49 protein-coding genes (1 of these 49 running past the window's edge) are annotated in these 57,671 nt (G+C 56.2%); 36 read left to right on the forward strand and 13 right to left on the reverse strand.

Going from position 1 to position 57,671, the window contains the following annotated elements; translation table 11 throughout:
• Positions 1-225: 225 nt before the first annotated feature.
• Positions 226-1,185 carry a DMT family transporter gene (locus ACCD00_RS14650; protein WP_413425531.1) on the forward strand — a complete coding sequence of 320 codons (960 nt, stop codon included), beginning with the start codon at positions 226-228 and terminating at the stop codon, positions 1,183-1,185.
• 117 nt (positions 1,186-1,302) lie between these two features.
• Here the strand turns inward: ACCD00_RS14650 and ACCD00_RS14655 are convergent, their stop codons facing one another.
• Complete coding sequence (locus ACCD00_RS14655; RefSeq protein WP_413425533.1) at positions 1,303-2,697, reverse strand: class II fumarate hydratase; 1,395 nt, start codon at positions 2,695-2,697, stop codon at positions 1,303-1,305.
• A 191-nt stretch (positions 2,698-2,888) separates the two neighbouring features.
• Here ACCD00_RS14655 and ACCD00_RS14660 point away from each other — a divergent pair, with 191 nt between their 5' ends.
• From ACCD00_RS14660 to ACCD00_RS14690, 7 genes are all read left to right on the forward strand, one after another.
• The gene (locus ACCD00_RS14660; protein ID WP_057400307.1) at positions 2,889-3,413 is read left to right on the forward strand and encodes a DUF2059 domain-containing protein; all 525 of its coding nucleotides are present in this window, start codon (positions 2,889-2,891) and stop codon (positions 3,411-3,413) included.
• Positions 3,414-3,425: 12 nt separating this feature from the next.
• Positions 3,426-3,725, forward strand: coding sequence for a BolA family protein (locus tag ACCD00_RS14665; protein ID WP_413425535.1), 300 nt, complete (start codon positions 3,426-3,428; stop codon positions 3,723-3,725).
• Between the two features lie 102 nt (positions 3,726-3,827).
• Positions 3,828-4,769, forward strand: a complete 942-nt coding sequence (locus ACCD00_RS14670; RefSeq protein ID WP_057400305.1) for a rhodanese-related sulfurtransferase — start codon at positions 3,828-3,830, stop codon at positions 4,767-4,769.
• Positions 4,770-4,805: 36 nt separating this feature from the next.
• Complete coding sequence (locus ACCD00_RS14675; RefSeq protein WP_413425593.1) at positions 4,806-5,408, forward strand: DsbA family protein; 603 nt, start codon at positions 4,806-4,808, stop codon at positions 5,406-5,408.
• Complete coding sequence (locus tag ACCD00_RS14680) at positions 5,401-7,218, forward strand: ABC transporter ATP-binding protein (protein ID WP_413425538.1); 1,818 nt, start codon at positions 5,401-5,403, stop codon at positions 7,216-7,218. Before ACCD00_RS14675 ends, ACCD00_RS14680 begins: the two co-directional genes overlap by 8 nt.
• 186 nt (positions 7,219-7,404) lie before the next feature.
• Positions 7,405-9,864, forward strand: a complete 2,460-nt coding sequence (locus ACCD00_RS14685) for an EAL domain-containing protein (RefSeq protein ID WP_413425540.1) — start codon at positions 7,405-7,407, stop codon at positions 9,862-9,864.
• Between the two features lie 76 nt (positions 9,865-9,940).
• Entirely contained in the window at positions 9,941-10,702 is a 762-nt protein-coding gene (locus tag ACCD00_RS14690; RefSeq protein ID WP_413425542.1) for a TenA family transcriptional regulator, read from the forward strand.
• Between the two features lie 133 nt (positions 10,703-10,835).
• Here the strand turns inward: ACCD00_RS14690 and ACCD00_RS14695 are convergent, their stop codons facing one another.
• The 5 genes from ACCD00_RS14695 to ACCD00_RS14715 all read right to left on the reverse strand — a co-directional run bounded on the left by ACCD00_RS14695 (position 10,836) and on the right by ACCD00_RS14715 (position 15,813).
• A complete protein-coding gene (locus ACCD00_RS14695) occupies positions 10,836-11,762 on the reverse strand; it encodes a GGDEF domain-containing protein (protein WP_413425544.1) in 927 nt (308 codons plus the stop codon).
• A gap of 380 nt (positions 11,763-12,142) precedes the next feature.
• Positions 12,143-12,883, reverse strand: a complete 741-nt coding sequence (locus tag ACCD00_RS14700) for a YciK family oxidoreductase (protein ID WP_160385982.1) — start codon at positions 12,881-12,883, stop codon at positions 12,143-12,145.
• 162 nt (positions 12,884-13,045) lie between these two features.
• Positions 13,046-13,717, reverse strand: a complete 672-nt coding sequence (mupP, locus tag ACCD00_RS14705; protein WP_413425546.1) for an N-acetylmuramic acid 6-phosphate phosphatase MupP — start codon at positions 13,715-13,717, stop codon at positions 13,046-13,048.
• A 4-nt stretch (positions 13,718-13,721) separates the two neighbouring features.
• A complete protein-coding gene (gene ubiG / locus ACCD00_RS14710) occupies positions 13,722-14,420 on the reverse strand; it encodes a bifunctional 2-polyprenyl-6-hydroxyphenol methylase/3-demethylubiquinol 3-O-methyltransferase UbiG (RefSeq protein WP_008017781.1) in 699 nt (232 codons plus the stop codon).
• Positions 14,421-14,478: 58 nt separating this feature from the next.
• Positions 14,479-15,813 carry a TRZ/ATZ family hydrolase gene (locus ACCD00_RS14715; protein ID WP_413425549.1) on the reverse strand — a complete coding sequence of 445 codons (1,335 nt, stop codon included), beginning with the start codon at positions 15,811-15,813 and terminating at the stop codon, positions 14,479-14,481.
• Between the two features lie 108 nt (positions 15,814-15,921).
• On the opposite strand from ACCD00_RS14715, the gene mtnA reads away from it, so the two are divergent.
• The 23 genes from mtnA to ACCD00_RS14830 all read left to right on the forward strand — a co-directional run bounded on the left by mtnA (position 15,922) and on the right by ACCD00_RS14830 (position 44,322).
• Complete coding sequence (mtnA, locus tag ACCD00_RS14720; RefSeq protein ID WP_413425551.1) at positions 15,922-16,998, forward strand: S-methyl-5-thioribose-1-phosphate isomerase; 1,077 nt, start codon at positions 15,922-15,924, stop codon at positions 16,996-16,998.
• A 446-nt stretch (positions 16,999-17,444) separates the two neighbouring features.
• Positions 17,445-20,099, forward strand: a complete 2,655-nt coding sequence (gene gyrA, locus ACCD00_RS14725) for a DNA gyrase subunit A (RefSeq protein ID WP_413425553.1) — start codon at positions 17,445-17,447, stop codon at positions 20,097-20,099.
• Positions 20,100-20,336: 237 nt separating this feature from the next.
• On the forward strand, positions 20,337-21,422 hold the full coding sequence (gene serC / locus ACCD00_RS14730) for a 3-phosphoserine/phosphohydroxythreonine transaminase (RefSeq protein ID WP_008017789.1): 1,086 nt from the start codon (positions 20,337-20,339) through the stop codon (positions 21,420-21,422).
• On the forward strand, positions 21,422-22,516 hold the full coding sequence (pheA, locus tag ACCD00_RS14735; protein WP_007939916.1) for a prephenate dehydratase: 1,095 nt from the start codon (positions 21,422-21,424) through the stop codon (positions 22,514-22,516). Before serC ends, pheA begins: the two co-directional genes overlap by 1 nt.
• Before the next feature lie 13 nt (positions 22,517-22,529).
• Positions 22,530-23,642 carry a histidinol-phosphate transaminase gene (gene hisC, locus ACCD00_RS14740; RefSeq protein WP_413425555.1) on the forward strand — a complete coding sequence of 371 codons (1,113 nt, stop codon included), beginning with the start codon at positions 22,530-22,532 and terminating at the stop codon, positions 23,640-23,642.
• A gap of 28 nt (positions 23,643-23,670) precedes the next feature.
• On the forward strand, positions 23,671-25,878 hold the full coding sequence (locus ACCD00_RS14745; RefSeq protein WP_413425594.1) for a bifunctional prephenate dehydrogenase/3-phosphoshikimate 1-carboxyvinyltransferase: 2,208 nt from the start codon (positions 23,671-23,673) through the stop codon (positions 25,876-25,878).
• On the forward strand, positions 25,875-26,564 hold the full coding sequence (gene cmk, locus ACCD00_RS14750) for a (d)CMP kinase (protein ID WP_007973641.1): 690 nt from the start codon (positions 25,875-25,877) through the stop codon (positions 26,562-26,564). Before ACCD00_RS14745 ends, cmk begins: the two co-directional genes overlap by 4 nt.
• A 120-nt stretch (positions 26,565-26,684) precedes the next feature.
• Complete coding sequence (gene rpsA, locus ACCD00_RS14755; RefSeq protein WP_007973639.1) at positions 26,685-28,376, forward strand: 30S ribosomal protein S1; 1,692 nt, start codon at positions 26,685-26,687, stop codon at positions 28,374-28,376.
• A gap of 210 nt (positions 28,377-28,586) precedes the next feature.
• On the forward strand, positions 28,587-28,868 hold the full coding sequence (locus ACCD00_RS14760) for a hypothetical protein (protein WP_413425557.1): 282 nt from the start codon (positions 28,587-28,589) through the stop codon (positions 28,866-28,868).
• A gap of 151 nt (positions 28,869-29,019) precedes the next feature.
• Entirely contained in the window at positions 29,020-29,316 is a 297-nt protein-coding gene (gene ihfB, locus ACCD00_RS14765; RefSeq protein WP_046042607.1) for an integration host factor subunit beta, read from the forward strand.
• 50 nt (positions 29,317-29,366) lie between these two features.
• A complete protein-coding gene (locus tag ACCD00_RS14770; protein WP_057716573.1) occupies positions 29,367-29,555 on the forward strand; it encodes a LapA family protein in 189 nt (62 codons plus the stop codon).
• Positions 29,556-29,676: 121 nt separating this feature from the next.
• Entirely contained in the window at positions 29,677-30,747 is a 1,071-nt protein-coding gene (locus ACCD00_RS14775) for an LPS O-antigen chain length determinant protein WzzB (RefSeq protein WP_057713773.1), read from the forward strand.
• A gap of 427 nt (positions 30,748-31,174) precedes the next feature.
• Complete coding sequence (locus ACCD00_RS14780; RefSeq protein WP_407514865.1) at positions 31,175-32,434, forward strand: oligosaccharide flippase family protein; 1,260 nt, start codon at positions 31,175-31,177, stop codon at positions 32,432-32,434.
• Entirely contained in the window at positions 32,421-33,593 is a 1,173-nt protein-coding gene (locus ACCD00_RS14785; RefSeq protein WP_057713775.1) for an EpsG family protein, read from the forward strand. The genes ACCD00_RS14780 and ACCD00_RS14785 overlap by 14 nt, the downstream gene beginning before the upstream one ends.
• Entirely contained in the window at positions 33,593-34,795 is a 1,203-nt protein-coding gene (locus tag ACCD00_RS14790; protein ID WP_413425560.1) for a glycosyltransferase family 4 protein, read from the forward strand. Before ACCD00_RS14785 ends, ACCD00_RS14790 begins: the two co-directional genes overlap by 1 nt.
• Positions 34,796-34,808: 13 nt before the next feature.
• Positions 34,809-35,846 (forward strand): polysaccharide biosynthesis protein, encoded by a 1,038-nt coding sequence (locus ACCD00_RS14795; RefSeq protein ID WP_057713776.1) that lies wholly within the window; start codon positions 34,809-34,811, stop codon positions 35,844-35,846.
• Positions 35,847-35,849: 3 nt separating this feature from the next.
• Positions 35,850-36,968 carry a UDP-2-acetamido-2,6-beta-L-arabino-hexul-4-ose reductase gene (wbjC, locus tag ACCD00_RS14800; RefSeq protein ID WP_413425562.1) on the forward strand — a complete coding sequence of 373 codons (1,119 nt, stop codon included), beginning with the start codon at positions 35,850-35,852 and terminating at the stop codon, positions 36,966-36,968.
• 438 nt (positions 36,969-37,406) lie between these two features.
• On the forward strand, positions 37,407-38,537 hold the full coding sequence (gene wecB / locus ACCD00_RS14805) for a non-hydrolyzing UDP-N-acetylglucosamine 2-epimerase (RefSeq protein ID WP_057713778.1): 1,131 nt from the start codon (positions 37,407-37,409) through the stop codon (positions 38,535-38,537).
• Positions 38,538-38,551: 14 nt separating this feature from the next.
• The gene (locus tag ACCD00_RS14810) at positions 38,552-39,805 is read left to right on the forward strand and encodes a glycosyltransferase family 4 protein (protein WP_413425565.1); all 1,254 of its coding nucleotides are present in this window, start codon (positions 38,552-38,554) and stop codon (positions 39,803-39,805) included.
• A gap of 3 nt (positions 39,806-39,808) precedes the next feature.
• Positions 39,809-40,774 carry a UDP-glucose 4-epimerase family protein gene (locus ACCD00_RS14815; protein ID WP_407514871.1) on the forward strand — a complete coding sequence of 322 codons (966 nt, stop codon included), beginning with the start codon at positions 39,809-39,811 and terminating at the stop codon, positions 40,772-40,774.
• A complete protein-coding gene (locus ACCD00_RS14820; protein WP_413425567.1) occupies positions 40,771-41,802 on the forward strand; it encodes an MraY family glycosyltransferase in 1,032 nt (343 codons plus the stop codon). The genes ACCD00_RS14815 and ACCD00_RS14820 overlap by 4 nt, the downstream gene beginning before the upstream one ends.
• An 83-nt stretch (positions 41,803-41,885) precedes the next feature.
• Positions 41,886-43,880 (forward strand): polysaccharide biosynthesis protein, encoded by a 1,995-nt coding sequence (locus tag ACCD00_RS14825; RefSeq protein WP_413425569.1) that lies wholly within the window; start codon positions 41,886-41,888, stop codon positions 43,878-43,880.
• A gap of 112 nt (positions 43,881-43,992) precedes the next feature.
• Positions 43,993-44,322 (forward strand): ComEA family DNA-binding protein, encoded by a 330-nt coding sequence (locus tag ACCD00_RS14830; RefSeq protein ID WP_413425572.1) that lies wholly within the window; start codon positions 43,993-43,995, stop codon positions 44,320-44,322.
• A 70-nt stretch (positions 44,323-44,392) separates the two neighbouring features.
• On the opposite strand, the gene ACCD00_RS14835 is transcribed toward ACCD00_RS14830, so the two are convergent.
• Entirely contained in the window at positions 44,393-45,673 is a 1,281-nt protein-coding gene (locus ACCD00_RS14835; protein WP_413425574.1) for a Wzz/FepE/Etk N-terminal domain-containing protein, read from the reverse strand.
• Between the two features lie 395 nt (positions 45,674-46,068).
• Between ACCD00_RS14835 and ACCD00_RS14840 the strand changes: the two genes are divergently transcribed.
• Both ACCD00_RS14840 and fabF read left to right on the forward strand, forming a co-directional pair.
• Complete coding sequence (locus tag ACCD00_RS14840) at positions 46,069-46,863, forward strand: SDR family NAD(P)-dependent oxidoreductase (RefSeq protein WP_057713784.1); 795 nt, start codon at positions 46,069-46,071, stop codon at positions 46,861-46,863.
• 31 nt (positions 46,864-46,894) lie between these two features.
• Complete coding sequence (gene fabF, locus ACCD00_RS14845) at positions 46,895-48,169, forward strand: beta-ketoacyl-ACP synthase II (RefSeq protein WP_413425576.1); 1,275 nt, start codon at positions 46,895-46,897, stop codon at positions 48,167-48,169.
• Here fabF and ACCD00_RS14850 read toward each other — a convergent pair.
• The 6 genes from ACCD00_RS14850 to rfbB form a co-directional block, all read right to left on the reverse strand.
• Positions 48,166-48,723, reverse strand: a complete 558-nt coding sequence (locus ACCD00_RS14850) for a TetR/AcrR family transcriptional regulator (protein WP_111281854.1) — start codon at positions 48,721-48,723, stop codon at positions 48,166-48,168. The two genes, fabF and ACCD00_RS14850, sit on opposite strands and share 4 nt — an antisense overlap.
• A gap of 167 nt (positions 48,724-48,890) precedes the next feature.
• On the reverse strand, positions 48,891-49,058 hold the full coding sequence (locus tag ACCD00_RS14855; protein ID WP_079246726.1) for a DUF2897 family protein: 168 nt from the start codon (positions 49,056-49,058) through the stop codon (positions 48,891-48,893).
• Between the two features lie 136 nt (positions 49,059-49,194).
• Complete coding sequence (gene eat, locus ACCD00_RS14860; RefSeq protein ID WP_413425579.1) at positions 49,195-50,559, reverse strand: ethanolamine permease; 1,365 nt, start codon at positions 50,557-50,559, stop codon at positions 49,195-49,197.
• Positions 50,560-50,798: 239 nt separating this feature from the next.
• Positions 50,799-51,668 carry a dTDP-4-dehydrorhamnose reductase gene (gene rfbD / locus ACCD00_RS14865; RefSeq protein WP_413425581.1) on the reverse strand — a complete coding sequence of 290 codons (870 nt, stop codon included), beginning with the start codon at positions 51,666-51,668 and terminating at the stop codon, positions 50,799-50,801.
• 46 nt (positions 51,669-51,714) lie between these two features.
• The gene (rfbA, locus tag ACCD00_RS14870) at positions 51,715-52,590 is read right to left on the reverse strand and encodes a glucose-1-phosphate thymidylyltransferase RfbA (RefSeq protein ID WP_413425583.1); all 876 of its coding nucleotides are present in this window, start codon (positions 52,588-52,590) and stop codon (positions 51,715-51,717) included.
• Positions 52,587-53,669, reverse strand: a complete 1,083-nt coding sequence (gene rfbB, locus ACCD00_RS14875) for a dTDP-glucose 4,6-dehydratase (protein WP_413425585.1) — start codon at positions 53,667-53,669, stop codon at positions 52,587-52,589. Before rfbB ends, rfbA begins: the two co-directional genes overlap by 4 nt.
• Positions 53,670-54,013: 344 nt before the next feature.
• On the opposite strand from rfbB, the gene kdpF reads away from it, so the two are divergent.
• The 3 genes in view from kdpF to kdpB are tightly spaced (at most 10 nt apart) and all read left to right on the forward strand, a layout consistent with a single transcriptional unit that may run on beyond the window.
• Positions 54,014-54,103 (forward strand): K(+)-transporting ATPase subunit F, encoded by a 90-nt coding sequence (kdpF, locus tag ACCD00_RS14880; protein ID WP_007899818.1) that lies wholly within the window; start codon positions 54,014-54,016, stop codon positions 54,101-54,103.
• An 8-nt stretch (positions 54,104-54,111) separates the two neighbouring features.
• A complete protein-coding gene (gene kdpA / locus ACCD00_RS14885) occupies positions 54,112-55,806 on the forward strand; it encodes a potassium-transporting ATPase subunit KdpA (protein WP_413425587.1) in 1,695 nt (564 codons plus the stop codon).
• 10 nt (positions 55,807-55,816) lie between these two features.
• Positions 55,817-57,671: the 5' portion of a potassium-transporting ATPase subunit KdpB gene (gene kdpB / locus ACCD00_RS14890; protein ID WP_413425589.1), read on the forward strand. 206 nt of this gene lie beyond the right edge of the window; the window shows 1,855 of its 2,061 coding nt (coding positions 1-1,855); it begins with the start codon at positions 55,817-55,819; its stop codon lies off the right edge, out of view.

Raw genomic sequence — 57,671 nt, forward strand, 5'->3', positions numbered from 1 at the left:
TCTGCATTCGCGAGCAAGCCCGCTCCCACAGTGTTCAGCGGCGATCACTAATCTTGTGCACGCCACAAAACCTGTGGGAGCGGGCTTGCTCGCGAATGCAGACGCCGCGGTCTTTCACATTACGACCCACACAGTTTCATTCGCGGCCAGCCCGAAACTGTCCCTGTGTACGCCACCGCTGCGGGCCTAGAATGACGGCTCCTGTATTTTGGCATTGGGGTTCGCATGCACATTTCATCGGGTCGCTGGGTCTACGGTCTGTTCCTGGCCTTGTTGACCGCGTTGTTGTGGGGAATCCTGCCGATCAAGCTCAAGCAGGTATTGCTGGTGATGGACCCGGTGACGGTGACCTGGTTTCGCCTGATGGTGTCCGGCGGCTGTCTGTTCATTTACCTGGCTGCGACGAAACGCCTGCCCAGCCGAAAGGTGCTTGGCCCGCGTGGGGGCTGGCTGGTGCTGATGGCGGTGCTCGGCCTGGTGGGCAATTACGTGTTGTATCTGATGGGGCTCAACCTGCTCAGTGCCGGCACGGCGCAACTGGTGGTGCAGATGGGGCCGATCATGCTGCTGATTGCCAGTGTGTTTGTGTTCAAGGAACGCTTCAGCCTGGGACAGGGGATTGGCCTGCTGGTGCTGCTGATCGGTTTTGCGCTGTTTTTCAACCAGCGCTTGAGCGAACTGCTCACATCGTTGACCGATTACACCGCCGGGGTGCTGCTGGTGTTGCTGGCGTCCACGGTCTGGACCTTCTATGCCCTGGGGCAAAAGCAATTGTTGACGGTGTGGAATTCGCTGCAGGTGATGATGGTGATCTACCTGTTTTGCGCGCTGCTGTTAACGCCGTGGGTGCATCCGCTCGAAGCCTTGCAATTGAACCCGTTGCAGGGTTGGCTGCTGCTGGCGTGCTGCCTCAACACCCTGATTGCCTATGGCGCGTTTGCCGAGGCCCTGGCCCATTGGGAAGCCTCCCGGGTCAGCGCGACGCTGGCCATCACGCCGTTGGTGACCTTTGCGGCGGTTGCCATGGCTGCATGGCTGTGGCCCGACTATGTGCATGCCGAGACGATCAATGGTTTGGGTTACGGCGGCGCGGTGCTGGTGGTGCTGGGATCGGCGCTGGTGGCGTTGGGGCCGTCGCTGATTGCCGGGTTGCGGGCGCGAAAGGCCAAAATGGTCATTGGCTGAGTATTTTCGCCGAACCCTTCGCGAGCAAGCCCGCTCCCACAGGGATCTGATGTGTGACATAGATCCAATGTGGGAGCGGGCTTGCTCGCGAAGACTGACTGTCAGACGCTACAAAACTCAGCCCTTGGCCCCAGCCTCCAGCATGTTCTCCGGCCTTACCCACGCATCGAACTCTTCGTCGGTCAGATACCCGAGCTGCAACGCCGCCTCGCGCAGGGTCAGTCCTTCGCTGTAGGCCTTCTTGGCGATCTCCGCCGATTTGTCATAGCCAATGTGCGGGTTGAGCGCCGTTACCAGCATCAGGCCACGCTCCAGGTGTTCAGCCATTTTTTCCGCATCCGGCTCCAGACCGGCCACGCAATGCTGCTGGAAGTTGCTGCAGCCATCACCCAGCAAACGGATCGATTGCAGCAGGTTATGGATGATCACCGGTTTGAACACGTTCAGCTGCAAGTGGCCCTGACTGGCTGCAAAGCCGATGGCGACGTCGTTGCCCAATACCTGGCAGGCCAGCATCGACAAGGCTTCGCACTGGGTCGGGTTGACCTTGCCCGGCATGATCGAACTGCCCGGTTCATTGGCCGGCAACTTGACTTCGGCGAAGCCGGCACGCGGACCGGAGCCCAGCAGGCGCAGGTCATTGGCAATTTTCATCAGAGTCACGGCGAGGGTTTTCAGCGCGCCGGACAACGTGGTCAAAGGCTCATGACCGGCCAGTGCGGCGAACTTGTTCGGCGCGGTAATAAACGGCAAACCGGAGAGGGCGGCCAGTTCCGCGGCGATGGCTTCACCGAAGCCGTGGGGTGAATTCAGCCCCGTGCCGACCGCCGTTCCGCCCTGGGCCAGCTCGCAGACCGCGGGCAGTGCGCTGCGGATCGCCCGCTCGGCGTAATCGAGTTGCGCGACGAAGGCCGAGATTTCCTGGCCGAAGCTGATCGGTGTCGCATCCATCATGTGGGTGCGGCCGGTCTTGACCAGTTTCATATGGCGGGCGGACAGCTCGGCCAGCCCGCCGGACAGTTCGCTGATCGCCGGCAGCAAGTGCTGTTGCACGGCCTGGGCGGCCGCGATGTGCATGGCGGTGGGGAAACAGTCGTTGGAACTCTGGGAGCGATTGACGTGATCGTTGGGGTGCACCGGGGACTTGCCGCCGCGCGGGTTGCCGGCCAGCTCGTTGGCGCGACCGGCGATCACTTCGTTGACGTTCATGTTGCTCTGGGTGCCGCTGCCGGTTTGCCAGACCACCAGCGGAAACTGGTCGTCGTGGTCGCCGGCGAGCACTTCGTCGGCCGCCTGCTCGATCAGACGGGCGATATCGGCGGGTACGTCGCCGTTACGATCATTGACCCGTGCCGCGGCTTTCTTGATCAGCGCCAGGGCATGCAACACTGCCAGCGGCATGCGTTCGTTGCCAATGGCGAAGTTGACCAGCGAGCGTTGCGTCTGAGCGCCCCAATAGGCTTCATCCGGGACTTCAACCTCGCCGAGGCTGTCGGTTTCGATACGGCTCATCTTGCTCACTCCTGTAGGTCCGATTGCGCAGTTTAGGCCGTGCTCGACGACCGTGGTTCCATCAGTCTGGATTTGACCATTCAACCCCTCTAAATCAAGTGCGACAAGGCTTGGGGTTGAGCGACACACTTTTTTAGGCGCAGAATGGACGCCCTTGGGGTCTTACCTCGCCAGCTAGAATAGGAAACTCGATGACTCGTCTTCGTGCCATCTGTACCGCCGTTGCTTTGGTCTGCGCCAGCGGCCAGGTTCTTGCCGACACCGCCAGCCATAACGCCAGTGCCGAGGCTTTCCTGACCATGGCGCACGCTGACAAACTGGGCACCCCGGTGTACATGCAAGTACAGCAGATGTTTGCCCAGCGTTTCGAACAGACCAAAGCTCCCGAGTCGAAAAAAGCCTTGCTGGAAACCTACCAGGCCAAGGCCAAGGCCGCTCTGGACCAAGCCATTGGCTGGAACAAGCTGAAGCCGGACATGATCAACCTCTACACCACCAACTTCACCGAGTCCGAGCTCAAGGACCTGGTTGCGTTCTACCAGTCGCCACTGGGCAAGAAAGTCCTGGAAAAAATGCCCCAGCTGACCCAGCAATCGGCCCAGATGACCCAGGCCAAGCTGGAAAGCGCGGTGCCTGTGGTCAACAAGCTGCTGGCTGACATGACCGCCGAGCTGACGCCGAAAGATGCGGCCGCTCCAGCCAAGAAAAAGCCTTAAGCGGAGTACGGTATGACCATGCAACAACGCATCGAATCGACGCTGGCCTTGCTTCAGCCGGAGCATCTGCAGGTGCTGGATGAGAGCCACATGCACAGCCGCGGGTTACAGACCCACTTCAAGGCTGTGGTCGTCAGCACACAGTTCGAAGGCCTGAACCGGGTCAAGCGCCACCAGAAAGTCTACGCCACGCTCGGCGAGCTGATGGGCGAGTTCCATGCGTTGGCGCTGCATACCTACACGCCGGAGGAATGGGCCCGGATCGACGCGGCCCCGGCCTCGCCGACCTGTGCCGGCGGCAGCAAGCACTAAGCACCGGTTTTTTGTTAGAATGCCCAACGCGCCGCTAACCCGGCGCGTTTTTTTTCGCATCCGGTTCACCCCTTACGAGGGTAGCCACCTGGAGATTTACCCATGACACAACAGATTGTCGTGGCGGCACTGTATAAGTTCGTCACCCTGGAAGATTACGTCGCCCTGCGCGAGCCACTGCTGCAAGCGATGGTCGACAACGGCATCAAAGGCACGCTGCTGATTGCCGAAGAAGGCATCAACGGCACCGTGTCCGGTAGCCGCGAAGGCATTGACGGGCTGATGGCCTGGCTCAAGAACGACCCGCGCATGGACGACATCGACCACAAAGAGTCGTACTGCGACGAACAGCCGTTCTACCGCACCAAAGTCAAACTCAAGAAAGAAATCGTCACCCTCGGCGTGGAAGGCGTGGACCCGAACAAAAAGGTCGGCACCTACGTTGATCCGCAAGACTGGAACGCGCTGATCAGCGACCCGGAAGTACTGTTGATCGACACGCGTAACGATTACGAAGTCTCGATCGGTACCTTCGAAGGCGCCATCGACCCGAAAACCACCAGTTTTCGCGAATTTCCCGACTACATCAAAGCCAACTTCGACCCGGCCGTGCACAAGAAGGTCGCGATGTTCTGCACCGGTGGCATCCGTTGCGAGAAAGCGTCGAGCTACATGCTCAGCGAGGGTTTTGGTGAGGTCTACCACCTCAAGGGCGGCATCCTGAAGTACCTCGAAGAGGTGCCGCAGGAAGAAACCAAATGGCAAGGCGACTGCTTTGTGTTCGACAACCGCGTGACGGTGCGCCATGACCTGAGCGAAGGCGACTACGATCAATGTCATGCCTGCCGCACGCCGGTCAGCGTGGAAGACCGCGCGTCCGAGCACTACGTGGCCGGCATCAGTTGCCCGCATTGCTGGGATAAGCTGAGCGAGAAGACCCGTCGCAGCGCCATCGACCGGCAGAAACAGATCGAACTGGCCAAGGCTCGCAACCAGCCTCACCCGATCGGCTACAACTATAAGCAAGCATCCTCCGAGGCCTGAACCATGTCTGCGCGCCTGCTCTATGTGATGGACCCGATGTGTTCCTGGTGCTGGGGGTTCGCCCCGGTGGCCAAGGCGCTGGTCGAGCAGGCGCAAGCCGCAGGCGTGGATGTGCACCTGATCGTGGGAGGTTTGCGCACTGGCAGCGGTTCAGCGCTGGAACCGTCTACCCGTCGCTATATCCTTGAACATTGGCAGGCAGTCACCGAGGCCACCGGGCAGCCGTTCAAGCTCGAAGGCGCGTTGCCCGACGGCTTTGTCTATGACACTGAACCTGCCTGCCGGGCATTGGTGACGGCCCGCAGCCTGGCGCCGGATTGCGCGTGGAAACTGCTCGGGCTGATTCAGCACGCGTTTTATGCCCAGGGTCGCGACGTCACGCAGGCCAGCGTGTTGGTTGAGCTGGCGGAGCAGGCCGGTTTGCCACGCATCGAGTTCGCCGGTGCGTTCGACCGGGCCGATATGCACGCAGCCACCGCTGCCGATTTCACCTGGGTCCAGGACCTGGGCATTGCCGGTTTCCCCACCCTGCTGGCTGAGCGTAACGGCCAACTGGCGCTGTTGACCAATGGCTATCAGCCTTTGAGCGAGTTGTCCCCGCTGCTCGGCCGCTGGCTGGAGCGTGCTGCCTGTGCATGACCTGCCCGACGATGTCGCTACCGCTAAACGTGTCGACCGCCTGAGCTGGGCGGAAATCCGCCGCCTGGCCCTGCATCACAAGAAATCCCTGTGGATCGCCAACGGCGTGGCCGTGCTGGCGACCTTGTGCAGCGTGCCGATTCCCTTGCTCCTGCCGTTGCTGGTGGACGAGGTATTGCTGGGGCACGGTGATGCCGCGCTGAAGATCATGAACCACGCGCTGCCCGAAGGCTGGCAGAAAGCCGCGGGCTACATCGGCCTGATGTTGCTGGTGACCTTGACCCTGCGTTGCACGGCGTTGCTGTTCAACGTGGTGCAGGCGAAATTGTTCGCCGGGTTGGCCAAGGACATCGTCTACCGCATTCGCATACGCCTGATCGAACGGCTCAAGCGTATCTCGCTGGGTGAATACGAAAGCCTGGGCAGCGGCACGGTGACCACGCATCTGGTCACCGACCTCGACACGCTGGACAAATTCGTCGGTGAAACCCTCAGCCGTTTCCTCGTGGCCATGCTGACCCTGGTTGGCACTGCCGGCATCCTGATGTGGATGCACTGGAAACTGGCGCTGCTGATTCTGTTGTTCAACCCTTTGGTGATCTACGCCACGGTGCAGTTGGGCAAGCGGGTCAAGCACCTGAAGAAACTCGAGAACGACAGCACTTCGCGCTTTACCCAGGCGCTGACCGAAACGCTGGATGCCATCCAGGAAGTTCGCGCCGGCAACCGTCAGGGGTTTTTCCTCGGGCGCCTGGGCCAGCGTGCCCGGGATGTGCGCGATTATGCGGTGAATTCGCAGTGGAAAACCGACGCATCGAACCGGGCCAGCGGATTGCTGTTCCAGTTCGGCATCGATATTTTCCGGGCTGCGGCGATGCTCACGGTGTTGTTCTCCGACCTGTCCATCGGCCAGATGCTCGCGGTGTTCAGCTACCTGTGGTTCATGATCGGTCCGGTGGAACAACTGCTGAACCTGCAATACGCCTACTACGCTGCCGGCGGTGCACTGTCGCGGATCAACGAACTGCTGTCCCGCGCCGACGAACCCGAGTACCCGGGCGGAGTCGACCCGTTCATCGGTCGCGAAACCGTCGGGATCGAGGTTCAGGGCTTGAGCTTCGGCTACGGTGACGAACTGGTGCTGAGCCAGATGAGTCTTTCCATCGCTCCCGGCGAAAAAGTCGCGATCGTCGGCGCCAGCGGCGGCGGCAAGAGCACTCTGGTGCAACTGCTGCTGGGCTTGTACACGCCCTTGGCCGGGACCATTCGTTTTGGTGGTTCGACCCAGCAAGAGATCGGCCTGGAAACCGTGCGGGAAAATGTCGCTGTGGTCCTGCAACACCCGGCGCTGTTCAACGACACCATCCGGGCCAACCTGACCATGGGTCGTGAACGCAGTGACGAGGCCTGCTGGCAGGCACTGGAAATCGCCCAACTGCACAACACGGTCCGGGATTTGCCCAATGGCCTGGACAGCATCGTCGGGCGCTCCGGCGTGCGTTTATCTGGCGGGCAGCGCCAGCGCTTGGCCATTGCACGGATGGTGCTGGCCGAACCGAAAGTGGTGATCCTCGACGAAGCGACTTCGGCGCTGGATGCCGCCACCGAGTACAACCTGCACCAGGCACTGGCGCGGTTCCTGAGCAACCGCACCACGTTGATCATTGCTCACCGTCTTTCGGCGGTAAAACAGGCCGACCGGGTGCTGGTGTTCGATGGCGGGCAGATCGCAGAGGATGGCGATCATCAGCAACTGATTGCCGACGGTGGACTGTACGCCAAGCTTTATGGTCATTTGCAGCGGTTGTAGCGAGACGACATCAAGGTTGCAGGGCGCCACTTCAAAACTAAAAAAACATCATCGCGACCGAACTCGATGGCCGCGATACTCCCTCCCGGCATAGCTTATCGCTTGCCGGGACCGGAATCGCAACCTAGTCTAGCTAAAGCGATTTCGTCCGGAAGACGAGCTAGCGGTGCTAAATCAAGGGACCTCATGAATCAAACGCGGACTCTCGGAACGCCACGGTTGTTGGGCATCGTCTGGCCATTTATCGCCGTTGTGTTGTTTCAAGCCTTGTTGGGCGGCGTTAGCCTTTATGTGCTGTCGGCGGTTCGCGGCTATGTTGCCGGCGAAAGCCTCTGGTCCAAGGGCCAGAAAGACGCCATCTATTACCTCAATCTCTACGCCGACAGTGGCGACGAAGCGATTTTTCATAAATACCAGAACGCCATTTCCGTGCCTCAGGGCGGGCATGAGTTGCGTGTGGCGCTGGATAGTCAGCCGCCGGACATCGAGGCCGCACGTGTGGCGATTCTCAAGGGCGGCAATCATCCTGACGATGTCGCCAGCCTGATTTGGCTGTACCTCAACTTTCGTCACTTCAGTTACCTCGAAAAAGCCATCGACCTCTGGACCGTGGGTGATGCCTATCTGGTCCAACTCGATGGCGTTGCGCGGGACATGCATCAGCACATCACCTCCAGCCCGGCCTCCGGTGCGGATGTGCAGCGCTGGAAGGAGCAGATTTTCGCCATCAACGACGGCGTGACGCCGGCGGCGAAGGCATTCAGCGATGCCCTGGGTGAAGGCTCGCGGATGATTCTGCGTCTGTTGTTGGTGACGAATCTGGCCACCGCCCTGGGCCTGATTGCATTGGCCTTGATGCGCACTCGTAAGCTGCTCAAGCAGCGTCATGCCTTCGCCGATGCACTGCAACTGGAGAAGGAGCGGGCGCAGATCACCCTGCAATCAATTGGCGACGGCGTGATCACCACGGACGTTTCCGGTGCTATTGCCTACATGAATCCGGCGGCCGAGGCGTTGACCCACTGGAAGGCCGAGCAGGCGACAGGATTGCCGCTGGCGGCGCTGTTCAACCTGCTGGATGAAAATGCGCAGACCGATGGTTTCACCCTGATCGAGCATATTCTCAGCGGCCAGCTAAGTGGCGGCAGTGAGCACTCAAGGCTGATTCAGCGCCTGGACGGCAGCACGGTGTCGGTCACATTGGTGGGTGCGCCAATCCGCAATGCTGGCAAAGTCAGCGGGACGGTGCTGGTGCTGCATGACATGACCCAGGAGCGGCAATACATCGCCAATCTGTCGTGGCAGGCGACCCACGATGCCTTGACCGGGCTCGCCAACCGCCGCGAGTTCGAATATCGCCTGGAGCAGGCGCTGCACAACCTGACCCGCTACCCGGGGCGACATGCCCTGATGTTCCTCGATCTGGATCAATTCAAACTGGTCAACGATACCTGCGGTCACGCGGCGGGCGATGAATTGTTGCGGCATATCTGTGCCTTGTTGCAATCGGGGCTGCGCGAAGGCGATACCCTGGCGCGCCTTGGCGGCGACGAGTTCGGCATCCTGCTGGAGAACTGCGCACCGGAAGCAGCGGAGAAAATTGCCGAGAGCCTGCGCCAGACTGTGCAGAATCTGCATTTTGTCTGGAAGGGCCGGCCTTTCGTCACCACTGTCAGTATCGGGCTGGTCCATGTCGCGCAGAATCCGACGACGCTCGAAGCCTCGCTGCGTGCTGCCGACATGGCGTGCTACATGGCCAAGGAAAAGGGCCGGAACCGGGTCCAGGTCTATCATCCGGATGACTCGGAGTTGTCCCTGCGCTTCGGCGAAATGGCCTGGGTGCAGCGTTTGCACATGGCGCTGGAGGAGGACCGCTTTTGCCTGTACGCCCAGGAAATTGCCCCCTTGGGCCATATCGGTCAGGACGGCGGGCACATTGAAATTCTGCTGCGATTGCACGATGAAGCCGGGCGGATGATCTTGCCCGACAGTTTCATACCGGCTGCCGAGCGTTATGGCTTGATGATCTCGCTTGATCGTTGGGTTGTGCAGAACGTGTTCAAGATCATTGCCCAATGCCGGACCGGGCAAGACCATGGACCGTTGGCCATGTGTGCGATCAATCTGTCAGGCACGACGATCGGGGATGAGGCGTTCCTGGATTTCCTGCGCCAACAGTTTGTGACGTATTCGATTCCGCCTGAAATGATTTGTTTTGAAATTACCGAGACCAGTGCTATTTCAAATCTTGGCAGCGCCATCCGATTCATTAATGAACTCAAAGGCTTAGGATGCCATTTTTCACTGGATGATTTTTGTGCCGGAATGTCCTCATTCGCGTATCTGAAACATTTGCCTGTAGACTTCCTGAAGATCGACGGGAGTTTCGTAAAGGATATGCTGGACGACCCGATTAACCGAGCCATGGTCGAAGTGATCAACCATATCGGTCATGTCATGGGTAAGCGCACGATTGCCGAGTTTGTCGAATCGCCCCAGATCGAGCAGGCATTGCTTGAGATCGGGGTGGATTACGCTCAAGGGTATGTGATTGAACGCCCGCATCTGTTTACCAGCGATAGCTTGCTGAGTCGTCCCGCCAGGCCCCAACCGATATTGTTCAAGGCGCCTGGCACGTTCCGTTGAAACTCCTGCCGGTCTTACAATCACAATCAAAAGGAGCTCGACAGTGATCGACACATTCAACCGAACCGGACCGCTCATGGAAGCTGCAAGTTATCCTGCCTGGGCCCAGCGCCTGATCCAGGATTGCAGCGAGAGCAAGCGCCGGGTTGTCGAACACGAACTGTACCAACGCATGCGAGACAACAGACTCAGTGCGAAGACCATGCGCCAGTACCTGATCGGTGGCTGGCCGGTGGTCGAACAGTTCGCGTTGTATATGGCACAAAACCTGACCAAGACCCGCTTTGCCCGTCATCCCGGCGAAGATATGGCCCGCCGCTGGCTGATGCGTAATATCCGCGTCGAATTGAACCACGCCGATTACTGGGTGCACTGGAGTCGCGCGCACGGTGTCAGCCTGGAAGACCTGCAGGCACAGCAGGTTGCGCCGGAGCTTCACGCCTTGAGCCATTGGTGTTGGCACACCAGTTCAGCCGACTCGCTGATCGTGGCGATTGCCGCCACCAACTACGCCATCGAAGGGGCGACCGGGGAATGGTCGGCGATCGTTTGTTCCAACGGTATCTACGCCGCCTCGTTCCCCGAGGAAGATCGCAAGCGGGCGATGAAGTGGCTGAAGATGCACGCCCAGTACGACGATGCCCATCCATGGGAAGCCCTGGAAGTCATTTGCACATTGGCGGGCACCAACCCGAGCAAATCCCTGCAGATGGAGTTACGCCAGGCTGTTTGCAAGAGCTACGACTACATGTACCTGTTTCTTGAGCGTTGCATGCAATTGGAGCACGCAGAGAGAGCGCCGGTCGTTCGTGAACGGATGGCACTGGTTGAGAGCTGATTCAACGTCTGCTTGAAAACTGTGGGAGCGGGCTTGCTCGCGAAAGCGGAATATCAGTGACATCCATGCCACCTGATACACCGCCTTCGCGAGCAAGCCCGCTCCCACATTGTCTTGTGTCGTGGCGAATGGCTCAGCCCGCCATCTCCAGCCGGTTACGACCTTCGCGCTTGGCCACATACAGCGCGCTGTCTGCCCGTCGCAACAGGCTTTCGGCAGACTCGCCGGGCAACAGGGTCGAACAGCCGAGGCTGACCGTCAGCAAGATCGTATGAGCATCGGCCAGGTATTCTTCAGACTGCACTGCAAACCGCAGCCGTTCACCGACCATGGCCGCGGCCTCGCGGCTGGTGTTCGACAGCAGGATCAGGAACTCTTCACCGCCATAGCGGAACACCATGTCCACGTTGCGCAACTGATGTTTGATCGAGGCAGCGACCGCCTTGAGCACGTGATCGCCAGTGCTGTGGCCATGGATGTCATTGACTTGCTTGAAATGATCGATGTCCAGCATCAGCACCGACAACGGTTGCAGATGGCGCCGGGACAGCTCGATTTCCCTTTGCAGCGTCTGGTCCATGGCGATGCGGTTACCGGTGCCCGTCAATGGGTCGCGCAGTGCGCTTTGGGTGGCGGTACGGTAAAGCAGCGCGTTGCGCATCGGGAAAAGCAGCGCGGCCAGCAGTGATTCGAGATGACCCTGTTCCTGTTCGCTGAAACGCTGATTGCGGCGAAAAACCAGCTCGCCCAAGTGCTCGCCTTCGTGACTGAGGCTGTAACTGATGGAATGGTGGCCGCGCTGGCCAAACTCCAGGCGCAGGTCGCTGCTCTTGTGTTGGTAGATCAAGGCGTCCAGCGGCACCAATCGTTGAATCTCGCGATAGAACGTTCCGAGAATGCGTTGCGGCTCCAGACTGGTTTGCAGCTGCAGGCTCAGTTGCTGGCGCATTTGCGCAAGGCTGACAGGCCTTTCCAGAATAGGCGGCTGCTGACCAAAGCCCAGGCGCTGCAATTTGGCGCTATCGAAGTCAATTGCGTTGGTCTGGGAGGGTGGTTTCATAAGGCGTGCGCCCCTAAGCAGTAAGGCTGTCTTACAAGCAGGGTGAGAGCGGCTTAGGGCTGCGCGTCGTACTGGTCCGTCAGTCCCGTAGGACATTTCGTACAAGTTTAATCCGCTTTGTGGAAGATGAGTAACGTCTGCACTCAAGCTTCACCCCCTCGTCTGCTTTCACGTTGCGTGTTTGAGCAAACTTAGAGCGAAAGTCGTGCCATTCGGTTCATCTGGATAAAATACGTATTAAATCAATCGGTTGTTGTTTGACTTTGGCCTGTAAGGCGATACGTGTGACGTTTGATTGACAGGTGCCTGGCCTGAATTGGAGGGGCTTCAAGTGCCGCGGCGGGAAGCCGGCGCGGCAACAAAAAAGCGACGTGCGGTCGTTACTGGGCGTCGAACGCCTGGCCATTGATGCCGGTGCTGTCCGGGCCCATCAGGTAAAGGTAGACCGGCATGATCTCCTCGGGCGTCGGGTTGTTCAGTGGGTTTTCGCCCGGGTAGGCCTGGGCGCGCATACTGGTGCGGGTAGCGCCCGGGTTGATGCTGTTGGAACGTACCGGGGCCACGGTGTCGACTTCGTCAGCCAGGGTTTGCATCAGGCCTTCGGTGGCGAATTTGGAGACGCCGTAAGCGCCCCAATACGCACGTCCCTTGCGGCCGACGCTGCTGGAAGTGAACACCACCGAGGCATCCTGCGACAGCTTGAGCAGCGGCAGCAGCGTGCTGGTGAGCATGAACATGGCATTGACATTGACTTGCATGACGCGCATGAAGTTTTCGCCGGACAACTGTTCGATCGGCGTGCGCGGGCCAATGATCGAAGCGTTGTGCAACAAGCCGTCGAGATGACCGAATTCGGTTTCGATCATCGCAGCCAGCTCATCGTATTGATGGGGCAGGGCGGTTTCCAGGTTGAACGGGATTACCGCCGGTTGTGGATGGCCGGCGGCTTCGATTTCGTCGTAGACCTGGGACAGGTTGGCTTCTGTCTTGCCCAGCAGCAGCACGGTTGCGCCGTGGGCTGCGTAGGTTTTTGCTGCGGCGGCACCGATGCCGCGACCGGCGCCGGTGACGAGGATGACCCGATCCTTGAGCAGTTCAGGGCGGGCGGAATAATCGAACATAAAAAACCTCAACAAATCAGGGTTCAGGCGACCGTTGCACGATCACTGTAGGAGCGAGCTTGCTCGCGATGGTCGTTAACGCTTACGCGAAAAGCCTGACTGCCTGCGGCGTTCTCAGGTGTTTCGCGAGCAAGCTCGCTCCTACAGAGGTCAACGACAGACTCAGCAACTACAGAGGGCGCTATCCAAAACCTTGCGCAACTCCAGAGGATGATCGACCACTACGTCCGCCCCCCAATTTCGCGGGTTGTCATCCGGGTGGATGTAGCCGAAGGTCACGGCGGCAGTCCTGGTTCCGGCATCACGGCCGGACTCGATGTCGCGCAGGTCATCGCCGACGAACAACACGCTGGCCGGGTCCAGGTCGAGCATCTTGCACGCGAGGATCAGTGGCTCTGGATCGGGTTTGCTGTTCTTCACGTGATCCGGGCAGATCAGCAGCGCCGAACGCTCGGCCAGCCCCAGTTGCTGCATGATCGGCTCGGCAAACCGCAGTGGCTTGTTGGTGACCACGCCCCAGATCAGGTTGGCTTTCTCGATATCGGCGAGCAATTCAGCCATGCCGTCGAACAGCTTGCTGTGAACGGCACAACCCACGAGGTAGCGCTCCAGGAACTCCTGGCGCAATTCCTCGAAGCCCGGCGATTCCGGGTCCATGGCGAAGGTCACGGCGACCATTGCCCGGGCGCCGCCGGAAATCTCGTCGCGGATGTGCTTGTCGTTCATCGGTGGCAATCCGCGGTCGGCACGCATCGCCTGGCAGATCGCAATGAAGTCCGGCGCGGTGTCGAGCAGGGTGCCGTCCATGTCGAAAAGAACTGCTCTGATTGGCATCGGCTTACTCCTCGCGCAGGGTCTGGATCATGTAATTGACGTCCACGTCTGAGGCCAGCTTGTAGTGCTTGGTCAGCGGGTTGTAGGTCAGGCCGATGATGTCCTTGACGGTCAGGCCGGCCATGCGGCTCCAGGCACCGAGCTCGGAAGGGCGGATGAATTTCTTGAAGTCGTGGGTGCCGCGCGGCAGCAACTTCATGATGTATTCGGCGCCGACGATGGCGAACAGGTACGCCTTCGGGTTGCGGTTGATGGTCGAGAAGAACACCTGGCCGCCGGGCTTGACCATGCGGAAGCAGGCGCGGATGACCGACGACGGATCCGGCACGTGCTCGAGCATTTCCAGGCAGGTGACCACGTCGAACTGCTCGGGCATTTCCTCGGCCAGGGCTTCGGCGGTGATCTGCCGGTATTCGACGTTGACGCCCGACTCCAGTTGATGCAACTGGGCAACCGCCAACGGCGCTTCACCCATATCGATACCCATGACGGTCGCGCCGCGCTGGGCCATGGCTTCGCTGAGGATGCCGCCGCCGCAACCGACGTCGAGGACCTTTTTACCGGCCAGATTGACCCGCTCGTCAATCCAGTTGACTCGCAGCGGGTTGATGTCGTGCAGCGGTTTGAATTCGCTTTCGCGGTCCCACCAGCGATGGGCCAGGGCTTCGAATTTGGCGATTTCGGCGTAGTCGACGTTGCTCATGGTTTAAGTCCTCTAAAACTTGAAAATTCCTGTTGCCCCGGATTGTGCTCCAGGGTGCTTACGATTCGGTACGGCCGCTGATGCGCTTGCCCCAATTCTTCGCAGCAGCGCCTAGCTGTTGTTCATCGAGGCGTGTCAGGCGACGGTCATCGAGCAACTGCTTGCCGGCAACCCAAAGGTGTTTCACGCAGTCGCGGCCGGTGGCGTATATAAGCTGCGAAACCGGGTCGTAGACCGGTTGCTGGGCCAGGCCGGAAAGGTCGAAAGCCACCATGTCCGCCGCCTTGCCGATTTCCAGTGAGCCGACGTCGGCCTCGATACCCAGTGCCCGGGCGCCGTTGAGAGTGGCCATGCGCAAGGCACGATGGGCATCCAGCGCGGTAGCCGAGCCGGCGACAGCCTTGGCCAGCAAGGCCGCGGTGCGGGTTTCGCCGAGCAGGTCCAGGTCATTGTTGCTCGCCGCGCCATCGGTGCCGACTGCGACATTCACCCCGGCCTGCCACAAACGCTCGACCGGGCAGAACCCGCTGGCCAGCTTCAGGTTCGACTCCGGGCAATGAATCACATTGCTGTTGCTTTCTACCAGCAGCGCCAGGTCTTCATCGCTGATCTGGGTCATGTGAACCGCCTGGAAGCGCGGCCCCAACAAGCCCAGGCGCGCCAGGCGGGCCAGTGGGCGTTCACCGCGCTGCTCGACCGATTGCTGCACTTCGAAAGCGGTTTCATGCACGTGCATGTGGATCGAGGCGTCCAGTTCTTCGGCGATCACCCGGATTTTTTCCAGGTTTTCGTCGCCTACGGTGTAGGGTGCATGGGGACCGAAGGTGATTTTGATGCGCTCGTGGTGCTTGAGATCGCCAAACAGTTCGACGCCCTGACGAATGGCTTCATCCGCGGTAGCGGCGCCCGGAATGGGGAAGTCGAGGATCGGAATCGCGATCTGCGCGCGAATGCCGCTGTTGTGCACGCGCTCGCTGGCAACCTTCGGGAAGAAATACATGTCAGAGAAACAGGTGATGCCGCCTTTGATCTGTTCGGCGATGGCCAGGTCGGTGCCGTCGCGTACGAATGATTCATCGACCCACTTGGCTTCGGCTGGCCAGATGTGATTTTCCAGCCAGGTCATCAATGGCAGGTCATCGGCCAGGCCACGGAACAGCGTCATCGCCGCGTGCCCGTGGGCATTGATCAGGCCGGGGCTGAGCAACATGTCGGGCAATTCGCGGGTTTCGCTTGAGTTAAGCTTCAGAGCGGCGGAACGTGGGCCGATAAACACGATGCGTCCATCACGGATGCCCACGCCATGTTCTTTGAGGACAACACCAGCGGGTTCGACGGGTACCAGCCAGGTCGGCAGCAATAACAGGTCGAGCGCAGCGGCAGTGTTCGGCATCGAGGGTCGGTTCCAGTGCTTTTGTAAAGGATGGCGAAGTATACCCGAGCGTCTTCGCGGGGGGATCGCTATAATCGGCGGCTTTTGTTCATGAGTGCGGGGTGAGGGATGCGCGATCGACTGTTGGCTGCGGAAAAGGTAAAGGCCATCGATTGGCGTGATGGCGCTCTCCATCTGCTGGATCAGCGTATTTTGCCGTTCGAGGAAACCTGGATCGCCTACACCAGCGCAGCCGGTGTGGCCGAAGCCATTCGCTCGATGGTGGTGCGTGGCGCACCGGCCATCGGCATCAGTGCCGCCTATGGCATCGTGCTCGCGGCCCGTGCCCGGATTGCCGAAGGTGGCGACTGGTACGCCGCGCTGGAAGAGGATTTTGCGCTGCTGGCCGATTCCCGTCCCACTGCGGTCAATCTGTTTTGGGCGCTGGGGCGCATGCATGATCGGCTCGATCGCCTGAAAGACAATGCCGATCCGCTTGAGGTGCTGGAGGCCGAGGCCATCGCCATTCACGAAAGTGATCGCGAAGCCAATCTGACCATGGCGCAACTGGGTGTCGACCTGATCCGCAAGCATCAGGGCAACGCGCAGGCGATCCTGACCCACTGCAACACGGGTGCGCTGGCCACGGGCGGCTTTGGCACGGCGCTGGGGGTGATTCGTGGTGCATTCATCGAGGGCATGGTCGAGCAGGTCTATGTCGACGAAACCCGCCCATGGCTGCAGGGTTCGCGGCTGACCGCGTGGGAACTGGCCAATGAAGGCATTCCCGTGACCCTCAATGTCGATTCCGCCGCGGCGCATATCATGAAGACCAAGGGCCCTACCTGGGTCATCGTCGGCGCTGACCGGATCACTGCCAATGGCGACGTGGCCAACAAGATCGGTACCTATCAACTGGCCGTCAACGCCATGCACCACGGCGTGCGCTTCATGGTGGTGGCGCCGAGTTCGACCATCGACATGAACCTGGCCAGCGGCGATGACATTCCGATTGAGGAGCGTGATGGTCGCGAGTTGCTGGAGGTCGGTGGCAAGCGGGTGGGCGCGGATGTCGAAGCATTCAATCCGGTGTTCGATGTGACGCCGGCGGACCTGATCGATGCGATCGTCACTGAAAAAGGCATCGTCGAGCGTCCGGATACGGCGAAGATGGCTCAGTTGATGTGCCGCAAGCGCCTGCATTAAGGCTCTTTGGCGACAGATAAATTGTATTCGCGAGCAAGCCCGCTCCCACATTGGACCAAGTCGGTCGCAAAATTTGTATGCGACGCCGATCCGGTGTGGGAGCGGGCTTGCTCGCGAAGAGGTCCGCAAAGTCAACAAATCAGCCAGAATCGAGCCTGAAATCTGCATTCATCAAGCCTCTAAGCCCCTCTCGTCCTCTTCAAGCCTGTCATCGGTCAACTAACTACTCTCCATGCGCATCTAGGGGATAGGTGCGTGGCGGCTCTTGTGATAACATCCGGCGGTTTCCAGGGTTGCCCCAAGTGGCGACCCGTACTGCGCAGATCCATGGCATAACTCGTTGATTTGTCGTAAGTCGGTGCATGGCAATCAGCCTGTATCGGCGAGCTTCGTTGGTCCCATATGGATGTGACGAAGTTTCACCAGAAAAAGGAATCAGGCTTCTCATGGGCGAACTGGCCAAAGAAATCCTCCCGGTCAATATCGAAGACGAGCTGAAGCAGTCCTACCTCGACTACGCGATGAGCGTAATTGTCGGGCGGGCACTGCCGGATGCGCGCGATGGCTTGAAGCCCGTGCACCGGCGCGTGCTGTTCGCGATGAGCGAGCTGGGCAACGACTTCAACAAGCCGTACAAGAAATCTGCCCGTGTTGTCGGTGACGTGATCGGTAAGTATCACCCGCACGGTGATACCGCGGTGTACGACACCATCGTTCGGATGGCGCAGCCATTCTCCCTGCGCTACCTGCTGGTAGACGGCCAAGGCAACTTCGGTTCGGTGGACGGCGACAACGCCGCGGCCATGCGATACACCGAAGTGCGCATGACCAAGCTGGCGCACGAGCTGCTGGCTGACCTGCACAAGGAAACCGTGGACTGGGTGCCGAACTACGACGGCACCGAGATGATCCCGGCGGTCATGCCGACCCGTATTCCCAACCTGTTGGTCAACGGCTCCAGCGGTATCGCCGTGGGCATGGCGACCAACATTCCGCCGCACAACCTCGGTGAAGTCATCGACGGTTGCCTGGCGCTCATCGACAATCCCGAGCTGACCGTCGATGAACTGATGCAATACATTCCCGGTCCGGACTTCCCGACCGCCGCGATCATCAACGGTCGCGCCGGCATCATCGAAGCCTACCGCACCGGTCGCGGGCGCATTTACATGCGTGCCCGCTCGATGATCGAAGACATCGACAAGGTCGGTGGCCGTCAGCAGATCGTCATCACCGAACTCCCATACCAGCTGAACAAGGCGCGTCTGATCGAGAAGATCGCCGAGCTGGTCAAGGAGAAGAAGCTTGAAGGCATCACCGAGCTGCGCGACGAGTCCGACAAGGACGGTATGCGCGTCGTGATCGAGCTGCGTCGCGGCGAAGTGCCAGAGGTCATCCTCAACAACCTCTACGCCCAGACCCAGCTGCAAGCGGTGTTCGGTATCAACATCGTCGCGCTGATCGATGGCCGTCCGCGGATCCTGAACCTCAAGGATTTGCTGGAAGCCTTCGTCCGTCACCGTCGCGAAGTGGTTACCCGTCGTACCGTGTTCGAACTGCGCAAGGCGCGCGAGCGTGGTCACATCCTTGAAGGTCAAGCCGTTGCCCTGTCGAACATCGACCCGGTCATCGCCCTGATCAAGGCCTCGCCAACGCCGTCGGAAGCCAAGGAAGCGCTGGTCAGCACGCCTTGGGAGTCCTCGGCTGTGGTGGCGATGGTTGAACGTGCCGGCGCCGATTCGTGCCGTCCGGAAAACCTCGATCCGCAATACGGTCTGCGCGACGGCAAGTACTTCCTGTCGCCAGAACAGGCGCAAGCCATTCTGGAACTGCGTCTGCACCGCCTGACCGGTCTGGAACACGAAAAACTGCTGGCCGAGTATCAAGAGATCCTCAACCAGATCGGCGAGCTGATCCGCATCCTCAACAGCGCCACGCGCCTGATGGAAGTGATCCGCGAAGAGCTGGAAGTGATTCGCGCCGAATACGGCGACGTACGTCGTACCGAGATCCTCGATGCCCGACTCGACCTGACCCTGGGTGACATGATCCCGGAAGAAGAGCGCGTCGTGACCATTTCCCACGGTGGCTACGCCAAGACCCAGCCGCTGGCTGCGTACCAGGCCCAGCGTCGTGGTGGTAAAGGCAAGTCGGCGACCGGCGTCAAGGATGAGGACTACATCGCTCACCTGCTGGTTGCCAACAGCCACACCACGCTGCTGCTGTTCTCCAGCAAGGGCAAGGTGTACTGGCTGAAAACCTACGAAATCCCCGAGGCATCCCGCGCTGCCCGTGGTCGTCCGCTGGTCAACCTGCTGCCGCTGGACGACGGTGAGTACATCACCACCATGCTGCCGGTCGAGGAATACACCGAAGGTCACTACATCTTCATGGCCACCGCCAATGGCACCGTGAAGAAGACCCCGCTGGAATCCTTCAGCCGTCAACGCAGCGTCGGCCTGATCGCGCTGGAGCTGGACGAAGGCGACGTGCTGATTTCCGCGGCCATCACCGATGGCGAGCGCGAAGTGATGCTGTTCTCCGATGGCGGCAAGGTCACCCGCTTCAAGGAATCCGACGTTCGCGCCATGGGCCGTACCGCCCGCGGTGTGCGCGGCATGCGTCTGCCGGAAGGCCAGAAGCTGATTTCCATGCTGATCCCGGAAGAAGGCAGCCAGATCCTCACCGCTTCCGAGCGTGGTTTTGGCAAGCGCACGGCGATCACCGAGTTCCCTGAGTACAAGCGTGGCGGTCAGGGCGTCATCGCCATGGTCAGCAACGAGCGTAACGGCCGCCTGGTCGGTGCGGTTCAGGTGCTCGACGGCGAGGAAATCATGCTGATTTCCGACCAGGGCACCCTGGTGCGCACCCGTGTCGACGAAGTGTCCAGCCTGGGTCGTAACACCCAGGGCGTGACCCTGATCAAGCTGGCCAATGACGAAACGCTGGTCGGGCTGGAGCGGGTTCAGGAGCCGTCGGAAGTCGAGGGTGAAGAGCTGGAAGGCGAAGAGGGTGAAGGGTTTGTCGGTGAAGTCGTGATTGACGACGTTGCCGAAGACCAGCAACTCGACGCCGCCGCTGACGAAGAGCCACAAGAGTAAGTGGATATGAGGGGGCGGATGAAAATTCGCCCCCTTGTTGTTTGTGAGGTCCCCCTGTAGGAGCGAGCTCGCTCGCGATGGTCGTCAACGATGACGCGGGTTTTCTGATTAAACGCGGTGTCTTCAAGTCCATCGCGAGCAAGCTCGCTCCTACAGTTGATCGCTCCCATGCTATTGCGTGGGAGTGATCACAGCGTTTTTATTGCGTGATACCCCCAAATCAGAGCGAGATTGGATGTGAGCAAGAGAGCCTATAACTTCTGTGCCGGTCCTGCGGCGCTTCCCGAAGCTGTCCTGCAGCGCGCCCAGGGTGAACTCCTCGACTGGCACGGCAAGGGTCTGTCGGTCATGGAAATGAGCCATCGCAGTGATGAGTTCGTGTCCATCGCCACCAAGGCCGAGCAGGATCTGCGTGATCTGCTGAATATCCCCTCGAACTATAAAGTGCTGTTTCTGCAAGGTGGCGCCAGCCAGCAATTTGCTCAGATTCCTCTGAACCTGTTGCCGGAAAACGGCTCGGCCGACTATATCGATACCGGTATCTGGTCGCAGAAAGCCATCGAAGAAGCTTCGCGCTATGGCCACGTCAACGTAGCCGGCACCGCCAAGCCTTACGACTATTTCGCCATTCCCGGCCAGAACGAATGGAAGCTGTCGAAAGACGCGGCCTACGTCCACTACGCGCCGAACGAAACCATCGGCGGTCTGGAGTTCCAGTGGATTCCGGAGACCGGTGATGTTCCGCTGGTCGCCGACATGTCTTCGGACATCCTGTCGCGTCCGATCGATGTTTCGCGTTTCGGCATGATCTACGCCGGCGCCCAGAAAAACATCGGCCCGAGCGGTATCGTCGTCAACATCGTTCGCGAAGACCTGCTGGGCAAGGCTCGTTCCCTGTGCCCGACTATGCTCAACTATAAGATCGCGGCCGATAACGGTTCGATGTACAACACCCCACCGACCCTGGCGTGGTATTTGTCCGGCCTGGTGTTCGAGTGGCTGAAGGAACAGGGCGGCGTCGAGGCCATCGGCAAGCTCAACGAAGTCAAGCAGCGCACGCTGTATGGCTTCATCGATGCCAGCGGCCTGTACAGCAACCCGATCAACAAGTCGGACCGCTCGTGGATGAACGTGCCGTTCCGCCTGGCTGATGATCGTCTGGACAAGCCGTTCCTGGCCGGTGCCGACGAGCGTGGCCTGTTGAACCTCAAGGGCCACCGTTCGGTGGGCGGCATGCGCGCCTCCATCTATAACGCCGTCGACATCAACGCCGTCAACGCGCTGGTTTCGTACATGGCAGAGTTCGAGAAGGAACACGGCTAATGTCTGAGCAAGAACTCAAGGCACTGCGCCTGCGCATTGATGCCCTGGACGAAAAGGTCCTGGAGCTGATCAGTGAGCGTGCGCGCTGCGCCCAGGAAGTCGCGCGAGTAAAGATGGCCTCGCTGGCCGAAGGCGAAGTGCCGGTGTTCTATCGTCCCGAGCGTGAAGCTCAGGTGCTCAAGCGTGTCATGGAGCGTAACCAGGGGCCGCTGGGCAACGAAGAGATGGCGCGGTTGTTCCGTGAAATCATGTCCTCCTGCCTGGCGCTCGAGCAGCCGCTTAAAGTGGCTTACCTCGGCCCTGAAGGCACCTTCACCCAGGCGGCGGCCATGAAGCACTTCGGCCACGCCGTGATCAGCAAGCCGATGGCGGCGATCGACGAGGTGTTCCGTGAAGTGGCGGCCGGTGCGGTGAACTTTGGCGTGGTGCCGGTGGAAAACTCCACCGAGGGCGCGGTCAACCACACCCTCGACAGCTTCCTCGAACACGACATGGTGATCTGCGGTGAAGTCGAGCTGCGTATCCACCATCACCTGTTGGTCGGTGAAAACACCAAGACCGACAGCATCAGCCGCATTTACTCCCACGCCCAGTCACTGGCGCAGTGCCGCAAGTGGCTGGACGCCCATTACCCGAATGTCGAACGCGTGGCGGTGTCCAGCAACGCTGAAGCGGCCAAGCGGGTCAAGGGTGAGTGGAACTCGGCGGCGATTGCCGGCGACATGGCGGCCGGTCTGTACGGGCTGACCCGTTTGGCCGAGAAGATCGAGGACCGCCCGGATAACTCCACGCGCTTCCTCATGATCGGCAACCAGGAAGTGCCGCCAACCGGCGACGACAAGACATCCATCATCGTTTCGATGAGCAATAAACCGGGTGCGCTTCATGAGCTGCTGGTGCCGTTCCACGACAACGGCATCGACCTGACACGAATCGAGACTCGACCATCGCGCAGCGGTAAATGGACCTACGTGTTCTTCATCGATTTCGTCGGTCATCATCGCGACCCGCTGGTCAAGGGTGTGCTGGAAAAGATCAGTCAGGAAGCAGTAGCACTCAAGGTGCTGGGTTCCTACCCGAAAGCAGTTCTCTAAGGGGCGGTAGCATATGAGTGGCAATTTCCTCGCTCTGGCTCAGCCGGGCGTGCAACAACTTTCGCCTTACGTTCCGGGCAAGCCCGTGGACGAACTGGCACGTGAGCTGGATCTCGATCCGGCCAGCATCGTCAAACTGGCGAGCAACGAAAACCCGCTGGGCGCCGGCCCCAAGGCGCTGGCGGCCATACGCGATGCGCTGGCCGAGCTGACCCGCTATCCGGACGGCAACGGTTTTGCGCTCAAGACCCTGCTGGCTGAGCAGTGTCGTGTAGAGCTGAATCAAGTGACGCTGGGCAATGGCTCCAACGACATTCTTGAGTTGGTGGCCCGTGCTTATCTGGCACCGGGCCTGAATGCCGTGTTCAGCGAGCATGCGTTTGCGGTCTACCCGATTGCCACTCAGGCTGTCGGCGCAGAGGCCAAGGTGGTCCCGGCCAAGGATTGGGGGCATGACCTGCCTGCAATGCTGGCAGCCATCGACGCCAACACCCGCGTGGTGTTCATCGCCAACCCGAACAACCCGACCGGGACCTGGTTCGACGCCGAGGCGCTGGACGAGTTTCTGCAGGATGTTCCGGAGCACGTGCTGGTGGTGCTGGACGAGGCCTACATCGAGTACGCCGAAGGCAGCGACATGCCGGATGGCCTGGACTTCCTGGCGGCTTATCCGAACCTGCTGGTTTCCCGGACATTCTCCAAGGCTTATGGCCTGGCAGCACTGCGTGTGGGTTATGGCTTGTCGACGCCGGTAGTTGCCGATGTGCTGAACCGCGTACGCCAGCCGTTCAACGTCAACAGCCTGGCCCTGGCTGCTTCCTGTGCGGCGTTGAAGGATGAAGAATATCTGGCGCAGAGCCGTCAGTTGAACGAGTCCGGCATGCAGCAACTGGAAGCCGGTTTCCGCGAACTGGGGCTGAGCTGGATTCCGTCCAGGGGCAATTTCATCTGCGTCGATCTCGGTCAGGTCGCGGCCCCGGTATTCCAGGGCTTGTTGCGTGAAGGCGTGATCGTGCGTCCGGTGGCCAACTACGGCATGCCGAATCACCTGCGCATCACCATTGGTCTGCCGGCAGAAAACAGCCGCTTCCTGGAAGCGCTGAGCAAGGTTCTGGCTCGTGGTTGATGTCACTGCTCTGCAATCTGCTGAACCTATGATCGGTCGCCTGGTGGTGGTCGGTCTTGGGTTGATCGGCGGTTCGTTTGCCAAGGGTTTGCGTGAAAGCGGTATATGCCGCGAAGTGGTCGGGGTCGATCTCGATCCGCAATCGCGCAAACTCGCGGTCGAGTTGGGTGTGGTGGATCGCTGCGAGGAAGACCTGGGCGTTGCTTGTCAGGGTGCCGACGTCATCCAGTTGGCGGTGCCGATTCTGGCCATGGAAAAAGTGCTCGCGCGTATGGCCGGCATGGATCTGGGGCAAGCGATCCTGACCGATGTCGGCAGCGCCAAGGGCAATGTGGTGCGTGCTGCCACCGAGGCATTTGGCAGTATGCCGTCCTGCTTCGTGCCGGGGCATCCGATTGCCGGTTCGGAGCAGAGTGGGGTAGAAGCCTCCAACGCCGAGCTGTTCCGTCGCCACAAAGTGATCCTCACGCCGCTGGAGCAAACCGATCCGGCAGCCCTGGCGGTGGTCGACCGTCTGTGGCGCGAATTGGGCGCCGATGTCGAGCACATGCAGGTCGAGCGTCACGACGAAGTATTGGCTGCGACCAGTCATCTGCCGCACTTGCTGGCGTTCGGTTTGGTCGATTCGTTGGCCAAGCGCAATGAAAATCTTGAGATCTTCCGTTACGCTGCGGGCGGTTTCCGCGATTTCACAAGAATCGCCGGTAGCGACCCGGTCATGTGGCACGACATCTTCCTCGCCAACCGCGAAGCTGTCCTGCGCACACTCGATACATTTCGCAGCGATCTCGACGCCTTGCGCGACGCGGTCGATGCAGGGGATGGGCACCAATTGTTGGGCGTTTTCACTCGCGCCCGGGTTGCCCGCGAGCATTTCAGTAAAATCCTGGCCCGCAGGGCCTATGTGGACGCTATGAATTCCAACGATCTGATTTTCCTGGCTCAACCTGGTGGCCGCCTGTCCGGTCGGATTCGCGTACCAGGTGACAAATCGATTTCCCACCGTTCGATCATGCTCGGCTCCCTCGCTGAGGGTGTCACCGAAGTCGAAGGTTTCCTTGAGGGTGAAGATGCCCTGGCGACCCTGCAGGCTTTCCGTGACATGGGCGTGGTCATCGAAGGCCCGCACCACGGTCGCGTGACCATTCACGGCGTTGGCCTGCATGGTCTGAAGCCGGCACCGGGCCCGATCTATCTGGGCAACTCCGGTACTTCGATGCGCCTGCTGTCCGGCCTTTTGGCTGCGCAGAACTTCGACAGCACCCTGACCGGCGATGCCTCGCTGTCCAAGCGCCCGATGAATCGCGTGGCCAATCCGCTGCGTGAAATGGGCGCAGTGATCGAAACCGCCGCTGAAGGTCGTCCGCCGATGACAATTCGTGGTGGCAACAAGCTCAAGGGGCTGACCTACACCATGCCGATGGCCAGTGCCCAGGTTAAGTCCTGCCTGCTGTTGGCCGGCCTGTATGCCGAAGGCAAGACCACGGTTACCGAGCCTGCTCCGACCCGCGACCATACCGAGCGCATGCTCCGTGGCTTCGGCTACCCGGTAACGGTCAACGGTGCGACCGCGTCGGTCGAGTCCGGCAGCAAACTGACCGCGACCCACATTGAAGTCCCGGGTGACATTTCGTCCTCGGCGTTCTTCCTGGTGGCGGCATCGATCGCCGAAGGTTCCGAGCTGGTGCTGGAGCACGTCGGCATCAACCCGACCCGTACCGGCGTAATTGACATCCTGCGCCTGATGGGCGCCGACATCACCCTGGAAAACCAGCGTGAAGTGGGTGGCGAGCCGGTGGCGGATTTGCGCGTACGTGCAGCTAAACTCAAAGGTATCGAGATTCCCGAGGCGCTGGTTCCGCTGGCGATCGACGAGTTCCCGGTGCTGTTCGTCGCCGCAGCCTGTGCCGAAGGGCGCACCGTGTTGCGTGGTGCCGAAGAGCTGCGGGTCAAGGAGTCGGATCGCATCCAGGTCATGGCGGATGGTTTGCTGGCGCTGGGCGTCAAGTGCGAGCCAACCCCGGATGGCATCATCATCGACGGCGGCCAGATCGGCGGCGGTGAAGTGCACGGTCATGGTGATCACCGTATCGCCATGGCGTTCAGCGTCGCTTCCCTGCGCGCCAGTGCCCCGATCCGCATCCATGATTGCGCCAACGTCGCGACGTCGTTCCCGAATTTCCTGGCGCTGTGCGCACAGGTCGGTATTCGCGTGGCACAAGAGGCTCAGTCGTGAACAACATTGCACCGGTCATCACCATCGATGGGCCAAGCGGTTCGGGCAAGGGCACGGTAGCCGGGATCCTGGCCAAACGCCTGGGCTGGAACCTGCTGGACTCCGGTGCGTTGTACCGATTGCTGGCCTTCGCCGCGCATAACCACGGTGTCGACCTGACCAATGAAGAGCTGCTGAAGAAGCTCGCCGCTCATCTGGATGTGCAGTTCATCGCGGCGACGGACGGTCAGTTGCAACGCATCATCCTGGAAGGTGATGAAGTCAGCGATGTCATTCGCACCGAAAGCGTCGGTTCCGGCGCTTCCCAGGTGGCTGCATTGCCCGCTGTACGCGAGGCGCTGCTGCAGCGCCAGCGAGCTTTTCAGGAAGCGCCGGGCCTTGTGGCGGATGGTCGCGACATGGGTACGGTAGTTTTTCCTGACGCGCCGCTGAAGATTTTTCTGACCGCCAGCGCCGAGGAGCGGGCACGCCGTCGATATTTGCAGTTGAAGGGCAAGGTCGAGGGTGTTAGTCTGTCGAGTCTGCTAGATGAGATACGTGCGCGCGATGAGCGTGACACCCAGCGAGCGGTAGCCCCGCTCAAACCGGCGGCTGACGCCATACAGCTGGATTCCACGGAATTGTCCATCGACCAGGTGCTGGAACGCATCATGAGCGAGATCGCCATTCGCGATATCGCCGGGTGACCAAGAAGGCCGCAGGGGACCAGTCATAGTCCTGCGGTGGCTTCTTTTAAATGAAACTAACCCACACCGTCTGGGGTGTGGAGATGGGCGTATTCTTCGCCCTCATCAACAGGAATTAAAATGAGCGAAAGCTTTGCGGAACTCTTTGAAGAAAGCCTAAAGACCCTGAACCTTCAGGCAGGCTCCATCATCACCGGTGTTATCGTTGATATCGATTACCAGGCTCGCTGGGTAACCGTTCACGCTGGCCTGAAGTCCGAAGCACTGATCCCGCTGGAGCAGTTCTACAACGACGCTGGCGAACTGAACATCAACGTCGGTGACGAAGTTCACGTTGCTCTGGACTCGGTTGAAGACGGTTTCGGTGAAACCAAGCTGTCCCGTGAAAAAGCCAAGCGCGCTGAATGCTGGATCGTTCTGGAAGCAGCCTTCGCAGCCGAAGAAGTGGTCAAGGGCGTTATCAACGGTAAGGTTAAAGGCGGCTTCACTGTCGACGTTAACGGCATCCGTGCGTTCCTGCCAGGTTCTCTGGTTGACGTCCGTCCAGTGCGCGACACCACGCACCTGGAAGGCAAAGAGCTGGAATTCAAGGTCATCAAGCTGGATCAGAAGCGCAACAACGTTGTCGTTTCCCGTCGCAGCGTCCTGGAAGCCGAGAACTCCGCCGAGCGCGAAGCTCTGCTGGAATCCCTGCAGGAAGGCCAACAAGTCAAAGGTATCGTCAAGAACCTCACCGATTACGGCGCATTCGTCGATCTGGGTGGCGTCGATGGCCTGCTGCACATTACCGACATGGCTTGGAAGCGTATCAAGCATCCTTCCGAAATCGTCAACGTTGGCGACGAGATCGATGTCAAGGTTCTGAAGTACGATCGCGAGCGCAATCGTGTTTCCCTGGGCCTGAAGCAACTGGGCGAAGATCCATGGGTTGCTATCAAAGCCCGTTACCCGGAAAGCACTCGCGTTACCGCTCGTGTAACCAACCTGACCGACTACGGCTGCTTCGCTGAGCTGGAAGAAGGCGTTGAAGGTCTGGTACACGTTTCCGAAATGGACTGGACCAACAAGAACATCCACCCTTCGAAAGTCGTACAAGTCGGCGACGAAGTGGAAGTTATGGTTCTGGACATCGACGAAGAGCGTCGTCGTATCTCCCTGGGCATCAAACAGTGCAAATCCAACCCATGGGAAGATTTCTCTGGCCAGTTCAACAAGGGCGATAAAATCTCCGGCACCATCAAGTCGATCACCGATTTCGGTATCTTCATTGGTCTGGACGGCGGCATCGACGGTCTGGTTCACCTGTCCGACATCTCCTGGAACGAAGTGGGCGAAGAAGCCGTTCGCCGCTTCAAGAAGGGCGACGAGCTGGACACCGTTATCCTGTCGGTTGACCCAGAGCGCGAGCGCATCTCCCTGGGTATCAAGCAACTGGAAAGCGATCCGTTCTCCGAGTACGTTCAAGAGAACGACAAAGGCGCCATCGTTAAAGGCATCGTGAAGGAAGTTGACGCTAAAGGCGCCATCATCACTCTGGCCGACGATATCGAAGCGACTCTGAAAGCCTCCGAAATCAGCCGTGACCGCGTTGAAGACGCGCGCAACGTTCTGAAAGAAGGCGAAGAAGTAGAAGCCAAGATCATCAGCGTTGACCGCAAGAGCCGTGTAATTCAGCTCTCGATCAAGTCGAAAGACGTTGAAGACGAGAAAGAAGCAATCCAGAGCCTGCGCGACAAGCCAGTAGCTACTGATGCTCCTGTGGCCACCACTCTGGGTGACCTGCTGCGTGCACAAATGGAAAAACAGAACTAAGTTCTGATTTTCTGTAAAAAAAGGGCGACTTCGGTCGCCCTTTTTTGTGCCTTGGATTTGGCGGACTGCGCCCGGCTTCAGTGGCTTCAGTCGGAACCAAAGATGCTGAAAAAATGTCTGATTGTTTAGTCGGATCAAGCGCTTATTTGCAGCTAGTCTTTAGCCTGAAACTAATGATCGCCCGGTGGGCTTTCTGGCATAAGGACGTGAATGAACAAGCTGATTGTCGCGGTGGCAGTGCTGGCTCTAGCGGGTTGTACCACCAATGCCAAAACGCATGCGGTACGCGGGGTAAGTGGCATTGAGGTTGATTGTTCAGGGCTCGGTTCGAAATGGGACCGGTGTTACAAGCGCGCGGCCAAGGAGTGCAAGGGGGTGGGATACAAGGTTGTGGCAAGGTCTGATGATCTCAAGGAAGAGGAGGAGGTCTTCCCCTTCGGATTCAATCCCGCAGGTTTCCTGACGCGCACTATTTTGGTGATTTGCCGATGAGGTTGTGATGGCTCAAGGGTCTTCCCTCTTTCAGGGGGCAAGCATTTTGGGGTAGGGGAATAGATGGCAAAACTCGGGCTGTTCAAAATCATGCGGCCGTGCTAAAACCTTTGGAGCGCTGACCTAGCTGCTTGAAAAAGAAGGGAAAAATATGACGAAGTCGGAGTTGATCGAACGAATTGTCACCCATCAAGGGCTGCTCTCATCGAAGGATGTGGAGTTGGCCATCAAGACCATGCTTGAGCAAATGTCCCAATGTCTGGCTACCGGAGATCGCATCGAGATCCGGGGTTTTGGCAGTTTCTCTCTGCACTACCGCGCACCACGGGTCGGTCGTAATCCAAAGACCGGTCAGTCCGTTAGCCTGGATGGCAAATTCGTTCCACACTTCAAGCCAGGCAAGGAACTCAGGGATCGGGTGAATGAGGACGAGGAGGAGCAGCAGTGAGTGGAAAGGCTCGTAGCGCCGCCCCAATTCGTTATGTCGGGTTCATCCTGATGATCTTAATAGTTGTATTGATAGTGGCGTTTGTGCTGGAAAACCAAGAATTAGTTGGTGTGCAATTTCTAGGTTGGTTGATGCCTAAACTTCCAGTGTCACTGTATATGTTGCTGTCGTTGTTAATCGGTTTGGCGGTGGGGCCTCTGTTCAGTTGGTGTGCTAGCCTCAGAAAGTATCGGGGTTAGAAGTCTGTTAACTTTAGGTCAAGATAGGAAAGGCCGTTGCATTTTAGTAAGTTCGCAAGAAGTGGCGGGCTGTTTTGTTTCGTAGATAAGTCTTTTCTAGCGTTTAAGGGTACTGATCATTATGCTCCAACTCTCGACCGCCTCAACAAGCAGTGATGAGATAGATATTTTTGTCTTGATCAAAGCGCTTTGGGTGCAGAAGTGGGTAGTTATCAGTGTAATCATTCTGGTGACTATAGCCTCGGCGGTATATGCCTTTACAGCTAAGCCATTGTATGAGGCCAGAATTTACGTATTGCCTCCCACTCAAAACGATATTGCGGATTTTAACTATGGTCGAACATTGAATTCCGACCTGCCGCCTTTCACTGTTAAAGATGTTTATGACGTATTTGTTCGTAATCTCTTTAGTGAATCCTTGCGGCGTTCTTTTTTCGATGAGGTTTATTTACCGTCGTTGACTGAAAATGCACGCAAGGGTTCGCGCGACCGTCTGTATCAAAATTTCTCAAAACAGTTGGTTATATCTGTGGGTGGTAAGGAAGGCCCAGACCGTTATTCTGTTACTGTGCAGGGCTACAACCCTTCGGAAGCTGGTGAATGGGTGCGCACTTATGTTCAAAATGCCGGTGTTGCAGCAAAAAACGAAATGATCAAAAACGTGGTTAGAGAGGCTCAGGTTAGAGCGCGCAACTTGGAACAACAGATTAATGGTCTCCGTGAAAGTGCTCGCCGAGAGCGAGAGGACAAAATAAAGGTCCTAAGTGAGGCTCTGGTGATTGCTAGGGCCGTTGGTTTGAACAAACCGGTCATTATCAGTGGGAGAACCTCTGCGGAGTTGTCTCTAGGTGTGGATAGTCAGGCTTTGTATATGCGTGGAAGTGATGCGCTCCAAGCCGAAATTGATGGCTTGGAAAGGCGTGAGTCTGATGATCCGTTCATTCAGAGTCTGCGAGTTTTGCAAGTTAAGTACTTATTTCTTAAAAATCTGACAATCGATTCCTCCAGTGTTTCGGTATATCGACAGGACGGAGCAGTTGACGATCCCGATAGTCCGATCAAGCCGAATAAATTATCAATTCTGATACAGGGGGCGTGCTTTGGGCTCTTCCTGGGGCTGGCGTTGGCTCTGTTCAGGTATTTCAAACCTTTGTTGCGCGCAAAAATTTTGGTTCCCTCCTCGCATACCTGAGGTGGGTAAATTGCCTATTGGCTGCAAGGGCGTCCGGGGCTTTCTTTTGGATGCTTGTGTTGCGTTCGGAAACGCAGCGCTCGCCACTCTGAGCAGTCGTTTTCAAATACGTGCCCTTCCTTACCCCCCCCTTTTTTTTTGCTTGGTCGCGGAGGGGGGAGGGGGATGGCGCGCCAAGCGTTCGCGGTTCGATGGCAATATCAAGCCATAAAGCGCATGCCGATACGTAGAAATGCGGCTACCTATCAAAATCTGGTAACGCAATTGTGTCATCTAGGAGATAATAGCGAACGGGGCAATTAGAAGGCCTTCGCCTGATGCCAGGAAAAGTGTATAGATTTTAGAATTGCCTTAAATATTATTGCGCTGGGCGTTGGTCTATGGTAGGCGAGTTGGTTATGGTTGCGGGACAGGGATGCGGAACAGAATGATTAGGCCAATCATCAACATTGGTTGTCAGGCAGTTTTTAAACTAATGTTCGCTATCGCATCTCTGAAAGTAGTGGCGTTTTATGTTGGGCCGAGCGGCATGGCTGTAGTTGGACAGATACAGGCCTTTCTTCAGATTTTAAGTGCTGGTGTATCTTCGGTAACGACCACCGGTGTGGTAAAGCTGATAGCTGAAGATAAATATCCAAAAGAGCGAGTCCTGCAGTCGTCATTGATGCTGCTATTGGCTTTTAGTTTTTCTTTCGCTTTGGTTTTGCTTTTCTCAAGCACACTTATTTCAAATTTTTTCTTACAAGGTGGGTGGGCAGAGGTGTTGATGCTTCTGCCTCTAGGTGCATTTTTTATAGGTTTGAATAATTTATTCATTTCTTATTTTAATGGTGGTCAAAAATACAGTGAGTATTTTTGGTATTCCGTGATAACAGCATTTTTTACAGCGCTGTTGACGTGTGCTTGTTCCATTGTTTTTGGCAAGCCAGGAGCTGTTTATTCAATAGCGCTGGCACCTGCTATTGCGGGTGTGTGCGTGCTGCTTCTGCCTGCGAGATTTCGACTTCCACGCCTCAATCTGGTTAGTTTGGATGTTGAAGTCATAAAAATATTGTTGTCTTACTCCCTTATGGCCTTGGGGTCGGTAGTCATAGTCTACGGCGTTCAGATTGTCCTGCGAGACTATATATCTACTAACGGCTCAATGGCTGAGGCAGGCACGTGGTATGCAGTAACTCGTCTGTCCGACATATACATGGGTATATGTAGTGTTCTCTTTTCTACGTTGTTGTTACCTAAGTACAGTTCACAAGAGGGTAGGGGGCTGACGAGTTTAGTATTTCGTATAGGGGTAATGGCACTCGGTTTTGTTGTTGTGATGGCTGTCTCTGTAAACGTATTGGCGAGCTTCGCTATTTGGTTGATTTATGGTGATGCTTTTGCAGCTGCAACCGGAATCATGAAGGTTTATGTAATTGGCGATGCTTTAAAGTGTCTGAGTTGGGTGTTTCTTTATGTGATGATAGCTAAACAGCATGTTCGATTCTATCTCGCCTACGAAATGCTTAGTGCGTTGTTGTATCTCCTTTTCTGTGTTTTGTGTTATCGGTTTTATGGTTTCAATAATATGGCTTATGGATATCCACTGCAGGGGGCTGTTTCTCTGACTGTGGTATTAATATGGTTCTTGGTAACGCGATACAACTCAACGCCTTTAGAACAGAATAATAAGTATGACGCAGTATAATATTGTATATGTTGTGGTTTGGTTGCTGGCTATTCTCTCATTGAGAAAAGATAATCTTCCTTCGGCATGGTTGTTTTTTTTACAGGTGACGTTGCTTGCCTTGTTTGTGGGGTTGAAGTTTCAAACCGGATATGATTGGCCAATCTATGAGGCGCATTACGCTGCGGTCCAAAGTGGGGAGGCTTTTTATCTTGATTTTGAGTTTGGGTACGAGTGGCTTGTCCAGTTTTCAACAAGTATAGGGTTGGCGTTCGAGCAGTTTTCTGCGGTAATAAGTATATTGGAGGTTTCTTTTATAGCTTTCGCAGCAAGACGATTTTTTCCCAGGTATTGCCTGGTCGTTATGGCGATAATGTACTCGGTTCCAGATTTTTATTTGATACCTGCATTTTCTCTGCTTAGGCAAGGTCTTGCAGTTAGTATATTTTTGATAGGTGTGTATAAGTTTTTTTCAGATAAAAAAATCTCAGGCTTCGTCTTCTTTGCGATTGCTTGCTCGTTGCACTATTCGGTTGTAGGTGGGTTGTTGCTACTTGCATTGCTCTATATGTTTCCCTTAAGTCGAAGGGCGTTTTCATTGGTTTTTGCTGCTTCGGTGGCGCTGTATGTATCCTCTTTTGATATCATTCGCGGTGTTGTTGAGGTTCTGATTGTTTACGTCAATCCAAAATATATGATTTATTTGGATCGTGATGTTTTTAATGCGTCCTTTGCATATCGGGCTGCATTTGCTGTCGTTTCACTAGTGTTTTTTGTATGTATATATGGGGCATGGGTAAAACATGAGTCCTCTAGTGTTGAGAACCTTGGTGATGGGGGCGGGGTACAAACCTGTCGGCTAGCCTTGTTGGGGCTGCTCATTCCTTTGATTATATTTGGATTTCCAACTCTATCCACCCGGTATCAGTTTTTCTTCGCCATATTTCTTGTAGGGTGTGCACTCGGGGCTTTGCAGTATGTGACATACGCAAGTCGCATTATTGTCATATTTGTGGTTGCGATAATTGCATACTTGCCATTCTATAGATTTCTCTCAAGTCCGCTTTCTATTGTTTATATACCCTATCAAAGTCAGCTCTTTTATGATCATAAAAATTCGACTGGGCAAGATCGTACCAATGATTTGCTCAACCAATTAGACGTGCTGTGGTCCAAATAATGAAAACAAGTAAACATATCGTTCTGCTTACTACCAAATACGCAGATGACAAAAAAGATGCCTGGTTGACTAATGAGTTGGCCTACTCATTGAATGAGGAAGGGCATAATGTCTCGGTGGTTGTTTTCTCGTGGCTCAAGAATGAACCTGTGTCATTCACTAAGGTGATTGATGGTATCAAGGTTATCAGGGTCAAGCTTCCGGCTATATTTTACAATACAGGGGTCATCGGTACTGCCCTGAAGATTTTCCTGTTTCCCTTCCTGGCTCGCCATGAAGTGCGAAAGCAAGTGGATAAATGCGACTTGTTAATTGCCAATACGCCTTGTGTGACTATTTTGGGGATGTCGCGTTATTTTAGGAAGAAATATGACTCCCGGTCTTTTCTGGTGCTCTGGGATTTCTTCCCATATTACTTGAAAGACCTTGGTGCTATTAGAAATAAGCTGTTTTTTGGCTTTTTCCGTTATCTTGAGCAGATAATGTATAAAAGTTTTGATCGTATCGGATGCATGACTGAAGGGAATGCGAAATTCCTGTTTGATAATTTTCCGGCAGTGGATAAGCAGCGTGTTGAAATTTTGCCTCTTTGGGCGAAGATCAAGCAGGTTGATCCGATAGATAAGTCTGAAATAAGGTTGAAGTACGATTTGCCATCGGCGGGGTTTATCGCTGTTTATGGTGGTGCAATGTCTATTGTTCAGGAGTTGGACAATATTCTCGATTTGGCCGAGCTTTACTCTGGCGGTGATGTGACCTTCCTTTTTATTGGCAAGGGGACTGAGAAGGAAAGGTTGGAGAAGTCGGTAATTGCTCGAGGGTTAAAGAACGTAAAGTTTATCGACTACGTGCCTCGTGATGAGTATCAGCATGTAGTTCAGGCCTGTGATGTGGGTCTGATTTCGCTGTCTAAGAAGTTAACTGTGCCGAGCTTTCCCTCTAAGTCATTAGATTATTTTAAAGTTTCTCTTCCGGTGCTTGCGTCTTTGGATTCAGTTACGGATTTTGGAGATATCCTTGAAAACAAAATATGTGCTGGTTTTGCCGTAGTGGCGGGAGATGTAACTAATCTAAAAGGCAAGTTGGACTTGTTGATTAAGGATGCTGAGCTCTGTAAGGCGCTAGGGGCCAATGGTCGGCGCTATTACGAAAAATACTTGAGCGTCGAGAACGCAAGAAGTATTATCATTTCATCACAATAAGTGGGGTCTTCTCATGGCTATTTCTTTCAGTAACTCAACGCTTTTGATCACCGGTGGCACCGGGTCGTTTGGTAATGCTGTGCTGAAACGGTTTCTCGATACCGATATCAAAGAAATCCGCGTGTTCAGCCGAGACGAGAAAAAGCAAGATGACATGCGTAAAAAATACGCAAACACCAAGCTGAAATTTTATATTGGCGACGTCAGAGATTTCCAAAGTGTGCTCAACGCTACTCGTGGAGTAGATTATATTTTTCACGCCGCTGCCTTGAAGCAGGTCCCTTCATGCGAATTCCATCCAATGGAGGCTGTGAAAACAAATGTGCTTGGTACGGATAACGTACTGGAAGCGGCAATACAGAATAACGTCAAGCGCGTAGTTTGCCTGAGTACCGATAAAGCTGTTTATCCAATCAATGCAATGGGTATATCCAAAGCAATGATGGAAAAAGTAATGGTTGCCAAATCGCGTAACGATAATAATACGGTTATCTGCGGTACTCGCTACGGTAACGTGATGGCGTCCCGCGGTTCCGTTATTCCTTTGTTTGTTGATCAGATCCGCTCGGGCATACCTCTGAGCCTGACTGATCCAAACATGACGCGATTCATGATGACTTTGGCAGATGCGGTCGATCTGGTTTTGTATGCTTTTGAGCATGGCACAAATGGTGACATGTTCGTCCAGAAAGCTCCTGCAGCGACTGTGGAAGTATTGGCGAAAGCATTGATCAATATGCTTAATGTGCCAGATCATCCCGTTCAGGTTATTGGCACCCGTCATGGTGAAAAACTTTTCGAAGCGTTGCTTAGTCGCGAAGAAATGGCCTGCGCAGAAGACCGCGGTGACTACTTCCGCGTACCGCCAGATCTGCGGGATCTGAATTACTCCAAGTTTGTGGAGCAGGGTGAGACTAAAATTTCTCGCACAGAAGACTACAACTCGCATAATACCGAGCGTCTTGATGTAGAAGGTATGCAGAAACTGCTCCTCAAGTTAAACTTTATGCGCGCTATCCAGCGTGGTGAGCACGCCACACCTGAGGAATAAGTAATGAAGGTTCTGATTACAGGTGCCAATGGTTTTGTCGGCCAGAATCTTATTTCGCATCTGAGCGAGAAGTCAGATGTCGAAGTGGTGCGCTTTACCCGCGAAGATTCGCTGGAAAACCTACCGAGTCTGGTTGCCCAGGTTGACTTTATTTTCCATCTGGCCGGTGTCAATCGTCCGTTGGACCCGCAGGAGTTTCATACCGGCAATACCGATTTGACTCGTGCGCTCTGTGATGCTATTCGTCTCGGTGGCCGGAAAGTTCCAGTACTGTATACGTCGTCGAGTCAAGCGGAGTTGGATAACCCATACGGCAGCAGTAAGCTTGGTGCCGAGCAAGTACTGCTTGATCTGAACTCGAAAAATGGTTCGGAAGTACACTTGTTTCGTTTGCCTAATGTATTTGGTAAGTGGGCTCGTCCTAACTATAATTCAGCGGTTGCAACTTTTTGCAATAATATCGCTCGCGGTCTGCCAATTCAAATCAATGATCCACATGCGCGCATTAATCTGGTTTACATAGATGATGTAATTGCATGCTTCATTGCTGTAATGGAAGGGAAGAAGTCGGGCTCGCCGTTTGTTAGTGTTGAGCCTCAATATAATATTACGGTGGGTGAGCTTTCTGAGCAATTGGCGGCCTTCCGTGATAGTAGAAAGTCGATGATTACCGAGTCGGTAGGGACTGGGCTTGTAAGGGCTCTTTATTCCACTTACTTGAGTTATCTGCCGCCCGAGCGTTTTACTTACGAAGTTCCCAAGCACGGTGATCCGCGCGGGGTTTTTGTGGAGATGCTTAAAACCAAAGAGGCCGGACAGTTTTCTTACTTTACTGCGCACCCAGGAATAACACGCGGCGGGCATTACCATCACACAAAGACGGAAAAGTTTCTTGTCATCAAAGGCACGGCATGTTTCCGTTTTCGTCATATTGTTTCGGGCGAGTTTTACGAATTGTTCACTTCCGGAGAAAATCCGGAAATTGTCGAAACAGTTCCAGGCTGGAGCCACGACATTACCAATATTGGCAGTGAGGAAATGATCGTTATGCTTTGGGCTAACGAGATTTTTGATCGCGAAGCACCTGATACGTTTACCTTTCCTGTTGGTACTGAAGCGTAATAACCGTATGCGCCGCTTTATTCCTTAAATAAGGAATGGGGCGGCGCTGTGCTTTTATGGGGGCTTGCGATCGCTTGAAGTGGTAGTCTTGTAAATCCGGTTTTTGACAGTTCGTCACCCACTCGCTGGGTCAAAAACAGGCCGGAAAGTCTGTTGGTATTGACTTTTTCGTTGGAGTTATTCCTCGAAGGGATCACCACGGGGTGATCGGATGTGGCCACCGAGCGTGGTGGAGATGAGGCGCGATCGATGGTGAACCGCCCTTTATCGCCCGTTCGCACTCAATCACCCAGGATGCAGAAGCCAAGTGGTGTAGCGTCCACTCGTCCATTAATGGCCCCCATTGGGCTTCATCCATGCTAATGGATAGCGTTAGTGGCAGTTGAAGATTAGAATTGTTGATCGTTTTTATCACTTATTAAAATGTGACGTTTAAAAATGAAAAAATTGAAAATCGTTACCGTAGTGGGTACTCGCCCGGAAATCATTCGTCTGTCGCGCGTCATGGCCGCTCTGGACAGGGACTGCGACCATGTTCTAGTGCACACCGGGCAGAATTATGACTATGAATTGAACGAGATTTTCTTTCAGGATCTCGGTATCCGTAAACCCGACCACTTTCTGAATGCTGCTGGTGCAACAGGTGCGGAAACCATCGGTAACGTCATTATTACCGTTGATCGCGTGCTGGCCGAGGTTCAGCCTGAGGCTCTTCTCGTCCTCGGCGACACCAACAGCTGCATGGCGGTCATTCCCGCCAAACGTCGCAAAATTCCGACCTTCCATATGGAAGCTGGTAACCGCTGCTTCGACATGCGTGTACCTGAAGAGATCAACCGACGTATTGTGGATCACACCGCAGATATCAATTTAACTTACAGTACCATTGCGCGTGACTATCTGCTAAGTGAAGGTTTGCCACCAGACAGGGTCATCAAAACTGGCAGCCCGATGTTTGAGGTACTTAATTATTATCGTGAAGGTATCGATTCTTCGGACGTGCTGGAGCGGCTTGGGCTTGAGCAGGGCAAGTTTTTTGTAGTGAGCGCACACCGTGAAGAAAATATTGATTCCGATACTAACTTCGGCAAGCTTGTTGACGTGCTCAACGCAGTCGCGGCGCACTATGACTATCCGGTAATTGTTTCCACTCACCCGCGGACACAGAAGCGTGTCGATGCCATGGGGGTGAAGTTTCACGAGAATGTTCGTCTGTTAAAGCCGCTCGGCTTCAAGGACTACAACAAGTTGCAGCTTGAGTCCAAAGCAGTACTTTCCGATAGCGGTACGATCAATGAAGAATCCTCCATTCTCAATTTCCCGGCGTTGAATATCCGTGAGGCGCACGAGCGTCCAGAGGGTATGGAAGAAGCCGCTGTGATGATGGTTGGCCTTGAGTCCGAGCGAGTGATGCAGGCCTTGCAGGTGCTGGACGGTCAAAGCCGAGGCGAGGTTCGCAGTCTGCGCCTGGTGGCAGACTACAGCATGCCGAATGTGGCCGATAAGGTGGTTCGAATCGTTCACAGCTACCTTGATTATGTAAATCGCGTGGTTTGGAAAAAGTATTGAGTTGAGCTGTGGGAATGTCTGAGAATAAATTAAGGATTTTAGTAGTTACTCAGTATTTTTGGCCTGAGAATATGCGTATCAATGATTTGGTACGCGATTTTTCGGATAATGGTCATGAGGTGACTGTTTTGACAGGATGGCCCAACTATCCTGAAGGCGCGGTATTCTCTGAATATAAGACCAATCCTGAGGGCTTCAAGAGTTACTTTGGTGCACGTATAGTCCGAGTTCCATTGGTCTCGCGCGGCAAGAGAAGTATCCGCTTGATGCTAAATTACCTTTCTTTTTTTTTCAGCGCTTCCACAATAGGTGCTGCGAAACTCCGTAACGAAAAATTCGATGCGGTTTTCGTATATGCGGTTTCTCCGATTATGGCTGCGATTCCGGCGGTTGTAATTGGACGTATGAAGAAAGCTCCGGTTTATGTTTGGGTTCTTGACCTATGGCCGGAAACCCTTCGAGCTGTTGGCGTATTGCGCAATCCTACCCTGCTGGCAATGGTTGGGAGCGTGGTTTCGTGGATCTATAACCGCGCCGATTATTTGCTTTTACAATCAGAAGGCTTCTCAAGCAGTGTAAAGCAATATTGCACTAAAGAGATTTCTCCAGAGCGCTTGGTTTATTTTCCAAGTTGGGCGGAAGATGAATTTTCGGGCTGTCCAGAAAAGTCATCAAGTTTGCTAGAGCGGGATGACTCTACCTTTACGGTCGTTTTTGCCGGTAATTTGGGTGACGCTCAGGATTTGCCAGCAGTGCTGGATGCCGCTGAGTCCTTGAAGCATAGCGCCTCAGTACGCTGGGTAATCGTCGGGGACGGCCGCATGAGTAAGTGGCTGGGCGAGCAAGTTGAATCAAGAGGCTTGCAGAACGTATTGCTGCTGGGCCGGCACCCGCTGAGCGCCATGCCAGAAATCTTTGCCTGCGCGGATGCGTTACTGGTTTCGCTGAAAACCAACGATGTGTTTGAAAAAACAGTTCCCGGGAAAGTCCAAGCCTATTTGGCATCGAGCAAACCAATCCTGGGGATGATCAATGGTGAGGCTGCGAGAATTATTGAGGACTCCGGTTGCGGTTACACCTGCCCTTCAGGAGATGCTCAGGGGCTTGCGCGAATCACCCTGAAAATGGCAACCACGGATTCTGTTCAGCGTGAATTCATGGGGCAGGCCGGCCGTTCGTATTATTGGAGCCACTTTTCGAAAGTTACTCTTTTACGACGTTTGGAAGCACTGTTCCGTGCAGGGACTTTACGAAGGGATGTCAAATAAATAATGACGAAGTCAATATTTTTAACCGGTGCAACCGGGTTCGTAGGCGGAGCAGTTTTTAGCCGTTTGCTCACGGATAATTACACTGTTATTGCCGCTTTACGTAAAGGGACGGACTTACGTGAAGATCATGTTGCGAAGATTCACGTAGACAACATTGACGGAACCACTGACTGGCAGGGTAGTCTTGCCGGCGTGGACGTCATCATACATTCAGCAGCTCGTGTTCATGTAATGAATGACACTGAAGCCAACCCCTTGGCTGCCTTTAGGCAGGTCAATGTGGATGGCACGCTCAACTTGGCACGTCATGCGGCTGCGGCCGGTGTTCGACGGTTTATCTTTATCAGTTCGATCAAGGTAAACGGAGAAGGCACATTGCCAAACACCACCTATTCGCCTGAGGATACACCTGCCCCGGCAGACCCGTATGGCATTTCCAAGATGGAGGCAGAGCAGGGGCTTCGTGAGCTCGCGGCGAAAACGGGTATGGAGGTTGTCATTATCCGCCCAGTGCTGGTTTATGGCCCCGGGGTAAAAGCTAATTTCCGGAATATGATGCAGTGGCTTGATAAAGGTGTTCCCTTGCCTTTCGGCGCCATTCATAACAGCCGCAGTCTGGTCGCCCTGGATAATCTGGTGGACTTGATTCTCACCTGCATCAGTCATCCCGCGGCGGCCAACCAGACATTCCTGGTCAGTGATGGCGAAGATCTTTCTACAACGCAGTTGCTGCGAAAAATGGCATTTGCTCTTGGGCGGTCGGCGCGTCTATTACCAGTGCCGTCCTGGGTATTAGGTGGCGGTGCGACAGTGTTGGGCAGAAAAGACCTGTCAAATCGACTGTGTGGGTCTCTGCGGGTAGACATCAGTAAAACGCGCGCCCTGCTTGGTTGGTCTCCACCGGTCTCGGTGGATGACGCTCTGAAAGCTACCGCACAATATTTTCGAGAAAGTAAAATAAAATGATTTATTGGTGGTTGATTCCCGCGGTGGCTGGTGTTTCATTGATATTAACTGGGCTACTGCGTCGTTATGCTTTGGCTCGCAGCATTGTTGATATTCCCAACGCTCGAAGTTCTCACTCGATACCAACTCCTCGCGGTGGCGGAGTTGCGATTGTTCTCGCGTTCTTGCTGGTACTGCCTTTTCTGGGTTGGGCTCAACTGGTCTCGTTGCCCGTATTGGTGGCTATCGGGGGGGCAGGGGCATTAGTAGCTGTGGTCGGCTTTATGGACGACCACGGTCATATCGCTGCTCGTTGGCGCTTGCTTGGACATTTTTGTGCTGCCGCTTGGGCTTTGATCTGGCTGGGGGGCTTACCTCCCCTCACCTTGTTCGGAATGAGCGTCGATCTTGGCTGGTTTGGTTATATTTTGGCTGCTTTCTATTTGGTATGGATGCTGAATCTGTATAACTTCATGGACGGAATCGACGGTATCGCCAGTGTTGAGGCGATTTGCTCCTGCTTGGGAGCCTGTCTGCTCTATTGGTTGAGCGGATTTGAAAACCTGATGTGGGTGGCGGGAATGTTGGCCATGGCCGTAGTGGGATTCTTGTTCTGGAACTTCCCTCCAGCACGAATTTTTATGGGGGACGCCGGTAGCGGGTTCCTTGGTGTAGTGCTTGCTGTCATCTCTATACAGGCTGCCTGGACGGCGCCGCAATTACTCTGGGCCTGGCTGATTTTATTGGGGGTTTTCATTGTTGATGCGACCTTCACTTTAATTCGACGCCTTGTTCGTGGTGATAAAGTTTACGAAGCTCATCGCAGCCACGCTTATCAGTTCGCATCGCGCAGATATGGCAAACACCTGCCAGTGACTCTAGCGGTAGGGGCAATTAACATTGGATGGTTGCTGCCCATCGCACTGTGCGTGAGTTACTTCGGGCTGGATGGCGCGTTAGGTCTGGTTCTTGCCTACATTCCCTTAGTGATTTTGGCGGTGAAGTTCCATGCGGGCGAACTCGAAAGAAGCCAGATGTTCGGCAACTGATTCATGGGTTTTTGAAGTGACGAGTGCGTCAGGAGACGTACACGCGTTCAACTGGGAAGCGTTTCGAGGTGTACGAGGGCGTTATGGATAAGTTACGCACGCTGTTGCTGGGGTTGCCGCGTCGGCAAAAGCGCCTCATTCAGGTTTCGACGGATGTCATTCTGGTATGGGTAGCGCTTTGGCTGGCATTTTTGGTACGGCTCGGCATTGACGACATGGTCAATCCGCTGATTGCCCACACTTGGCTTTTTTTGAGTGCCCCGGTGGTCGCAATCCCTTTGTTCATCCGCTTTGGCATGTATCGTGCTGTGATGCGATATTTTGGCAACGATGCTCTTATAGCGATTATCAAAGCGGTCAGTTTGTCGTCTCTAATTCTTGGTGTATTTGTTTATTGGTACAGCAATCATCAAAATCTTGTTCCGCGGTCGATCATTTTCAACTATTGGTGGCTGAGTCTGATTATGGTTGGCGGATTGCGTCTGGCGATGCGGCAATACTTCCTGGGTGATTGGTTTGCTGCTGCGCAGCATGTACCTTTTACCAATAGGGACGACGGTTTACCCAGAGTCGCCATTTTTGGCGCTGGCGCGGCAGGAAATCAGCTGGTAGCCGCACTGCGTATGGGGCGCATGATGCGTCCGGTGGCCTTTATAGACGATGACAAGAGCATCGCTGATCGTGTTATTTCCGGGCTTCAGGTTTATAAGCCAAAGCATATTCAACAGATGATCGACGAGACAGGGGCTCAGGAAATTCTGTTAGCAATTCCTTCTGCTAGTCGTGGCCGGCGTCGCGAAATTCTTGGTTTCCTCGAAGGTTTTCCGCTCCATGTTCGAAGCGTTCCCGGATTCATGGACCTGGCTAGTGGCCGGGTCAAAGTCGATGACATTCAGGAAGTAGACATTGCCGACCTGTTGGGGCGTGACGCTGTTCCGGCCCAAGGTGATTTGCTGGAGCATTGCATAACGGGACAATCTGTTCTGGTCACCGGCGCTGGCGGATCAATTGGCTCAGAACTATGTCGTCAGATTCTTTCTTTGCGACCGACGACGCTTCTGTTGTTTGAACATAGCGAGTTTAATCTCTACAGCATCTTGTCCGAACTTGAGCAGCGCGTAAGCAGAGAATCGCTCTCTGTTCGTCTTTTGCCTATCCTGGGATCGGTACGAAATAAGGAAAAATTACTAGATGTGATGAGGGTCTGGCGCGTAGATACGGTTTATCACGCGGCAGCTTACAAGCACGTACCGATGGTTGAGCACAATATTGCCGAGGGTGTACTAAATAACGTAATCGGTACACTCAATACCGCTCAGGCGGCGTTAATGGCGGGTGTCGCCAACTTTGTTTTGATATCGACAGATAAAGCGGTGCGCCCGACAAACGTAATGGGCAGCACAAAACGTCTCGCTGAGTTGACGCTACAGGCGCTCAGTCGAGAACTTGCCCCGGCACTATTCGGTGATGACACCAACGTTTCGCGGGTAAACAAGACGCGCTTCACTATGGTACGTTTTGGCAATGTTCTTGGGTCCTCTGGTTCGGTCATCCCGTTATTTCACAAGCAGATTAAATCCGGCGGGCCACTGACGGTCACCCATCCCAAGATCACTCGTTATTTCATGACTATTCCCGAGGCGGCCCAGCTTGTAATCCAGGCAGGTTCGATGGGGCAGGGTGGCGACGTCTTTGTATTAGATATGGGAGAGCCAGTAAAAATCGTAGAGCTTGCTGAAAAGATGATCCATCTTTCGGGCTTGAGTGTGCGTTCGGAAAAGAACCCGCATGGGGATATTTCTATCGAGTTCACTGGTTTGCGACCCGGCGAAAAGCTTTACGAAGAGCTGCTGATTGGTGACAACGTGGCGGCCACCCAGCATCCGATGATCATGACTGCAAATGAGGACCATCTTCCCTGGGATGTACTCAAAATCAAGCTGGCAGAATTACTTTGCTCGATTGAACAGGACGATTACGTGCGTGTCCGCCAACTTCTACGCGAAACCGTCAGTGGTTACGCTCCTGACGGCGATATCGTCGACTGGATCTACCAGCAGCGCCGTTTGGAACCTTGATTGCTTCACATTCGGAAACGTACACGTTTTTGACAGTTCCATAACATGGCCTAAATTGGGGGAGCAGCTTAGGAAAAGCTGCTTCTTTCAACTCATGTCATGGAGCATCATCATGCGTAAAGGTTACTTCTACTCTTTGTTTTTTGCCCTTTTGAGCGGCGCTTCTGTTGCAGCTATTGCTGCTCCGGAAGCTAAAGCTGTTGAGTCTTCCAGGGTCACGGAAGCTGCTACTAGAGCGAACACCTATAAAGTTGATCTCAATGGTGCAGATGCACAAACACTTCAACGTGAACTAATCGGTGTCGGGGAGGCGAAGGCCAAGGCAATTGTTGCGTATCGTGACAATAATGGGCCGTTTGCGTCAGTGGATGAACTCCTTGAGGTCAAGGGGATTGGTAAGGCAATTCTGGAAAGTAACCGAGACAGGATTGAAGTGAATTAATCGCGAGAGTCAGAAAAAGGCCGATCATTGATCGGCCTTTTTATTGGAGCGGGAAATAAGTTTGCAGCTTTTAGTCTTCAATCGCTTTTTTAGGCAGCATGATTGTCCGGACAGCAGCGAGCATTGTTCCGAGCATCAGTCCGAATATCAAACCTAAACCAACGATTAACGCCTTCCTCGGCTTGATAGGGCCTTGCGGGGGAGACGCCGGCCTGTCGATATTAACCAGATTAATCTGTTCAAAATTGACATGCAGATTTTTCAAGTGTGCCAGCTCTTCCCTGATCTCTCCCAGGCCTTTTAAGAACAGCTCTTCGTTACTACGCTGTTTAAGCAGAGCAACTTTTCGGTTGTTAGCGAGAAGACTGAGCTCTTTCTGGATTTCATCAACGCGAGGTTCAGTAAAATCATCGGAGTTTCGGGCGACGAGTGTTGCGCGCTCTGCTTCAAGTGCCGACTGCCCCATAAAATACAGAGGTATTTGTTGGTTGCTTACTTCTGTGCGAATCATGTTGCCTTGCCTTGTCTGCCCAGCCTCTCCAAGGGCAGATGGCGTGGTAGGGGTAACAATTCCCAGATTTTTGGCAATCGATATTGCCTCATCCAACTGTTTCACACGATTTTGTCGACGGGTTTGCAGTTGTTGTCGCAGGGCTTTGAGTTCGTCCTGTAGAGTTTCTTTTTTTAACTGATCCTTTTCAAGGAGTTCTGCGATTTCTGAGTCTTTTTCGGCTTCATAGGCAGCTTTCTTGGATAACAGCTTTTTTTCTGTTTGCGCGATCCGGTTCTCAATAAGTGTTTTAAAATCCGCTTCGACTTTTTCTTTTTCGCGTTTGACTACAAACTCGGTAAAGTTGTTAACAATAGCCACCCCATCCACGCCAGATGGATACTCTACGCCAAGTTGAATTGCTTCCGAAAGATTAGCAGTTTTTTTAGGGTCGATTTGTTCGACTGTAAACGCACTGGTATTGAAACGTTCGAGGGTCTCCTCGATTGACTTGCCGTTGGCTTGTAGGGGAGCGAGTAAACCCGGATTGGCCTGGAAGAAACTTAAACGTTCGGTATAAGAATCCATGGACGAACCAATGCGTCTTAAGGCTTGCTCTGGTTGAATCTTATAAAGGCCGGACTCGTTTAACATGTCCAGGTCTGTAGCTGCCACAGGCCTGATTTCGTTCTGTACTCTATATTGAGGTTGCGCCGTTAATGCATAAGTTACTGCGATCGCTGTGGAAAGCCCGGTGAAGAGCAGAATAATAGATCTTTGCTTCCATAAGTCGCGAAGAAACTCTGTAATATCGATTTCATGATGTTCAATGTCAGGACGTATTTTTGTAGGGAAGTTCATGAAACCCTCAAATTACAAAAAGTCAGCTGGCGTTGAGAAATGCTCTATCGGTCTTCGCTGACAGTGGTGGTGAAAAATAATTAGTAACGTTTTGCATTCTCCCGTATCTACATTCTGACGGCAAGCTGTTGACAAGTTAAACCGCTGTTTATGCAATCTATTCCTACTCAGCGGAGCCGGCAGACTCCGCAGTATGCAGCAGGCAGGTCTTTGGTGCGTTGCTGTAAGGGTTCGAGTTACCGTCGTGCTGAAGGAGGGGACAGGAAGGGGCCATATTTTTGGGCTTGTCCGCGTGGCCGCTTGCCCGTCAGAAAAATTATGTGTGTAATAAAACAGTTAAATTATGCTTATAATGAAATCTCTGTTCTCATCCTAGTGTTCCCAGGAGCATAGTCATGAACTCTACCCAGTCCCAAGGTACGGCCCTCGTCACCGGTGCTTCTTCCGGCATCGGGGCGGTTTACGCTGAGCGGTTGGCAGCTCGTGGTTTTGATTTGTTGCTGGTGGCTCGCGACGAGCAGCGACTGGAGGCGGCGGCGAGCACACTGCGCACGGCGCATGGGATCAAGGTCGAAGTGCTGAAGGCGGATCTGACCCAAAAACAAGACGTGCTGCAGCTCGAACAGCGGTTACGCAGCGATTCAAGTATCAGTTTGTTGCTCAATAACGCCGGCGTGGCGGCGGACGGGCTATTGGCCAATGCCGATACCGATCAACTGGAGCGAATGATTCAGTTGAACATCACGGCGGTCACGCGATTGGCCGCGGCGGCTGCAGCCAGTTTTACCAAGGCCGGGCGCGGCACGATCATCAATATTGCATCGGTGGTGGCGTTGTTCCCCGAGCGTTTCAATGCGACGTACAGCGCCAGCAAGGCCTATGTGTTGAGCTTGACTCAATCGTTGAACGCCGAGCTGGATGGCACCGGTGTGAAGATCCAGGCGGTCCTGCCCGGTGTGACACGCACCGAGATCTGGGAGCGTTCTGGTATCGATGCGTCAGAGATTCCTGCGGACATGGTGATGGAGGCGGGCGAGATGGTCGATGCGGCGTTGTCGGGTCTGGACCAGGGTGAATTGATCACCATTCCTTCGTTACCGGATACGGGCGATTGGGATGCCTTTGTGGCGGCGCGTCTTGTGATGGCGCCGAACCTTTCCAAAAGCAAGGCCGCTGCCCGTTATCGGTAAGCGCCATCAACCGGCTTGAGGTATGTGTGGTATGAGTAATTGTCGTGTGGTTGTAACAGGTATGGGCCTGGTGTCGCCGCTGGGGAGCGGTGTCGAAGCGGTATGGGAGCGTCTGCTGGCCGGGCGTTCCGGGCTGCGCAATCTGCCGCAGGAGGTGGTTGCCGATCTGCCGGCCACGGTCGGTGGTGCCGTGCCTACGCTGGCCTCCGATCCGGAAGCGGGGTTCGATCCGGACCGGGCAACCCCACCCAAGGAACAGAAGAAGATGGACCGCTTTATTCTGTTCGCCATGGAAGCGGCGCGTCAGGCACTGGAGCAAGCCGGCTGGCAGGCGCTGGACGCCAACGCCCAGGAGCGCACGGCCACCATCATCGGTTCAGGTGTGGGCGGTTTCGGCGCGATTGCCGACGCGGTGCGTACCACCGATAGCCGTGGTCCGAGACGTTTGTCGCCATTCACTATCCCTTCGTTTCTGGTCAACCTGGCGGCAGGTCATGTGTCGATCCAGCATGGCTTCAAGGGGCCATTGGGCGCGCCGGTCACGGCATGCGCCGCCGGGGTTCAGGCAATTGGCGACGCGGCGCGGCTGATTCGCGCGGGCGAGGCGGATATCGCGGTGTGCGGCGGTGCGGAAGCGGCGATCGATCGGGTCAGCCTTGCCGGGTTTGCGGCTGCTCGCGCCTTGTCCAGCGCTTACAACGAAACGCCTGAACGCGCTTCACGACCTTTCGACAGTGGTCGCGACGGTTTTGTCATGGGCGAAGGGGCCGGGCTGCTGGTCATCGAGTCTCTGGACCATGCACTGGCCCGGGGCGCCCAGCCCTTGGCGGAGCTGGTCGGTTACGGCACCAGCGCCGATGCCTATCACCTGACCGCCGGCCCCGAAGACGGCAGCGGCGCGCGGCGAGCGATGTCGTTGGCATTGGCACAGGCAGGTGTGTCACCGGCTCAGGTTCAGCATCTGAATGCTCATGCAACCTCGACTCCGGTGGGGGATCTGGGTGAGCTGGCGGCGATCAAGGCATTGTTCGGTGCACAAAATGGCATCGCTGTGACATCAACCAAGTCGGCGACCGGGCATTTGCTCGGTGCCGCGGGTGGACTCGAAGCGATCTTTACGCTGCTGGCGATCCGTGACCAGATTGTGCCGGCGACCCTCAATTTCGAGAGCCCGGACCCTGCCACTGAAGGTGTGGACATCGTTCATGGCGCAGCACGGCCGATGGCCATCGAATATGCGTTGTCCAACGGCTTCGGATTTGGCGGGGTCAATGCCAGTGTGCTGTTCAAGCGTTGGCAGGGTTAATCCTGTGAGTGTTTGAGGTGTTCGCGTGCGACGTCGAGAATCCGTTGGGCAAACTCGGCGTCGGCCACGCTGCGCGATAACAGCAGGGCTCCGACCAGCGTGGACATGATGACGATACTGCGGTCTGCGGTGTGTTCGCCGCCAAGGGTGTGCTGGATCTGATCGAGTCGCGCCTGGAGCACGACGTCGCTGGTTGGACTCGGTTGACCACGTAGCCCCAGTTCCGAGGAAATGGTCAGCAGCGGGCAACCTTCGTGAGGCGAGGTTTGATGCCATTCGGAGAGGTAGGTATCGATGAAGGCTTCGAGTGGATGCTCCTCTGCGAAGATTTGCGCGCACAACTCGTCGACCTGTACACCAGCCTCCTGCAAGGCTTTCTCCACCAGCTCGTCTTTGGACTTGAAGTGCGAGTAAAAGCCACCGTGGGTCAAGCCCAGAGCTTTCATCAGGGGTTGCAGCCCGGTCGCGCCGATACCATCGCGTCGAAATCGCGCTGAAGCTTCCTTGATTATGCGTTGGTGAGTCTGGGCTTTATGGTCCTGCGAGTAACGCATCTGATATCTCCGCATCAATGCGGCCCATATTAACCAATGAAAATTGCATGGTGACTGTACTTCTACTTCTAAAAAGCATGCAGATGCTTCGATATCAGTACAAAGCGGTATGATTGCAGGCACTTTCACGCAAAAACAAACCCCGCCGGTCAAGGCGGGGTTTTCAGTCAGCGGTCCTGCGCTTCCTTGGCGTCCATTTCCGCATTGCGTTCGGCGACGCGCTTACGTTGCTCTTCGGTCAGTTCGACCTTGTTGGCGGTGTCGCGCAGCATCATCAGACCACCAACGATCGAGCCGATGGCAACGACCAGAATCAACCAGGCATACCAGGGCATAGGACTCTCCTTGAAAGCAGGCGGGCGAGGGTTCGCCAACCGATCGTGCATATCACTTTGAGTGATGGGGTTTCATCGCAGTTCCATCGCTATCACTCCATTCTATGCCTGTTGTTCAAGGTTCACTCGAACCCATTCAATGTCCAGTGAGCATCGCATCCGCCGGTGCGTCGGCGCGCAATTGCGCGGTGAGCATGAAGTACACGAAACCTGCCGCCATGAAGGCCAGGAAGATCAGACCTATCAATGTGTTGAACCAGGCCATCGCCACCAGGCACACCACCGCCAGCATCAGAGCAATGAACGGCACCAGCGGGTAGCACGGGGCGCGGAAGGTGCGCTCCAGATTCGGCTCGGTTTTACGCAGTTTGAACAGGCTGAGCATGCTCATGATGTACATCACGATGGCGCCGAACACGGCCATGGTGATCATCGCGGCGGTCAGCGTCATGCCGCCGAGGTTGATCAGGCCGTCGCTGTAGATGGCTGCAATGCCGATTACTCCGCCGGCGATGATCGCCCTGTGCGGGGTTTGAAAGCGCGACAACCTGGCCAGGGACGCCGGCAGGTAACCGGCCCGGGCGAGGGCGAAAAACTGCCGCGAGTAGCCGAGAATGATCCCGTGGAAGCTCGCCACCAGGCCGAACAGGCCGATCCACACCAGCATGTGCAGCCAGCCCGAGCTTTCGCCGACCACGGTTTTCATCGCCTGCGGTAGCGGGTCGTTGATGTTCGACAGGGTGCGCCAGTCGCCGACGCCTCCGGCGAAGAACATCACGCCCATCGCCAGCAGCACCAAGGTCAGGATACCGCTGATGTAAGCCTTGGGAATCGTGCGCTTCGGGTCCTTGGCTTCTTCGGCGGCCATGGCTGCGCCTTCGATGGCGAGGAAGAACCAGATGGCAAAGGGAATCGCTGCGAACATCCCGGCAATTGCCGGAGCACCGAACACGTCGGAGCCGGCCCAGCCATTGAGCGCGAAGTTGCTGAAGCTGAACGCCGGGGCGACCACGCCCATGAATACCAGTAACTCAACGACCGCCAACACGCAGACCACCAGTTCGAAGGTCGCCGCCAGTTTTACCCCGAGGATATTGAGGCCCATGAATACGATGTAGGCGCCGACTGCCGCGTGTTTCGGGTCCAGGGCTGGAAACTGGACATTGAGGTAGGCGCCGATGGCCAGGGCAATCGCCGGTGGGGCGAAGACGAATTCGATCAGTGTCGCCAGCCCGGCGATCAACCCGCCTTTTTCGCCAAATGCGCGACGGCTGTAGGCAAAGGGACCGCCAGCATGAGGAATGGCGGTGGTCAGTTCGGTGAAACTGAAGATGAAGCAGGTGTACATGGTGGCGACCATGAACGAGGTGACGAGAAAGCCCAAAGTCCCGGCCACGCCCCAGCCATAGCTCCAGCCGAAATACTCCCCGGAAATCACCAGCCCGACCGCAATACCCCACAGGTGCAGCGTGCCCAGCGTGGGTTTGAGTTGTGTGTTCATGCGTTTGCTCCCTGAGTGGTTTGGAAAGCTCAGGGGAGGGCAGTGCAGTGGGCGTGCCATTTTGCGAGGGTACGTCGTAATGGCTGGAAAGCTGTCGTATCGGGGATGTTCGCCTCTGAATACACGAAATTTGTGCGTCAGTCAGGGGCGCCGCTACTTCAAATGCCGCTTTCGCGAGCAAGCCCGCATGCCCGCTACCGCTGCAACGCGGGTATGCCGGTACGGGCAGCGGTTGATGCTCAGGTTTGTTCGGTAAGGCATTCGCGTAGCGCCGTTTGCCAGTCAGGTTGACTGACGCCCCAGTCGGTTTGCAAGCGACTGCAATCCAGGCGCGAGTTGAGCGGTCGGGCGGCGGGGGTCGGGTAGTCGCTGGTCGGAATCGGTATCAGTTTGGCGCAGGGCTTGCCCTGTTGTCGCAATGCTTCGCCGATAGCCTGTGCAAAGCCAAACCAGGAAGTTTCACCTTGAGCGGTCAGGTGATAGGTACCCCAGTTTGCAGCCGTCTTCGTCTGCCAGCGTTCAATCAAGGCAAGGGTGCTGTTGGCGATTGTACCGGCCCATGTAGGCGCGCCGATTTGATCGGCGACCACACGTAGCTCCGGTTTTTCTTGCAGCAAACGTTGCATCGTCAGCAGAAAGTTACGGCCATGAGTCGAATAGACCCAACTGGTACGCAGGATCAGGTGTTTACCTTGCACGTCCCTGATCGCCTGCTCACCGGCCAGCTTGCTCTTGCCGTATACCCCGAGCGGATTGGGCATGTCGTCCTCGTTGTAAGGCCCGGCTTTCGTCCCGTCGAATACATAGTCCGTGGAGTAATGAATCAACGGGATATCGAGTGCCAGCGCTTCTTCAGCAAGGATGCCGGGAGCAACCGCGTTAATGGCAAAGGCTGATTGCGGCTCGCTTTCTGCCAGATCAACCGCTGTATGGGCCGCTGCGTTGATGATCAGATCGGGCCGGATGTTTTGCACCTGACGGCGAATCTGATCGGGTTGCGCGAGATCGAGCTGATCGCGACCCAATACGATCAGTTCGCCGACAGCCCCCAGTCGCTGTTGCAACTCATGTGAAACCTGGCCGTGCCGGCCATTGATGAGTACTTTCATGGGCGCAGTCCAGTCTCGTCGCCGGGCAAATCGGGCTCACGCAGGTTCATTGCTCTTCCCCTGCCAGTTTGGCCAGGTACTGGCCATATCCGGTCTTGCCGAAGTACCGGGCGCGTTCCAGCAGCTGCTCACGGTCGATCCAGCCGTTTTCATAGGCTATCTCTTCGAGACAGGCGACTTTGAGGCCCTGGCGGTGTTCGATGGTTTGCACGTATTGAGAGGCTTCGAGCAGGCTATCGTGGGTGCCGGTGTCGAGCCAGGCGAAACCTCGACCAAATCGCTCGACCTGCAGATCGCCACGTTGCAGATAGGCATTGTTGACATCGGTGATCTCCAGTTCGCCGCGAGGCGAAGGTTTCACCGCCTTGGCGATCTCGATCACATCATTGTCGTAGAAATACAGGCCGGTCACGGCATAACTGGATTTCGGCTTTTTCGGTTTTTCTTCGATCGAAAGCGCACGTCCGTCGCTGTCGAAATCGATGACACCGAAGCGCTCGGGGTCTTTGACCCAGTAACCGAACACGGTGGCACCGGAGGAGCGCTTTGCCGCGTTCTGCAATTGTTCGCCAAAGTGCTGACCATGGAAGATGTTGTCACCCAGGATCAGGCACACGGGGTCATCGCCAATGAACTCTTCGCCAATCAGAAAAGCCTGGGCCAGGCCGTCCGGTGATGGCTGCTCGGCAAAGGTGAAGTTCACCCCGAACTGGCTGCCGTCACCCAGCAGATTGCGATACTGAGGTAGATCCTGCGGGGTGGAGATCAGCAGGATATCCTTGATGCCGGCCAGCATCAGCACCGAGATCGGATAGTAGATCATGGGCTTGTCGTAGACCGGCAACAGCTGTTTCGACACTCCGAGCGTAATCGGGTGCAGGCGCGTACCCGAGCCACCCGCCAAAACGATGCCTTTCATCATGCGAGCAGCTCCTTGGGATTGATGGCGCCAAGGCGTTCACCCTGATAGCTGCCATCTTGAACTCGGCGGCACCACTCCATGTTGTCCAGGTACCATTGAACGGTTTTGCGCAAGCCGGTTTCGAACGTTTCTTCCGGCACCCAGCCCAGTTCGCGTTCAATCTTGCTGGCATCGATGGCATAGCGTAAGTCATGACCAGGACGATCCTGGACGAACGTGATCAGGTCGGCGTAATGCGCAACGCCCTCAGGCTTGTGCGGTGCCAGTTCTTCCAGCAGGGCGCAGATGCCCCGTACCACGTCGATGTTCTTTTGTTCGTTGTGCCCGCCGATGTTGTAGGTCTCGCCGACGGTGCCGGTGGTGACCACTTTGAGCAGTGCCCGGGCGTGATCTTCGACAAACAGCCAGTCGCGTACTTGCAGGCCATTGCCATACACCGGCAGCGGCTTGCCGGCCAAAGCATTGAGGATGACCAGCGGAATCAGTTTTTCGGGGAAGTGGAACGGCCCGTAATTGTTCGAGCAATTGGTCAGCAGCACCGGCAGGCCATAGGTTCGCTGCCAGGCGCGGACCAGGTGGTCGGACGCGGCCTTGCTGGCGGAGTAGGGCGAGCTCGGCGCGTAGGGCGTCGTTTCCGTAAACAGATCGTCGACACCGTGCAGGTCGCCGTAAACCTCGTCAGTGGAAATGTGATGGAAACGGAAGGCGCTTTTCTCAGGCTCCGGCAGGGCTTGCCAATAGGCGCGGGCGGCCTCGAGCAGGCTGTAGGTGCCGACGATGTTGGTCTGGATGAATTCCGATGGCCCGTCGATGGAACGATCGACGTGGGACTCCGCTGCCAGGTGCATGATCGCGTGAGGCTGGAAACGAGCCAGCACGGCTGCGACAGTCACCTGATCCACGATATCGGCCTGAACGAACTCGTAGCGAGTGTCGTTGGCAATGCTGGTCAGTGATTCGAGATTGCCAGCATATGTCAGTTTGTCCAGGTTGAGCACTTCATGCTCGGTGTGTTGAATCAGCTCGCGAACAAGGGCCGAGCCTATGAAACCGGCTCCGCCGGTAATAAGGATACGCACGTTGGGCCAGCCTTTTTCAGTAATGCGAATGGCGGTAGCTTGCAGGCGCGAGCGGGGAGGTGCAAGAGTTCTTGACCCCATAGGGTTGCGTCGCGCCAATCAGGCTGGATTATCCATGACTTGCGGCCACCACTCACTACTCTCGTGCAAAATTCAGGGCACCCGGCACAAAACGCCCGGTTTTCCCCGAAGCGGAACGCCTTCCCGCACTCTGTAACCCCTGCGTAAACCCACTCTTTACGCTTTCTTTATGCGCCGCGCGCACTCTCGGTCTCGTTCCTTTACAGCCTCCTTTCCGACAATGACTCCACACGCGGCAATACGCCGTAACACGGAGAACTTCCATGAGCGTTCTGGACGGAGTGTCACTGCTGTTGGCAGTGGGGCTGTTCATTTATCTGTTGGTTGCGCTGTTGCGCGCGGACCGGAACTAGGAGCGGCTATGCACAGTCATGATTATTGGCTGATCCTCGCGTTTTTCGCGGTGGTATTGGTCCCGGCACCGTTTCTCGGGCGCTTCTACTACAAGGTGATGGAAGGACAGCGCACCTGGCTGACGCCGATTCTCGGCCCGGTCGAACGCGGTTGTTATCGACTGGCCGGCGTCGATCCGCAGGCCGAACAGAGCTGGCAGAAGTACACGCTGGCTCTGCTTGCGTTCAACCTCGCGGGTTTCCTGCTGCTGTTCGCGATTCTGTTGTTCCAGGACCACTTGCCACTGAACCCGCAAAACCTGCCGGGCCAGGAGTGGACGCTGGCGTTCAACACCGCCATCAGTTTCATGACCAACACCAACTGGCAGGCCTACAGCGGCGAAGCGTCCTTGAGCTATCTGAGCCAGATGGTCGGCCTCACCGTGCAGAACTTCGTCAGCGCCGCCACCGGCCTGGCAGTTCTGGTTGCGCTGTGCCGCGGCATCGGTCGCAAATCCACGGCATCGCTTGGCAATTTCTGGGTCGACATGACCCGCGCCACCCTCTACGGCCTGTTGCCGCTGTGCCTGCTGCTGGCGCTGTATCTGGTCTGGCAGGGCGTGCCGCAAACCTTCGCGCAATACGTGAATGCGGTGACCGTGCAGGGCGTTGATCAAGTGATCCCTCTGGGGCCGGCCGCCAGCCAGATTGCGATCAAGCAATTGGGCACCAACGGGGGCGGTTTCTTCGGCGTGAACTCGGCGCACCCGTTCGAGAACCCGACCGCCTGGTCCAACCTGTTCGAGATGGCATCGATCATCCTGATCCCGGTGGCGCTGGTGTTTACCTTCGGCCACTACGTGAAGGACCTGCGCCAGAGTCGCGCAATCATCGCCTGCATGCTGGCGCTGTTCCTGATCGGCGGCGCGACCTCGCTGTGGGCTGAATACCAACCGAACCCGGCGTTGAACAACGTCACCGTCGAACAGACCGCGCCGCTGGAAGGCAAGGAAGCACGCTTTGGCACCACCGCCACCGTGCTGTGGTCGGTGACCACCACGGCCGCGTCCAACGGTTCGGTGAACGGCATGCACGATAGCCTCAACCCACTGAGCGGCATGGTGGCGCTGGTCAACATGATGGTCGGCGAAGTGATCTTCGGCGGCGTTGGTGCCGGGCTCTACGGCATGTTGCTCAACGTGCTGATCGCGGTGTTCCTCGCCGGCCTGATGATTGGCCGTACTCCGGAATACCTCGGCAAGAAACTGCAGGCCAGAGAAGTGCAATTGCTGGTGGTGACCCTGATGGTCATGCCAATCGGCGTACTGGTGCTCGGCGCGATCGCCGCCAGCCTGCCAGGCCCGGTGGCTGCCGTGAGCAACCCTGGCGCCCACGGTTTCAGTCAGCTGCTCTACGCCTACACCTCGGCCAGTGCCAACAACGGCTCCGCGTTCGGCGGCTTTGGTGCCAACACCCCATTCCACAACCTGATGCTGGGGCTTGGCATGTTGATCGGTCGTTTCGGTTACATCCTCCCGGTCCTGGCCCTGGCCGGCAGCCTGGCGATGAAGAAAACCGCACCGATCGGCCAGAACAGCTTTCCGACCCACGGCCCGCTGTTCGTCACCCTGCTGACCGTGACCATTTTGCTGGTGGGTGGTTTGACCTTTTTGCCGACGTTGGCGTTGGGTCCGATTGCTGAACACTTGAATATGGGCTTCTGAGGATTATTTGATGAATATGCCCGTAACTAAACCGGTCGCCACCGTCAAAGCGCCGGAACAACCAAAAACCGCGATCTCGGCCCTCTGGCGCCCGGCGTTGCTGCAAGCCTTCGTCAAGCTCGACCCACGGCAATTGCATCGTGCGCCAGTGATGTTGGTGGTCGAACTGACGGCGATCCTGACCACCGTGTTGTGCTTCGTGCCGGACACGGCGGTGCCGACCTTCGTCGCTGCGCAAATTGCCCTGTGGTTGTGGTTCACCGTATTGTTCGCCAACTTCGCCGAAGCCCTGGCCGAAGGTCGCGGCAAGGCCCGCGCCGACAGTCTCAAGGCCGGTAGCGAAGGCCTCAGCGCCCGGCGCAAAACCAGCAACGGCACTTTCCAGGTGGTGCCGGCCACCAGCCTGCGCAAGGGTGATGTGGTGCGCGTCGAAGCAGGGGAGATGATCCCCGGTGACGGTGAGGTGATCGAAGGCATCGCGGCGGTCAACGAAGCGGCGATTACCGGTGAATCGGCGCCGGTGATTCGCGAGTCCGGCGGCGACCGTTCGGCCGTCACCGGCAATACAAGGCTGGTGTCCGACTGGCTGCTGGTGAAGATCACCGCCAACCCTGGCGAGTCGACCCTGGACCGCATGATCGCTCTGGTCGAAGGCGCCAAACGCCAGAAAACCCCGAACGAAGTGGCGCTCGACATCCTGCTGATCGGCCTGACCCTGATCTTCCTGATGGTGGTCGTGACCCTGCAACCGTTCGCCCACTTCGCCAACGGCAGCCTGCCGCTGGTGTTCCTGGTGGCGTTGTTGGTCACGCTGATTCCGACCACCATCGGCGGTTTGCTGTCGGCCATCGGTATCGCCGGCATGGATCGGCTGGTACGCCTGAACGTGATCGCCAAGTCCGGTCGTGCAGTGGAAGCGGCGGGAGACGTGCATGTCCTGCTGCTGGACAAGACCGGCACCATCACCTTCGGTAACCGTCGTTGCTCGGCGGTGTATGCCGCCCCTGGTGTGACAGCCAGGGAACTGGCCGAAGGCGCATTGCTGGCTTCGCTGGCCGATGACACCGCTGAAGGCAAGTCGATCGTCGAATACCTGCGTGGCACTCATCCGCAACCGGAGCCGTCCGCCGATGTGCTGACAGCCGTGCCATTCAGTGCCGAAACCCGCTTGTCCGGTGTCGACTATCAGGGGCGCGTGTTTCGCAAAGGCGCGGTGGATTCGTTGCTGGCGTTCGTTGGCCTCAAGCGGGCGGATCTGGCTGCACCATTGTCCCGTGAAATCGACCGGATCGCCCAAAGCGGCGGTACGCCGTTGCTGGTGTGTGCAGACGGCAAGTTGCTCGGTGTGATCCACCTCAAGGATGTGGTCAAGCCGGGCATTCGCGAGCGTTTTGCCGAGCTGCGCAAACTGGGCATTCGCACCGTCATGGTCACCGGCGACAACCCGTTGACCGCCGCCGCCATCGCCGCCGAAGCGGGTGTGGATGACGTGCTGGCGGAGGCCACGCCGGAGAAAAAACTGGCGCGCATCCGTCACGAGCAAAACGACGGTCGTCTGGTCGCCATGTGCGGCGACGGCGCCAACGACGCCCCGGCACTGGCCCAGGCGGATGTCGGCATGGCGATGAACGATGGTACGCAAGCGGCACGTGAAGCGGCCAACATGGTCGACCTCGACAGCGACCCGACCAAGCTGCTGGACGTGGTGCAGATCGGCAAGGAGTTGCTGGTGACCCGAGGTGCGCTGACGACCTTTTCCATCGCCAACGATGTGGCCAAGTACTTCGCGATTCTGCCGGCGCTGTTCGCCGCGATCTACCCGCAACTGGGCGTGCTCAACGTGATGCACCTGAGCAGTCCGCAGA

It is taken from the genome of Pseudomonas sp. Pseusp3 (genome assembly GCF_047304225.1).
Taxonomy (GTDB): domain Bacteria; phylum Pseudomonadota; class Gammaproteobacteria; order Pseudomonadales; family Pseudomonadaceae; genus Aquipseudomonas; species Aquipseudomonas fluorescens_CD.

Coding starts and splice junctions, on each gene's coding strand:
- ACCD00_RS14660 (WP_057400307.1), top strand. CDS start 2,889: ATGACTCGTCTTCGTGCCATCTGTACCGCCGTTGCTTTGGTCTGCGCC.
- ACCD00_RS14695 (WP_413425544.1), bottom strand. CDS start 11,762: ATGAAACCACCCTCCCAGACCAACGCAATTGACTTCGATAGCGCCAAA.
- ACCD00_RS14810 (WP_413425565.1), top strand. CDS start 38,552: ATGTCTGAGAATAAATTAAGGATTTTAGTAGTTACTCAGTATTTTTGG.
- rfbD (WP_413425581.1), bottom strand. CDS start 51,668: ATGAAAGTACTCATCAATGGCCGGCACGGCCAGGTTTCACATGAGTTG.
- ACCD00_RS14855 (WP_079246726.1), bottom strand. CDS start 49,058: ATGCCCTGGTATGCCTGGTTGATTCTGGTCGTTGCCATCGGCTCGATC.
- ACCD00_RS14825 (WP_413425569.1), top strand. CDS start 41,886: ATGGATAAGTTACGCACGCTGTTGCTGGGGTTGCCGCGTCGGCAAAAG.
- ACCD00_RS14745 (WP_413425594.1), top strand. CDS start 23,671: ATGATCGGTCGCCTGGTGGTGGTCGGTCTTGGGTTGATCGGCGGTTCG.
- ACCD00_RS14675 (WP_413425593.1), top strand. CDS start 4,806: ATGTGTTCCTGGTGCTGGGGGTTCGCCCCGGTGGCCAAGGCGCTGGTC.
- ACCD00_RS14830 (WP_413425572.1), top strand. CDS start 43,993: ATGCGTAAAGGTTACTTCTACTCTTTGTTTTTTGCCCTTTTGAGCGGC.
- ACCD00_RS14795 (WP_057713776.1), top strand. CDS start 34,809: ATGGCTATTTCTTTCAGTAACTCAACGCTTTTGATCACCGGTGGCACC.
- eat (WP_413425579.1), bottom strand. CDS start 50,559: ATGAACACACAACTCAAACCCACGCTGGGCACGCTGCACCTGTGGGGT.
- kdpF (WP_007899818.1), top strand. CDS start 54,014: ATGAGCGTTCTGGACGGAGTGTCACTGCTGTTGGCAGTGGGGCTGTTC.
- ACCD00_RS14775 (WP_057713773.1), top strand. CDS start 29,677: ATGCTCCAACTCTCGACCGCCTCAACAAGCAGTGATGAGATAGATATT.
- pheA (WP_007939916.1), top strand. CDS start 21,422: ATGTCTGAGCAAGAACTCAAGGCACTGCGCCTGCGCATTGATGCCCTG.
- hisC (WP_413425555.1), top strand. CDS start 22,530: ATGAGTGGCAATTTCCTCGCTCTGGCTCAGCCGGGCGTGCAACAACTT.
- ACCD00_RS14820 (WP_413425567.1), top strand. CDS start 40,771: ATGATTTATTGGTGGTTGATTCCCGCGGTGGCTGGTGTTTCATTGATA.
- ACCD00_RS14780 (WP_407514865.1), top strand. CDS start 31,175: ATGATTAGGCCAATCATCAACATTGGTTGTCAGGCAGTTTTTAAACTA.
- ACCD00_RS14835 (WP_413425574.1), bottom strand. CDS start 45,673: ATGAACTTCCCTACAAAAATACGTCCTGACATTGAACATCATGAAATC.
- ACCD00_RS14690 (WP_413425542.1), top strand. CDS start 9,941: ATGGAAGCTGCAAGTTATCCTGCCTGGGCCCAGCGCCTGATCCAGGAT.
- gyrA (WP_413425553.1), top strand. CDS start 17,445: ATGGGCGAACTGGCCAAAGAAATCCTCCCGGTCAATATCGAAGACGAG.
- rfbA (WP_413425583.1), bottom strand. CDS start 52,590: ATGATGAAAGGCATCGTTTTGGCGGGTGGCTCGGGTACGCGCCTGCAC.
- ACCD00_RS14715 (WP_413425549.1), bottom strand. CDS start 15,813: ATGCCGAACACTGCCGCTGCGCTCGACCTGTTATTGCTGCCGACCTGG.
- ACCD00_RS14850 (WP_111281854.1), bottom strand. CDS start 48,723: ATGCGTTACTCGCAGGACCATAAAGCCCAGACTCACCAACGCATAATC.
- ACCD00_RS14670 (WP_057400305.1), top strand. CDS start 3,828: ATGACACAACAGATTGTCGTGGCGGCACTGTATAAGTTCGTCACCCTG.
- mtnA (WP_413425551.1), top strand. CDS start 15,922: ATGCGCGATCGACTGTTGGCTGCGGAAAAGGTAAAGGCCATCGATTGG.
- wecB (WP_057713778.1), top strand. CDS start 37,407: ATGAAAAAATTGAAAATCGTTACCGTAGTGGGTACTCGCCCGGAAATC.
- ACCD00_RS14785 (WP_057713775.1), top strand. CDS start 32,421: ATGACGCAGTATAATATTGTATATGTTGTGGTTTGGTTGCTGGCTATT.
- ACCD00_RS14650 (WP_413425531.1), top strand. CDS start 226: ATGCACATTTCATCGGGTCGCTGGGTCTACGGTCTGTTCCTGGCCTTG.
- ihfB (WP_046042607.1), top strand. CDS start 29,020: ATGACGAAGTCGGAGTTGATCGAACGAATTGTCACCCATCAAGGGCTG.
- ACCD00_RS14760 (WP_413425557.1), top strand. CDS start 28,587: ATGAACAAGCTGATTGTCGCGGTGGCAGTGCTGGCTCTAGCGGGTTGT.
- fabF (WP_413425576.1), top strand. CDS start 46,895: ATGAGTAATTGTCGTGTGGTTGTAACAGGTATGGGCCTGGTGTCGCCG.
- ACCD00_RS14815 (WP_407514871.1), top strand. CDS start 39,809: ATGACGAAGTCAATATTTTTAACCGGTGCAACCGGGTTCGTAGGCGGA.
- ACCD00_RS14770 (WP_057716573.1), top strand. CDS start 29,367: ATGATCTTAATAGTTGTATTGATAGTGGCGTTTGTGCTGGAAAACCAA.
- ACCD00_RS14840 (WP_057713784.1), top strand. CDS start 46,069: ATGAACTCTACCCAGTCCCAAGGTACGGCCCTCGTCACCGGTGCTTCT.
- wbjC (WP_413425562.1), top strand. CDS start 35,850: ATGAAGGTTCTGATTACAGGTGCCAATGGTTTTGTCGGCCAGAATCTT.
- ACCD00_RS14700 (WP_160385982.1), bottom strand. CDS start 12,883: ATGTTCGATTATTCCGCCCGCCCTGAACTGCTCAAGGATCGGGTCATC.
- mupP (WP_413425546.1), bottom strand. CDS start 13,717: ATGCCAATCAGAGCAGTTCTTTTCGACATGGACGGCACCCTGCTCGAC.
- ubiG (WP_008017781.1), bottom strand. CDS start 14,420: ATGAGCAACGTCGACTACGCCGAAATCGCCAAATTCGAAGCCCTGGCC.
- rpsA (WP_007973639.1), top strand. CDS start 26,685: ATGAGCGAAAGCTTTGCGGAACTCTTTGAAGAAAGCCTAAAGACCCTG.
- kdpA (WP_413425587.1), top strand. CDS start 54,112: ATGCACAGTCATGATTATTGGCTGATCCTCGCGTTTTTCGCGGTGGTA.
- ACCD00_RS14790 (WP_413425560.1), top strand. CDS start 33,593: ATGAAAACAAGTAAACATATCGTTCTGCTTACTACCAAATACGCAGAT.
- ACCD00_RS14655 (WP_413425533.1), bottom strand. CDS start 2,697: ATGAGCCGTATCGAAACCGACAGCCTCGGCGAGGTTGAAGTCCCGGAT.
- ACCD00_RS14685 (WP_413425540.1), top strand. CDS start 7,405: ATGAATCAAACGCGGACTCTCGGAACGCCACGGTTGTTGGGCATCGTC.
- ACCD00_RS14665 (WP_413425535.1), top strand. CDS start 3,426: ATGACCATGCAACAACGCATCGAATCGACGCTGGCCTTGCTTCAGCCG.